This is a genomic window from Paenibacillus nicotianae (assembly GCF_042681745.1).
GTDB classification, from domain to species: Bacteria; Bacillota; Bacilli; order Paenibacillales; family Paenibacillaceae; genus Saccharibacillus; species Saccharibacillus nicotianae.
Genome location: NZ_JBHUGF010000010.1, coordinates 1,614,798 through 1,672,468, shown reverse-complemented (window position 1 = coordinate 1,672,468; position 57,671 = coordinate 1,614,798). Strand labels below are relative to the sequence as shown.

The following is a 57,671-nucleotide window of genomic DNA, read 5'->3' as shown; positions in this document are numbered from 1 at the left end:
CATTTTTTGTTGCTTACTTGAAATAAAGCTCAGAATCACGAACCAAGCCCACAAAACAGAATTATAATCTTGCGGTTCTTTGGAAATATAAGCAGACAGCCAGATCATCGAAAATAAAAAGAGAGTAAACACAATAATATAAGTAATCGACAGTCGGATATTAGACCAGAGCATAAATACATAAAAACACATCGTTACAAAAAATAGACTCCATACTAAAAAAGAATGATCCATATAATAAATGCCTAGATTATAAATAATAATCATTGTCAGTAATAAACGAAATAAAAATAAGTAATTTAAAAAATCCTGTGATTTTTTCAAATCGATACTTCCTTTCATATCAAATACTCATTTCTATTTTAACATGTTCCTAACTAACAATTCAGAGTTAAATATAATAGCCTAGAACATGTTCTTAATAGAAGAACATATTTAACTATAGCGCAATTGCACTTGCTTTTCGTCATCATAATGATCGGTTTTGTAAAGATAAAAATCAATCGCTAGGTGGAGGTTATGCCAGAAAGATAGAGCTTTTAAAAGCAAAGATAGAAGATTTTGATATATGTATAGAATGTATTGATATAGTAACCAATTGACGCTGTAGATAGCAGGGTGCTAGACTTTATATAATCTTAACCAACTTAATAGGTCGGAATTATAAGATATCAATAAAATTATCTCTACACCTACATTCAGAGGAGGACAAAGACATGTCATCAACGTTAGAAACGACTGCAAATCAAGGTCAACATATTATTTTGTGGAGTAAAACAGGATGCCACTTCTGCGCGGAGATCAAAAACTATCTAGAAGTGAATCATCATCATTATATCAATCTAGAAGTTGCAGGTAACGATGGTCTACGCGATGTACTTGAAGCCAAATACGGTATCCGGCATGTGCCTGTCGTTGAAGTAGGTCGTAATGGCACATATACTGCATTTTTAGAAACGGATTTGGAAGGGTTAGCTCATTTGTTGGCTCAAGAAGCAGAATCCGCTCAACGATCCGTAACAGTGTTGTAAGGTATACCTTTTAACGAATAAGGAAAGATTAACTATAAATATCGAAATAAAACAGAAACGATCCTAACGATAACAAGAAGGAGTGATCAATGATGAGTACTAACAAAAGACAATTGAAATTTGGGGCAATCATTCATGGAATTGGAGGAAGTATGTCCACATGGCGACACCCTGAGGTACAAAGTGATGCCAGTGTAAGCTTTGACTTTTACAAACGGCAAACGCTTAAAGCAGAAGAAGGCAAGTTTGATCTGGTATTTATTGCAGATGGATTGTTTATTAATGAAAAGTCATTGCCACACTTTTTGAATCGATTTGAGCCGGTAACGATATTGTCTGCTCTTGCAGCCGTTACTTCACGAATCGGGTTGGTAGGAACGATATCCACCAGTTATAGCGAGCCATTTACTGTAGCACGTCAATTGTCATCGATCGATCATATCAGTGGAGGACGTGCAGGCTGGAATGTTGTCACATCACCGTTAGAAGGATCAGCACGAAATTATAGCCGGGGTGATCATCCTTCTCATCCTGAACGATATCAGATTGCAGCCGAGTATTTGGAAGTTACCAAAGGGTTATGGGATTCATGGGAAGAAGATGCTTTTGTCAGAGATAAAGAATCTGGTGTATTTTTTGATCCAGAAAAATTGCACACACTTCATCATCAAGGAAAACACTTTTCGGTTCAAGGGCCTTTAAATATTGGACGATCCCGGCAAGGACAGCCTGTGATTTTCCAAGCGGGATCGTCAGAAGATGGCAAAAATCTAGCCGCACAATCAGCAGATGCGATCTTTACCGGACAAGAGACGTTACATGATGCTCAAGCTTTTTATACAGATGTAAAAAAACGTGCTGTTCAGTATGGACGTCAGGAAGAAGAGTTATTAGTTTTACCAGGAATATCACCTATTATTGGCAGAACTGAAGCTGAAGCAGAGCAAAAATATCGTGAAATTGCTGATCTGGTAACGATTGATAAAGCGCTCGACTTTTTAGGACGCTTTTTCGATCATCATGACTTTTCACAATATCCACTAGATGAGCCTTTTCCAGACTTACAAGATATCGGAAGCAATAGTTTCCGTAGCGGAACAGACAAAATTAAAAAAGATGCACGCGAGCGTGGTCTAACATTACGTGAAGTTGCATTACAAGCAGCTACGCCGCGTGGAAATTTTATCGGTACACCAGAGCAAATAGCTAACCAAATCGAAGAATGGTTTGAACAAAAAGGATCTGATGGATTTATTATTCACTCTGATCTTCCTAGCGGATTGCATGATTTTGTTGATTTGGTCGTACCGATTTTGCAAGCAAAAGGCATTTATCGTCAAGATTACGAGTATGATACATTACGCGAAAATCTAGGAGTAGCTATTCCACAGAATCGCTATCAGACCAAAACAGTAAAAGTCTAAATTCTATAAAATACTCTGAAATATGATATAGCCAAAAGATAAACGATTTTCCCAAAATGGTGATAAGTCCAAGAAGTGCCCGTTGCTCCTGATCCCAGTGATCATAAGGGGTGGCGGGTTATTTTAAATTGCATATTCCCCCGTTGACAAGTGTCAAAACAGGGAATATGATACATAAAACCAAGTTAGTTAATGGGAAAAGTAAGAAAGGGGATGGAATGATGAATATTGAAAATATAGAGGCATTTGTCTATATCAACCATTATGGCAGTTTTAATAAAGCAGCAGAAGTGTTATTCCTTTCTCAACCGTCTGTATCAGCACGTATCCAGACATTAGAAAGAGAACTTGGCTGCAAATTATTTGAACGTCTGGGTCGGCAAATTTTATTAACTGAAGAAGGAAGAAGATTTCTACCATATGCACAACAAGTCTTGCAAGTAATACAAAAAGGCAAACAGCGTATTCAGACAGCTAAAGTTACACCACAGGAGCTGACCATAGGTTGTACTGTAGCGGTCTCTAATTATGTTATTCCTGAACTGCTTCCCAAACTCAAACAAAAATACCCGCAAACAAATTTTAAGCTGATCACTTCAACGACTGATCAACTGTTGCATAAATTAATGAATAAAGAAATTGATATTGGATTTGTCCGCAAAGTCATGCATCCTGCGATTCGAACTGTTTCTTTTTACGAAGATCCTATTTCCTTATACGTATATAAAGACCATCCTTTTGTGCAAAAAGGACGAGCAACGATTACATCATTGCAAGAACAACCATTAATTTTCTTTGAATGTGGATCATTAGATTGGCTTCGGATTCATCGTGTATTCGAGACGTTGGAATTTCCACCTGATATCGCTTTCCATGTTGATCATTCAGAAACAGCCAAAAAACTTGTCTTACAAAAAGCAGGAATCGCTTTTTTACCCGGACTGAGTGTACATGAAGAAGTCATGCGTGGCGAATTGTTCCCTATCTATATCCCAGAAGTGACAGGCATCTCTCTACAAACCAGCCTGATTACACTAAAAGAACAACCATCTACATTCGCTACCACACTGGCTGAATTGCTACACGAAAACGACTACTTCCGTAGCCAACAACCTGATCAATCGCTACTTCACTCAACGATCTAACGAAACAGGGTAGAATAAAAGCAAACAGATCATCTTATCATCGTCTATAACAGATGCAGAACATCAAAAGAAGTACAACCACAATCCATCATAAGTAAAAGAACAACAAATCATACTAAAATACAAATGTTAACCTATAGGTCATTTCACAAAAAGTGATCTATAGAAGAAATCAATACAAAATGATATCAAGAAAACTAAGAGAACTAATAGAACCAATAATCAAGACACATTTTGTTCTATAAGGTAAAAAAATAACCTATTTTCAAACCTAACATGCCAATTCATTACTCCCAAACAATACCTATAAGTCTACAAAAAATCTTATCGACCATTGCCCCAAACCTATTACATCAACCTAATGTATTAAAAGATGTATTGTAAACAAATAGCTCACAAAATTACATCCAATAAGACTTCAAAACTAAAATTCAATACCAAACTTAATACCAATCTATCTAACTAAAGACCATTTTCAACCTAAAGCCCAGCTTATTTTTATCTCTACTGTTACCCTTCCCACAAGGGAAACAAATATACCACCTAAGTATGATTATTTACAATCATTTTCCCTCCAAGCACAAGCGAAGAGGGAAGATTCATTCTGAAAGAGCGAAGCGCTCGCCTTTAAAAGAATATCCCCACCGCAAAGCGGTAAATTCAAGGGATATTCTTTTACTAGCGACGACAAGAAGAATCTACCCTCGTAGCGGCTGTATTTTATTGCACCATCTTACCTCTAACATGTGTTTCCCCCACACCTATTGATTTGTTCAATACACCGATAGAACTTTCCTATTATCCAGGTTATTGACGCTGAGAAAGGACGATGATAGATTTATCACATGCTAAATCCGATTAAGTTGATATGAATTAGGGGGAAGAAGAAAATGAGAAGAAAAACAGGACTAACAGTACTAACATTATGGGTGGCTATTTTGATGCTGGTACTGTCAGGGTGCGCATCAGTTAGCGAATCAAGTGGAGGTTCAGCAGGAGGAACGTCTTCTGCATCAGATAGCAATAATGCAACAGCTTCTACAGGCGGTGTAAAGAAGATCATCGTCGGTACAGGAACAGCTTTCCCCAATGTCTGCTTTATTGATGAGAACGGTAAGCTTACCGGCTATGATGTTGAATTGGTACGTGAGATTGATAAACGTTTACCGGATGTAGAATTTGAATTTAAAACGATGGAATTCTCCAATCTATTACTAAGCCTGGAAACGAACAAAATTGATTTTGTTGCTCACCAGATGGAGACAAATCCTGAACGTGAACAAAAATATCTATTTAACAAAGTACCCTATAGCATTTTCCTTAACCGTGTAGCGGTTGCCAAAGATAACAATACGATCAAAGGGCTAGATGATCTGGTTGGAAAAAAAGTACTGACAGGAGCTACAAGCAATGCGGCTTATCTACTTAATGAATATAACAAGACACATAACAACGGTATAGATGTTGTCTATAGTAGTGGAGCAGCCAATGATACTGTACAACAAATCGTATCAGGGCGGGTAGATGCTACGATTACTACAGACTTTGCCAATCGTTTCAATACAGATGCTGACGGTAATGTAGCACTCAAAACAGTCGGTGAACCGTTAAATCAATCCAATGTCTTTTTCGTTTTCCGCAAAGACGAGCAACCTCTTGCTGACGAGATCGATCAAGCGATCACTGAAATTAAAGCAGATGGAACACTCAAAAAATTAAGTGAGCAATGGTTAGGTGACGATTTCACCAAAACATTAGAAGAAGCCAAAGTAACCAAATAAGACAACGAGCCAGTAGAAAGGAGCACATAATACATGAGCAGAAAATTCGATATCACGTATGTGTTTGATTTTATTCCCAAGTTGTTGGCTTATCTTAATATCACACTGCTCATTGTAGGTAGCTCGATTCTATTAGGTCTTGTGATCGGAATGCTTGTTGCTTTACCTCGTCTCTATAATGTGCCTGTGCTCAAGCGTATCTCGCAAGTGTATGTATCGTTTTTTCGTGGGACACCGATTCTAATTCAATTATTCCTGATTTATTATGGACTTCCGACGATTCTGCAATGGATCAATATCGATATTTCTAGAGTGGCGGTGTTGTACTTTGTGATTCTGGCGTATGCACTGAACAGTGGAGCTTTTGTCTCTGAAATGATAAGAGCTTCTGTCAGTGCAGTCGATAAAGGACAAATTGAAGCCGCACAATCGATCGGAATGAGTGGATATCAGACGTTTACACGTATTATTTTGCCCCAGGCGTTAGCAATCAGTATTCCGTTATTCGGTAATCTGGTGATCGGCAATCTGAAAGACACTTCGCTTGCTTTTACGTTAGGTGTAATGGAGATGACAGGCAGATCACAGACACTAGGAACAGCAACACAACATTTTGTAGAGACGTATATTGCTTTATCTTTAATCTACTTTGTAATCAGTATGATTTTGGAACAAGTGTTTTTATGGTTAGAACGTCGTCTACATCGTCATGAAGCAAGTGTGAGACAGAGTTCAGCAGTCATACGACGCAAATGGTTGAGCCGTCCTGTATCTGCACTTAGCAAAGGAGGTAGAAGTGGATGACACTTGATCCATCGTTTATGTGGACAGCATTTCTAAGCCTTTTTAAAGCATTACCGACTACGCTTATGATTACTTTTGTTTCTGTGATCTGCGGTCTATTGATAGGAACGGGGGTAGCATTATGTCGCATTTATCGAATTCCTGGATTGTCTCAGCTTTCTACCGCTTACGTGACTTTTATACGCGGTACACCGATGTTGATGCATTTATTGTTAATTTATTTTGGCTTACCGATTCTGATCGATAGTCTATCTGCTCACTTAGGATGGTCATTGACTTCAGCATCAATTCCACTGATTGGATTTGTCTTTATTGCCTTTTCAATTACCGCAGGAGCGTATATGTCTGAAGTGGTAAGAGCCGGCATTGTTGCAGTCGATCGCGGACAGATCGAAGCGGCTCATTCCATTGGAATGACGACACCGCAAGCTTTACGCCGAATCGTGTTGCCACAAGCTTTAGCAGTCAGCCTACCGAATTTATCAAATTCAGTCATTGGGATGTTACATGGATCAACACTTGCTTATACGATCTCTGTTGTTGAAATTAATGCTCAAGCGCTGGTGGTTGCTGCGAACAACTGGAAATACTTTGAAGCGTATATCGCTGCTGCTGTTTTGTTCTGGGGATTGACGTTATTGATCGAACGAGGCAGTGGATGGTTAGAAAAACGTCTCAACGCTTATCATCGCGGAGGTGTGATGTAATATGATTCAACTGGAACAAATATCGAAGTCATTTGGCAAACATGAAGTGCTTCATCATATTGATCTGCAAGTGAAAAAAGGGGAAGTAGTCGTTATTCTAGGCCCAAGTGGTTCCGGTAAAACAACGCTACTACGCTGTATTAATTATTTGGAAAAGCCGGATGCAGGACAGATTACGATCGGTGATCTACATGTCGATACCAAGCATCCTACTAAAAAAGAAATCCATGCGCTACGTCAACAGACAGCGATGGTTTTTCAACAATATAATCTATTCAAGCATAAAACAGCACTGGAAAATGTGATGGAAGGATTAACCATTGTTCGTAAAATTCCTAAAGATAAAGCACGCGAGATCAGTGTACAGGTACTTGAAAAAGTAGGGCTTGGGACTAAATTAGATCATTATCCGAGTCAGCTATCCGGTGGGCAACAGCAACGTGTTGGCATCGCTAGAGCACTGGCTTTGAATCCAGAAGTGATCCTTTTTGATGAACCGACTTCAGCACTTGATCCAGAACTGGTCGGTGAAGTGTTAAGTGTTATTCGCAAAATAGCGAAAGAAGGAATCACAATGATCGTCGTAACTCACGAAATGGATTTTGCCAGAGATGTTGCGAATCATGTGGTATTTATGGACGGTGGAGTCGTTGTTGAAGAAGGAACGCCGGAAGAGATTTTTCAACGTCCCAAAGAAGAACGTACCCGTCAATTTTTAAGCCGTATTACACCGCAAGCTATGTATTCTATTTGAAAAATAGCAGTACACATCGATTAAGGGAGGAACAGAAAATGAGTATTCCGATAGGTATTTTGGATCAAAGCCCACAATTTGCAGGAGAAACCGCAGAAGATGCTTTTCGACATACGATAGAGCTTGCTCAAATTGCTGAAGAATTGGGTTATCGTCGGTTCTGGGTATCCGAGCATCATGATTCTGCTCATGTAGCTGGTTCTTCACCGGAAGTCTTAATCTCGTATTTGCTCGCCAAAACGAAAAAAATCACAATTGGCTCAGGTGGAGTCATGTTACAACATTATAGCCCGTACAAAGTTGCTGAGAATTTTAATGTATTATCTACACTTGCACCAGGCAGAGTAGAATTAGGAATAGGGCGTGCTCCAGGAGGCTTACCACGATCAACACGTGCTTTACAAGGAGACCAGCCGTCAAGTTCTTTAAGCTTAACAGACAAAATTATCGAAACACGCAATTATATCTACAATCGAATCGCAGATGATCATGCGCTAGCCGGTATTCATGTCAGCCCGAATCCTGCGCAACCTGCTAATTTATTTGTACTTGGAGCAAGTTCCAACAGTGCAGAAGTAGCGGCAACATTAGGATTGCCCTATGTATTCTCTCAATTTATCAATGGCGATGAAGAAGTGGCTCTTACGGCTGTACGTAATTATCGCGAGCAATTCGTTCCTTCGATTGAATATCCGAAACCACATGTTATTCTTGCTTTGTCTATAATTGTTGCAGAGACAGAAGAAGAAGCTGCACAATTAGCAGGTGAGAATTTATCTGTTAAGATTCATCTGGAAAGTGGTAAAGTACTTACAGTAGGTACGATTGAGCAAGCGGAAGAATTTGGTAGACAATCTGCTGAAAAATATCGGATCGAAGTGAAAGAAGCCAAAGTAGTCAAAGGTTCTCCTTCGTCAGTGTATCAACAATTATCCGATATTCGTAAGAAATACGGTATCGAAGAATTGGTTGTGCATACAGTGATTCAGAATTTTCATAAACGTGTGCGTTCATTTGAATTATTACAACAAGCCTTTGTTCAGGCAGAGGTCGAAGCTTCATTGGAGGTGTAATATAACATGCCGTTAACGAAAGGGCTTCAACAGCAACTTACTGATATCCGTAGACATATTCATCGTTATCCTGAATTATCAGGGGAAGAAATACAGACAACAGCCTATATCCGTCAATTGTTAGAAGCGGCAGATATAGAGATTCTTTCTTTTCCTGATCTGAAAACAGGCATTATCGCAGAGATTGGAACAGGAGAATCTGTCATTGCGCTACGTGCAGATATTGATGCTTTACCTGTACAAGAAGAGACAGGATTACCTTTTGCTTCAGAAATTAAAGGTAACATGCACGCATGTGGTCATGATTTTCATACGGCTTCTTTGCTAGGAGCGGCTTATCTGCTCAAAGAACAGGAGCATCAACTGCAAGGAAGAGTACGATTGATTTTTCAACCTGCTGAGGAAAAAGCCAAAGGAGCTCAGCAAGTAATCGCAAGTGGAGTACTGGAAGATGTACAAGCGATCTTCGGACTTCATAACAAGCCTGATCTACCTGTAGGCACAGTAGGGATTCGAAATGGTGCACTAATGGCAGCAGCAGATGGATTTATTGTAGAAGTAGCGGGAGTCGGTACACACGCTGCTGTACCGGAAGCAGGTATTGATCCAATTGTTGTCTCTGCACATATTGTGACAGCATTACAATCGATCGTCAGTCGCAATATTAGCTCTCAACAAGGTGCTGTAATTAGTGTAACCCAGTTAAATAGCGGACATGTATGGAACGTAATTCCTGATCGGGCTGTTTTGCAAGGAACAATCCGTACATTTGATGAACAGGTACGAGAGCAAGTGTTAGCTCGATTTGAACAGATTGTGGAAGGTGTAGCAAATGCTTTTGGCACATCTGCCCATATAAAATGGTTATCCGGCCCACCTCCTGTTCTGAATGATGAGCAGTGGACAGGAGCAGCGCATATCGCAGCCGAACAAAGTGATCTGCAAGTAGTAGAGCCTGCTGTATCACCGGCAAGTGAAGATTTTTCTTTTTATCAAAAAGAAGTGCCAGGTGTCTTTATCTTTGTGGGTACGTCAGGCCCGCAAGAGTGGCATCATCCGTCATTTGATGTCGATGAACGTGCATTAAGCAGTACAGCTACATTTTTGGCAAATACAGCGTCTGTTGCATTGAAGCAAGCCAAACAATACGCTATTTCAGCAACACATTTATCTTAATTTCAGTCTGGTACTAACTTGAAGCTGTTTCTTTGGGAAAAAGTAGTCATGTGTAAAGGCTATGATGATCAAAGAAACAGCTTTTTGTTGTGCCTTGTCTTAGTGTTACGTTGTATGCCTTGTATCCAGTGAATAAATGCAATTGGGATAATAGATTGCCAAAGTAATCGCGGATACGATAAAATACGCCCAAGAAAGGTTGTGTCTGTATTGAGTGATTCGCTGACTGTTTCCAAGTCTATCCCCTATACGATTGAGCTTCAATTTAACCCTTTATATGAATGTCTTAACAGCTTGCATACGTATATTTGCCGTCCTTCTTATAAAAAAATCGATCTAGACCCTTCCTGGGCCAAATCGATAGAGGAGCGCTTACCTTCTGCATTTGCAGAGCGTCTGGCTCAGACTGCAATCGATGCAGACTGGAGATTGATCGTTTTGCTCGTCTGTTGCTGTGGCAAAGACACACCTGAACAATTTATCCAATGGATAGAAGAGATGACAGTACAACAATTAGAAGCACTCATTTCTGAATATACATCACTTCCAGTTCAGGGTGTAGCGCGCTTACGTAGCCGCATACTGATTTTGTTTCAACAATGGAATGAATATTACTTTTCGACGATCGATCAGCAGATTATTACAGGGCTTCAACAAGAATATGAACAGAAACAAGTGATACTCAAGCAACAACATCATCTGGATACTTTTGTAGATGAATTGACCAATGGGATTATATTTGAACCGGATACTGAACCCAAGCGTCTTATTCTTATTCCTCATTATCACTTCAAACCGCTTAATATTATTTATGCCTATAATTTATTGGTTATCTGTCATTATCCTGCTAAATTGTACTTGGGCGATTCTGCTGAATTACCGCCTTATGAATATCGTGTTATTCGAGCACTGGCTGAACAGAGCCGTTTGAAAATATTAAAATATCTGTATAATGGGCCACGTAGCTTTATCGAAATTGTACGTCATTTAGGATTATCGAAAGGCATTACGCATGATCATGTTACCAAGTTACGTAGTGCTGGCTTACTCCATGCACATATTCAAGGAGAAACGCTAACAGTTTATAGTCTGCGCACTTATGCGATTGATCATCTACAACAGATGTTAATGCATTTTATTGAAAACGATAAATAGATAAAGTCTATATGCTACTCGATCGTTTCTAGAACAGGAACGATCTTTTTGCTGTGCTTTGAGATAGCAGTAGAATGTGATGCAAGCATGATCTATTCAACTGTTAGATATTAACTTTTTTCGGAAATGATTTTAAGTTCTCTCTTTACAGAACCGTTTTAGATTCCTATAATAGCTTTACCGACTAATAACATAGTTAACAGGTCGGAATAATAAATATTAGGGGAATGTATGATGAAAAAAAGTGTAACTTTACTATCTGGCGTGCTTATGGCTTCTTTGTTATTTACAGCATGCTCTAGTGGAGGAGCTGACAATAGCAGTTCTTCAGCAGCAAATGGCACAACCGCAGCACAGCAGACTACTGCTTTGACCAGTTTATTCAAAGCACCTGATCTTACCAAGTTACCTGCTACTGCTCAGCAACGTACAGATACGATTATTATGGCGTTAACCGATCCAGCAGGAGCGTTCACTCCTTATTTCCATCAAAGCGGATATGATGGCAATGTGTCCTCGCTACTATATGCGCCGCTAGTGACAACAGATGATAAAGGACTACCGACTCCTAATCTGGCTGAAAGTTGGGATTTGTCCAAAGATCAACTTACATATACGTTTCATTTGCGTAAAAATTTGAAATTTAGTGATGGCTCGCCCCTTACCGCAGACGATGTAGCGTTCACCTGGACGATTTTGCATGACAAATCGTACGACAACGATTCTCTTATTCCAACATTAGGGATTGTAGGTGGAGCAGCATACAAAGCCGGCAAAGCATCGACAATCTCAGGCATCAAAGTTATTGATCCACAGACCATTTCAGTAACGATTGAGAAGCCTAATGCAACTGCATTGTTAACGCTAGGAAGTGATGTATTATCCAAAGCCTATTATGGCAAAGACTATAAATTCGGCGAACTGGAATATATCAAAAAGTTACATCAGACTCCACTTGGCAATGGGCCGTATGTTTTAACCAAATTTATTCCAGGGCAAGAAGTGCGTTTTACAGCCAATGAGAATTATTTCAAAGGCGCACCTAAAACGAAAAAATTTATCTACAAAACATCAGAAGGGGATACATGGCAATATGTAGAGACAGGGGAAATCGATTTTGCTTCCTTTAGCGCTACTCAAGAAAATATCGACAAACTCAAAAGTTTGGGATTTGTTAATATTTTGCCGTATACGCCGAGTACGTATAGCTTTTTACAAGCCAATCTAGAGCATGAAGCATTGAAAGACAAAAAAGTACGTCAAGCGATTGCTTACGGACTGGATCGTCAAAGTATCTATGTAGATGCCAATCAAGGTGCAGGGGAAATTGCTAATATTCCTGCGGCTCCGATCTCATGGGCATACACCACCGATGGCATCAATCCTTATGCTTATAGCGCAGAAAAAGCGAATCAATTGCTGGATGAAGCAGGATGGGTAGCCGGAGCAGATGGGATTCGTGAAAAAGATGGTCAAAAGCTGACTCTACATTATCTAGGTTCCAAAAGCCCACAAACCGATATCTTTATCGCTGTTGCCACTGAAAACTTCAAAGCGATCGGTGTCGATTTCCAACCGGAAGTATTTGCAGATTTCAACTCGCTTGCTTCTAAAGTGGAAGGTGGAGATTATGATCTAGCTTCATTCTCGACACCGATGTTAACAGATCCTTCCGATGGATTGGTGCAATTTCTGGATGGAGAGATCAAAGGATATGATAATCCTGAATTTGTGAAATTGTATAACGAAGCGTTAGCTACCAACGATATTGAACAACGCAAAAAAATCTATGCTGATATTTTCAAATTATTAAATGATGATCTGCCTGTCATTTTCACTAACTACAAAAAAGTTGTGTATGCCTATAACGGACGTATTCAAGATTTGACCGTAAGTCCATTTAACGGTATTGCATCCAGTGTACCGCAATGGAATTTGAAGTAATCGGTAACAAGGAGTTGAGCATATGAGTAGCTACTTAATCAAGCGTCTAGCGTATACTCTGTTTATTTTATTAGCAGCATCGTTATTGATCTTTTGCCTGTATGCATTAACTCCCGGAGATTTTATAACAGGTAATATCAAGTTAAGCCCTGAACGCAAAGCGGAATTGCGCGAGTTATACGGGTTAAATAAACCACTATTAGAACGTTATGTGATCTGGATGAACAATGCGTTTCATGGGAATTTTGGTTATTCGCTGGATAAGCAACAACCGGTGTTAACGTTATTTAATCAGTATGTATGGAATTCATTTTTATTAGCGATTGTATCTACATTTCTAACGTGGCTTATTGCTGTGATTATTGGTGTCATTGCAGCGTATAAGCAGTATTCATGGTTTGATACGCTGGTGATGGTTGGTATATTTGCCGCTATGTCGATTCCGTCTTTTTTTATTGGATTATTTTTGATTAAAATACTGGCGGTCGATTTTAAATGGTTACCACCCGGAGGAATGTTAACAACAGGTAGCAATGCTACAGGAATCGCTTATCTGGAAGAAGTTATTCATCATATGACATTGCCGGTGATTGTTATGACATTGCTGGGTGTAGGATCATTAACCCGTTATTTCCGCAGTAATATGATCGATGTGATTCAGCAAGATTATATCCGTACTGCTCGTGCTAAAGGATTAAGTGAGCGCAAAGTGTTATTTACTCATGCTTTGCGTAATGCACTATTGCCTGCGATTACACTGGTCGGATTTGAATTACCTGCATTGTTCGGTGGATCGCTGATTATTGAACGGATTTTCAATTGGCCGGGAATCGGTCAATTGTATATGCAGTCATTTACTGTTCGTGATTACCCGCTGTTGATGGGCTTTACGATGTTTATCGCTGTATTGACTGTTATCGGTACATTATTATCGGATATTTTGTATCATGTCGCTGATCCGCGTGTGAAAATCTAGCAGAATAAGGAGGATCATATGCCATCTATACAGGCTGAAGTGACAAATGTAGCTACCCATAGACCCCAGACTGTCAAATCGTCTTTATGGCGACAGTCGATTCGTAAATTATTAAAAAACAAACTAGCTGTAGGTGGATTCGCAGTCGTTGTTTTTATGTTTTTGCTTTGTTTTGTAGGCCCTTTATTTTCACCATATACCGACAATAAAGTGAATATGGCGATGATGAACAAAGCGCCTAATATTCATCACTGGCTCGGCACAGATAAATTAGGTCGAGATGTATTAACACGTGTGATGCAAGCAGGGAGAATCTCGTTAACCGTAGGTATTGCTTCAATGTTTTTGTCTGTATTTATCGGCACATTGTTAGGTGCTATCGCAGGATACTATCGGGGAATCGTTGATCAAGTGATTATGCGTATTGCCGATCTATTGCTCACGATTCCAAGTCTACCGTTATTGTTTATTTTTGGAGCCTTGTTATCAGAATGGAAAGTACCTACAGATTACCGCATGTATATCGTAATGCTTATTCTCAGTCTCGTAGGATGGCCTTCGCTGGCACGTATGGTGAGAGGGCAGTTGTTGTCTTTGCGTGAACGGGAATTTATGCAAGCGACGATAGTGTTAGGATTGCGTGATCGTCGTAAGTTATTGAACCATTTATTGCCGAATCTAGTGCCACTATTAATCGTTATCGCTACGCTTAATATCGGTGGCGCAATTCTAAGTGAATCGGTATTAAGCTTTTTCGGGTTAGGTGTTATGCCGCCTACTCCAACATGGGGCAATATGATTGATGCAGCAAATAATATGATCGATTTTCAAGAACGTCCATGGTTATGGGTTCCACCCGGTTTTTCTATTTTTGCAACAGTGATTGCGATTAATATTTTTGGGGACGGGTTGCGAGACGTGCTTGATCCGAAACAAAAAAGGTAGGTGAATCAACATGAGTACCGATTCGTTATTGCATATTCAGCATTTAAGCACCTATTTTGATACTGATGATGGCACTGTCAAAGCAGTCGATGATATTAGTCTACGTGTTCGCCCCGGTGAAATTGTCTGTATTGTCGGTGAATCTGGTTGTGGTAAAAGTATTACTGCACTGTCTGTGATGGGGTTGATCGAAGCACCTGCCGGACGGATTGCAGAAGGTGTAATTGATTTTGACGGGCAAAATTTATTGAATTTGAGTAAAAATCATCTGCGAAGTATTCGTGGTAACGATATCGCTATGATTTTTCAGGAACCGATGTCTTCACTCAATCCTGTACTAACAATCGGTGAGCAAATGAGCGAGCCATTGATGATTCATAAAAAGATGAATAAAAAACAAGCTCAACAACGCGTATTGGAATTGATTACACAGGTAGGTATTTCCCGTCCAGAACAGATTGCCAAGTCATATCCACATGAATTAAGTGGAGGGATGTTACAGCGTATTATGATTGCTATCGCTATCTCTTGTGATCCCAAGCTATTAATAGCAGATGAACCCACAACAGCGCTTGATGTTACGATTCAAGCACAGATTTTGGATATGTTACGGGAGTTCCGCAGTCAATCGGATATGTCGATTCTGCTGATTACACATGATTTGGGCGTGGTCGCTGAGATGGCAGATTATGTGATCGTCATGTATTCAGGCAAAATTGTAGAAGAAGGCGAAGTCGTTGAATTATTTGCGAATCCTCGTCATCCGTATACACAAGGATTACTGCGTTCTAAGCCTATTATGAACCAACGACAAAAAGAATTGTATTCGATTCCGGGATATGTACCGAATCCGCTAGAATTACAAAAATCCTGTTATTTCCATGAGCGGTGCGAGCATTGTATGGATATTTGTCGTACACAAGAACCTCCATTACGTGATCTGGACAACGGCCAAAAAACGGCTTGCTGGTTGTACGAAAAGGAGGCTATCGTTCATGTCTGAAGCCTTACTTGATATTCAGCATCTCAAAAAATACTTTCCTATCAAATCCGGTCTACTGAGTCGAACAGTAGGACAGGTCAAAGCAGTCGATGATATCAGCATTACGATTCAGCCAGGAGAAACATTTGGTCTGGTTGGAGAATCAGGTAGCGGGAAAAGCACAGTAGGGCGTACCGCTATTCGGTTAACTGACAAAACCGCAGGAGAAGTTCGATTTAAAGGAACAGATATTTACAATTTGCCACCGGAACAATTGCGACAGTTGCGTCCCAAAATGCAGTTGATTTTTCAAGACCCGTATAGTTCGCTTAATCCACGTGTACGGATCGGAGAAGCGATCGGAGAAGCTTTGTTAGATCATGGTCTAGCACCTGCTTCTGATATTCGGGATCGCGTCAAAGAAGTGCTGTCTGCATGCGGATTATCATCTTATCATATCGATCGTTTTCCACATGAATTTTCTGGAGGTCAACGTCAACGTATTGGAATTGCACGAGCATTGGTACTAAATCCAGAACTGATTATTGCTGATGAACCAGTATCAGCACTGGATGTATCGATTCAAGCTCAGATTATTAATCTATTTAGTCATTTGCAGGAGAGTAAAGGACTTGCAGGAGAGTAAAGGACTAACGTATCTGTTTATTTCGCATGATTTGAGTGTAGTAGAACATCTATGTTCGCGTATAGGAGTAATGTATCTTGGTTCGATGGTGGAGACTGCTTCCAGAGATGAATTGTTCCGTCATCCATTACATCCATATACCAAAGCTTTGTTATCTGCGGTACCGATTCCTATTCCCAAGTTAAAACGTGAACGGATTGTGTTAAAAGGGGATATCCCAAGCCCGGCTAATCCACCTTCGGGTTGCAAATTCCATACCCGGTGTCCATTTGCAGAACAACGTTGTAAAGACGAAGTTCCTGTATTCCGCAATATGGGTAGCGACCATTGGGTTGCATGTCATCTGGTGTAGATGTATAAGCTTATAAGTAATGAGTATATTCACATATCTATGCTGATTCAAATGTATACAGATCATAGAGGTATGAGAGTTCTGTATCCTATAGCGATAGGTAGCTATAGTGAAATAAGAACATAGAACTTCAAAAAATGATATGTAAACTTAATCTATCTAGCAAAAAGCCAATGATCTTTTAAAAGATCATTGGCTTTTTTGGTATTATCTATTTAGTTAGAAGCTGTCACTGCTACTTGCTGACGGCAAGCATCCGAGCAGAAATGTTCGTGTTCTTCTTTGCAAGACTCGCATACGACATGTTGCAAGTTACATGTCGGGCAGTTGATATAATCGTCTGTTGGTGCTTCACAATGATAGCATTTGCCTACAATAATATCTTCATCGGTATGGTTAATCGGAATTGAAATACGTTCGTCAAATACATAACATTTCCCATCAAACAATCGTCCTTGTACTTCAGGATCTTTGCTGTAAGTAACAATACCGCCTTCTAATTGAGCAACATCGTTAAAGCCTTCTTTCATTAAGAAACCGGTTAGCTTTTCACAACGTACGCCACCTGTGCAGTATGTCAAAATCTTTTTGTCTTTAAACTGACTCATATTTTCTCTGATCCATTCAGGGAATTCGCGAGAAGATTCTACATCAGGACGGATCGCTCCACGGAAATGACCGATATCGTATTCATAATCGTTACGACCATCTAAGACAATTACATCTTCTTGTTGAAGTTGTTCATAAAATTCTTTCGGTGAAAGGTGCTTACCTGTAAATTCGCTAGCATCCCATTCTTCTTCAAAGCGGAATGTAACCAATTCATCTTTAGGACGCACAAACATTTTCTTGAAAGCATGTTCTTCCGATTCATCTATTTTGAACACTGTATCAGCAAATCGTGGATCTGCTAGTAAGTCTTGCATATACTGTTCAGTCTGCTCAAAATCACCTGACAATGTACCATTAATACCTTCTGGTGCGATTAGAATTCTTCCTTTGATTCCTAACTTTTTGCAATATTTCAAATGCTCTGCGGCAAGTGCTTCATGATCATCAATTTTGACAAATTTATAAAATAATAAAATCCGGTATGGACTCGTAGACATATTCATCACCCTATATATAAAAATTTTAATTTTGCACCGACGTACAATATAATCGCAATCATAAATTTTACGCTTCTCTTGGGGGTTAGTCAATGAAAATGTATAGAAAGGGGGATTTAAATTGTATACGAGTAGGTAGGGGAACGCTGTGTGAAGCAAATTGTTCTTGTCGTCGCTGGTGCTATAGAATCCCTTGAATAACCGCTTTGCGGTGGGGATTACATAGCAAAGGCGAGCGCTTCGCTCTTTCAGAACTATTTGATTCACTCCGCTCCGATGAGGGAGGCAATTTAAATCATGGTGGGGAGGGCAGGTGGAGTTGGTATAGAGAGATAAGAAGGTGGGTGAGAATGAGATACGTGTGTGATATATAGTAGAATTATTGTGGGAATGGGAAGAGGATTGTAACTATTCCTATTAGTAGAAAATAGAAAAGTTAGTAGAAAATAAAAAAAAGAGCTGTCTATAGAAATAGACAGCCGGAAATGCAGGATAGAATATATAATTGTGGTAAAAAAGAGTGATCACAAAAAAATATGATATTCAAGCCTGTATACATTGCAATCATAAAGTGTGATCTCATGTTACATAGGTATTAGCGATTTGCGCGGTTTTTGGAATTTTGTTTTTGGGTTTTGGATAATGTTTTCCATTTTTGTTTTTCCTGGCGCAGTTGAGTGACGTTATTTTTGCGTTCATTGTATGCTAATTCTTTTTTGAGTTTGAGCCAATTGTTATAGTGTTTTTGTGGCAGTATGCCTTCGGTCAATGCTTGCTGAACAGCGCAGTCTGGTTGATCCTGTGTATGAGCGCAGTCATGGAAGCGACAGTTTGCAGCTAGAGATTCGATATCATGAAACGTTTCTTCTAGTCCAGTCGAAGCTTGTCCTATACCCAGACTTCGCATTCCGGGAGTATCAATCACGATCATACCATTGTGCAATAAATGCAGTTCACGATGAGTCGTGGTGTGTTTACCTTTAGCATCGTCTTCACGAATCGCATTTGTTTTCATTTTGTATTCACCTGCCAGCGCGTTAACAAGTGAGGATTTACCGACACCAGAAGAACCGAGCAATACTAGCGTCTCGCCAACAGCAAAATGTGCTTGTAATTCGGTTAATCCTTCGCCATGAATACTATCGACTGGATAGACAGGCACACCAAAGCCAGCAAGTTCTAATTGTTGAAGATAGTGATCCAATTGATCGGTTAGATCACTTTTGGTTACGATAATAAGCGGTTGTGCTCCGCTATTCCAGGCAATCGTCAAATAGCGCTCAATACGATTCAGATTAAAATCATCATTTGCCGAGCACACAAGTAGACAATAATCAAAGTTAGCAGCTACAACCTGTTCACCTATATCAGGATCATCGCGCAAAATAATCGATTTGCGCGGTAACACTTGATGGATAAGTGAAGTATCGCCGGGGTGACTTTCAAGAGCGACAAAATCACCAATCGAAGGGCGATCGACTCGTACAGCATCGCGGAACGAAGAGGTTTTGAGTTTGGCTAAGTGTTCGCCATCTTCCGAGACGACGCGGTATACATGTTTGAATACAGCACTAATACGTGCCGGAATAAGACGTTCGGACGTCTCATAGGTTGCAAAGTGCGCAGCAAAATAATCGTTATATCCATAATCATTAATATTCAATTCAGTTAGCTCCTTTGTTGTATCGGGAGCTTGTTTACGTTATCCGTTCATTTCTCCCGATTGGAAATAGGTTCTATGCGGCGTGTGATGGGGTGTACGTTCAATAGTCATCATTATGAATCATCCTTTCTGTTCGGGATTTCACCAACAGTATAACAGAAAATGGATAAAAAGGAATAGCAAAAATAAAAGAGACGCATAAACATAACCAGGATTGTAAATAGAATGTTATCTTTTACACGTTATAAATGATTCTTTTATGATCAAAAAGAACTAAATTTGTAAGCAAATCGCAAAAATACCTTTTCAGTCCGAAAAAATAAGTTACAATTAACTTGTCAATATTTGTTGAATACATGTAAATTCAATACTAATGTTCCAATGATCATAGCGTAATTACGTTTGATGTGAGGAGGAAGCAGATGAATCCGAAGCGTACAAGTTCAAGGTTGTTGCGGAGTTATATGTTGTCTTATTTACTTATTTTTCTGATTCCTCTCATTTTGATTACCGTTCTGGTCTATCAAAGTGCTGTAAAAAGTCTACGCACTGAAATAGAGCAGTCGAATGTGAATCAGCTAAGTCAGGTACGAATGACGATTGATGGACGAATGAAAGAGTTAAGCGATATTGCCGCTCGAATCAGTTACGACAACAATCTTACTTCTTACATGGTGAAGCATCCTTACTATAGTCGTGAAGCGATTAATACACTGGCTCAATATCGAGCCAACAGTTCGATTATCGATGAGTTATTTCTTTATTTTCATAATGATTCAATGATCTATTCTTCGCAAGGATTAAGCAATTTGAATGTGGTTTTTGGACGCACGTATGAATTTAATAATTGGACAAATGAGCAGATTACGCATGATCTCAATAAGATTAATTATCCGATGACTCGTTTAACCGAGCAATTGGGTACTCATTCACGCCAACGTTCGATGTTATTACATATTGTTCCGATCAAGCCTGCTGATGCGTATCCGTATGCTTCTGTAGTGTATTTGATAGAAGAATCCAAATTGACCGGAATGATGGATTCGATTTTGAATGATTTTAAAGGCAATAGTTATATTTTCGACAATACAGGTCAGGTACTTACCGTCAATAACCATGATCAACCTGTGCAAAATCAAGAATTGAATACGCTTTCAGGATTGGGAGAAGGTATTCATAGTATGATGCTAAATGGCAAACCGCAGTCTGTGGTGTCAGTAACTTCAGCGCAAAATGGTTGGACATATGTCACTACGATGCCAAGTGATCAATTTTTTAGTCGAATTTTTCATATTCAGACATTGATTATACTGGTGTTCGGATTGATTGCTTTGGCGGGTATTCCTATCGCTGTATTGCTAGCACGTAGACAGTATCATCCGCTACGTGATCTGGTCGAATTTGCCAAAGAAAAAGCAAATCATTCGGCAATTTCTTCTGTTGCTAGTACAACTTCTAATGAATGGACATGGATCAAAAACACATTGCATGATTATCGATATCAGATGGATATGCAGGAACCGTATGTGCGTCACCAGTGCTTACTGTTGTTAATGAAGCATGGCAAGCCAGACGATCCAGAGACGATACGTGTTATAGACAATCTGGGACTAGAAGCAGATCATCATCATTATTTTGTCATGATAGTAGCCAGTGATATGTTATCGGCAGCAAGAAATACAGAGACTTTACAAACTACAGATATAGATATTGCTGAGACCCAGCGTTTGGAGAAATTACTAGACCCGTATTTGTTTTTACCGGATATTTTGGCGGAAATCGATCTTCCTCATTTAAATGCGCATATTTACGGTATAGATTACTCATCAGGGAATCGGTTAGCTCTGGCAGTATGCTGGCATCAGATTGAAGCAGTAGAGCGTCAGCAACAAATGAAGCAGATTGTAGAAGCCGTCAGAGAAATTGTATTTGAACATTATTATACGTTGCCAACAGTAGGGGTAGGGACAAGTTACGAGAGCTTAGATGAGTTAAATCAATCTTTTATCGAAGCGGCAACAGCGATGGAATATCGATTAACGGATACCCAGCATAGTGTCACATACTTTGATCAATTAAATAGTGAAGCGGATCGCCCGTCAGGTGAACATTATTGGATTACAAATGAATCGTTATTAAAATTATCGCAAAGCTTGAAGCAAGGGAATATTATGGTTGCTTCTCATATGGTGCAGACGATTGTAGCAGATGTACGCTCACAAGCTTTACCTCTTTCATTGATGCGCTGTGTTTTATTTGATCTACTAAATACAGTGCTCAAAGCGGCTTCAGAAGTCGGATTAATACGAAGTATACGCGATATGCCGAAGCTGGCTTCTTTTGAACGAACCGAAGAGTTAGAAGAGCAACTGCATCTGTTGATTGCACGCATCTGTACCTGTGCAGAACACAAAGAAGAAACCAAGCAATTATCGATGATGGATCAAGTGCTTGCTTATGTCAAAGAACAGTATTGTGATTATGCACTAAGTCTAGAAGGAGTCGCTCAACAATTTTCGATTTCTAGTTCGTATCTCAGTCGCACATTTAAAGAAAAAACAGGGCATACGTTTTCTCAATATGTGTGGCAATTACGTATGGATGAAGTGATCCGGCAGATGAATGATACTAACGATCCACTGAAAGATATTATTTTGCGTGTAGGATATCTGGATACAGCTAATTTTATTCGTAAATTTAAAAAAGAAACAGGCTGTACACCGGGACAATACCGTAAGCAAAGTCTGCAAAATGAAGATCATAATCTACCGATTAACAATAGTACAGGCTAATCAAGATCAATATCGTTTGTACCATGAAAAAAGACCTCAATCGCTATATTTAGCGGAAAGAGGTCTTTTTTAGAATTACATTTCTACGGTTACACATATATCACAACCCTGAAGTGGTTGTACTGTGTACCGCTTTACATAGTTAACTTGATTTCCAGCGATCATATGCTACCTGGTAAATCTCGATAATGCGATCTCCACCCATTTGCTTGATTGTTGCTAGATACGTATCCCAACCGGTTAATGGCTCTTGTCCGGTGACAAATTTGGCTTCCATTTGCTCAATATACGTATCCATATCTGCACGTAGACTTGAAATTTCAGCCTGTTCTTCTTGTGTAAGATATAGAATAGGGAATGGTGGCTGTGGATCATAAGCAAGAATTTTCTCATCATTTTGCTTGTCTACCCATGTATCAAATTCTTCTTTTAATCCTTTTTGCAAATCTGGGCTTAATAAAGTAGGCGCTGGAGTACCATAGTTCGGTGTTAATGTTCCACGGTAATCTTCACGACTATTGTACTGACTTGGTAGCTCTTTCCATTTCTTGGTATGGTCTTTCTCGTTAACCGTTTCGTACATGAGACCTTCAGGGCCTTTATCGAACAACATTGCACCTTCATAGCTATACATATAATCTACCCAGCGCATTGAAGCTTCTGGTGAAGGGTTGCTTTCTGTAATCGCAAATGATCCGGTAGAAAGCCCAGGATGAATAGCAACAGCCGGTTTGTCTACAGCATCACTTTTAACAGGAACAAACATCGGGTCTTTGGTAGTTGGTTTCCCGCCATGAGTGAAATAAGCGTGCCAATCTTGGAAAAGACCTAGCTGATTGTTAGCACCTTTTGCTTTTTTCTGATCAGGCGTTTGCGAGAACGTTTCATGATCTAACAGATTTTCATTCCACAAACGATTCATATACGTTAAAAATTCACGATAACCATCTTCGGTGCGAGCAAAATGTACTTTGCCGTTCGCATCATTATAGATATCTTCTCCATAGATACCCCAAGCACCCAATAACCATGAACGAATATCATCTAATTTGACAGAAGCTAAAGGAATTTCATCTTTTTTACCATTGCCATTTGGATCTTCATCGCGGAAACGAACTAGCAGATCGTATAATCCTTCTGTAGTCGTTGGCAGATCTTTGACGTTGAGTGCTTCCAAGAAATCTCCGTTATACCACATCGGACTACGATACCAGATACTTTGCTGATTAATAACCGGTAAGGAGTAAATATGACCATCCGGTGTAGTGATCGATTTACGAATAGACGGGTCTTCATCCATAATTTTTTTGAGATTTGGTGCATAATTATCGATCAAGCCTTCCAGTGGAATTAAAATACCTTGATTTCCATAATTCACTTCGTCTGCTTGAGTAAGAGAAGAAGCATAGAAAATATCTGGATACTCACCACTGGCAAATACAAGATTCTTTTTCGTTTCAAAGCTATCCAATGGTGGATTTTCAAAAGTGAACGATACATTTGTTAACTTTTCCATTTCTTGAAAAGCAGGCATGTCTTTCCAGTTCTGTAGTCCAACATCAGGGCCCATCATCGATAAAGTAATCTTTTCTTTGACGATAGGGAATCCTTCTTTACTTACATTTGCCGCCGAGTTCGATTGGGCTGCTTCTTCTGCTTTACCACCCGAACAGCCAGCCAGTAGAGTACTTCCTAATACTAAGGATAAGGCTACAACACTGGTTTTGCGTACCAAAGTAGAACGGAATCGAAATGGAGATAGGTTTGTCATAATAATCCTCCTTCATAAATTCAATCGTAAGCGCTTACCCTTTGACTGATCCTATCATAACGCCTTGAACAAAATAACGCTGAACAAAAGGATAGACAGCAATGATCGGCAATGTAGCAACAATAATAACTGCATATTTTAGAAGAGCCGCCATATCTGCTTTGGCATTCATCGCCATTGCAGCTTCACCGCTTGTGGCTGCGCCTTGTGCAGAGGTAGACATTTCTTGCAAAACAAGAATCTGACGCAATACCATTTGCAGTGGATATTTGGATTGATCGTTTAAATAGACTAAAGCGTTAAAATAACTATTCCAGTGACCTACACCATAGAATAAAGCCATTACTGCAATAATAGGTGTCGATAACGGAACAACGATTTTTAAAAATAATCTTAAATTAGTACATCCATCCATATGAGCCGCTTCTTGCAGTTCAATCGGAATCGTGGATTGAAAAAATGTCCGCGCTACAATAATGTTCCAGACCGAAGCCGCACCGGGTAAGATTAATGCCCACATCGAGTTCACCAAACCTAATTGTTTGACGACAAGATAGGTAGGGATAAGACCGCCGCTAAAAAACATCGTTACCAGAAACATTCCCATAAAAAAGCCTCGTCCAACAAAATCTTTACGACTGAGTGCATACGCCGCAGGTAACGTCACCAGTAGATTGATAGCAGTACCGACAATCGTATACAAAATGGTATTTCCATAACCGACCCAGATTTTACTATTTTCAAAAACACGAACATATCCTTCAAATGTAATTCCTTTGGGCAATAGCCACATCTCGCCTGAATTAACGTAAGAAGGTGTACTGATCGAAGCACTTAAAATGTAAATAACCGGATAGAGTACAAGGGCAAAAGCAATCGTCACATACAGATAGTTGCAAATCAGAAACAAACGATCTGTTTTGGTTTCTTTGATCACAGCCGCCATAGATCATCCCTCCTTAATACGTTATAGGTAAGCTTCACATGTATTTGTATTACCATAGACTATGTTCCGTTGTCCGACGAGCAATCTGATTTACAGTAATCAATAGAATTGCATTAACCGCCGAGTTAAATAGACCAACAGCCGTCGAGAAGCTGTACTGTACGTTGATCAGACCGGTACGATATACAAACGTATCAATAACATCAGAAGAGCTCATATTAAGCGCATTTTGCAATAACAAAATCTTTTCAAAACCTACGCCCAAAATACTACCGATGCTCAAAATCAACAAAATTGTAATCGTAGGAATGATGGTAGGAATATTGATACTAATAATCCGTCGAAAACGGCTTGCACCATCCATAATAGCGGCTTCATGAAGCTGTGGATCAACCGCTGAAAGGGCAGCAAGGTAAATAATCGTACCCCAGCCTGTACTTTGCCAGACACCGGATAAGACGTACATCGTTTTGAACCATGCAGGATCGGTCAGCAGATTAGGAGCACTAAAGCCTGCCCATTCTATAAATTTGATAATGATTCCTGTAGAAGGAGAAAGAAAGGTAATAATAATCCCCGCCATAACTACAACCGAGATAAAATGAGGAGCATACGTGACTGTTTGGACAGTACGTTTAAAAAATCCATTTTTGATCTCATTAAAAGCGAGCGCTAATAAAATAGGTAAAGGAAAACCAACAGCTAATTCGTATAACGATATACTTAATGTATTCCATAATAAATCCCAGAAATAATAAGATTCAAAAAAACGTTTGAAATGTGTAAAACCTACCCAGGGACTATCAGCGATACCGCGTGCAGGTAGAAAGTTTTTGAAAGCAATTTGAATGCCATACATAGGTCCATAATGAAAGATAAGAAAGTACAAAAACGCAGGTGCTATTAAGATGTACAATTCCCAATTGCGTGTGATTCTTTTCCAAAGAGACTTGCGCCGATCAGCTACATTCACTTCAGAAATAGAATCTGTATGAACGGTATTCGATACATTTCTTTGCATCATAGTCCTCCTTTCTTGTGGAACAGTAGAATAATAAAGAAGTGGTGTACCGCTATGTGTATAGTCTTATTGTAGAAAGATAAGGGTTAGAGCGTAAATATGTGAATCATGAAGTGAATAACAAAAACGCGGATATTCCTTGTCAGTACAGGCTTTTTAAGATATAGAAAGAATCAATCTATCACCTAAAAAGATCAAGAAGTATGTAAAATTTGCTGTCATACAAGCAGTGAATTTCACGATAAACATACAAATAAATAATTTTCTCAGAAATAGAACGCTGACAAAATAAATATAAATTAATAATGTTAGTTGTATGCGTTTACACATGTAAGGTTAGTGATGGGTTATAGAGAAATGTTTAGTGAAAGTAGGTTATGTTTAAAATATCTCCATACCTTCTTATCAAATAAACAAAGAAGTTACTATTCTACATATTTAAAATTCGCTCATTAAAGGATGATTATACATGGATCAAAACGATAAAGTGTTAGACAAAATTGTTGGTGTATTTGATAACGAAGTTCAAGTTAGTCGTACATTAGAAGATTTGAAAGCGGCTGGGTTTACCGAACAGGATATTTCGGTAATTGCTAAAGATCATGAAGAGATCGAACGCATCGAACATGAGACCAATATAGATACAGCAGAAGGCATGGCTTCCGGTGCAGCGACAGGTGGAGTGCTCGGTGGTGTAGCAGGTCTACTTATTGGGTTAGGCGCATTAACTATTCCGGGTATCGGTCCCATCTTAGCAGCAGGGCCTATAGCGGCTACTTTTACAGGTGCGATTGTAGGAGCCGGTGCAGGCGGTCTTGCTGGTGGATTAGTAGGATACGGAGTGCCTGAAGAAGATGCCCGTCATTATGATGAGCGGGTGAATGAAGGAGCTATATTGGTATTGGTTGATGAATCTACAGGACGTGGAGCCGAAATCTATGATATTTTCCGCAAAAATAACGCTTCTAATGCTCAATATGATGAGATGTAATATACTAATTTTGGAATCAAATGCAAATGAATGATCAATTGTGTTGTAATAGCATTAAACAATAAAAAGGCAATAGTACAGGTATATATACTGTAGGATTGTCTTTTTTGTTATGTCTATTTGTAGAGGGTATACAGAGCTGTAGTTGTATAAAATAAATAGTCGTTGACAACTTGTATATACAAGAATATAATCCTGTATATACAAGTTAAATGTAAGCGATATTATAATCATCTATAGCAATCTGATCCAAGGAGAAATGTGATATGAATGCTTTATCCACACAATCAGTACAACTAACTCAACAGGACTGGTGGCGTAAATCGGTCGTGTATCAAGTCTATCCTCAAAGTTTTAATGATACGACAGGCAAAGGAACAGGCGATATCAAAGGCGTTACTCAAAAGTTAGACTATCTAAAAGAACTAGGTGTAGAGATTGTCTGGTTACAACCTGTATACTTATCCCCACAAAATGATAACGGTTACGATGTTGCTGATTACTACCGTATCAATCCTCAATATGGAACGATGGAAGATATGGAAGAATTGATTGCAGAGATTAAAGCCCGTGATATGTATTTGATGACGGATATTGTAGTCAATCATTCTTCAACAGAACATTACTGGTTCCAAGAAGCTCGCAAATCCAAAGACAACCCTTATCGGCATTATTATATCTGGCGTGATCCTGCTCCAGACGGCGGAGTACCTAACAACTGGCAATCCAAATTTGGCGGTTCAGCATGGCAATATGATGATCATAGCGGACAATATTTTTTGACATTATTTGATAAAACACAAGCTGATCTAAATTGGGAAAATCCTAAAGTTCGACAAGAAGTGATTGATTTGTTAACTTTTTGGGCAAATAAGGGTGTTAGCGGATTTCGAATGGATGTTATTAATTTGATCTCCAAAGATCAAAATTTTCCAACAGATACCGATGAAGGTGGTCTTGCTATTAGAGACGGTCGTAAATTTTATACCGATGGGCCGCGTGTACACGAGTATGTAAAAGAGTTGTACGAAAAAGTATTTGAACCTTACCAAGCAGTAACAGTAGGGGAAATGTCATCGACAACACTTGCGCATTGTATACGTTATTCCAATCCAGAGGAAAAAGAATTTTCGATGACCTTCAATTTTCACCATCTCAAAGTCGATTATCCGAATGGTCAGAAATGGGAATTGATGCCGTATGATTTTGAAGCATTAAAATCATTATTGTCCCACTGGCAAGTAGGAATGCAGCAAGGAGGAGGATGGAACGCTCTATTTTTCAATAATCATGATCAACCACGCGCATTATCTCGTTTTCTTAATGATGATCTATATCGCGTAGAAAGTGCCAAATTATTAGCAACCACTTTGCATGGTTTACAAGGAACTCCTTATATTTTTCAAGGTGAAGAAATTGGTATGCCTAATCCACAGTGGTCAAGTATCGATGAATTTCGAGATATAGAGTCTACGAATATGTATCGGATTTTGCAAGAGCAAGGCAAGTCAGCAACAGAAGCATTAGATATTATTCGTGAACGTTCGCGCGATAATTCACGTACACCGATGCAATGGGATAATAGCGCTAATGCAGGATTTACAACAGGTACACCCTGGATCAAAGTAGATGAACGTTACCCGGATATCAATGTACAGTCTCAGATCAATGATCCATTTTCTGTCTATCATCATTATCGTCAATTAATAACACTTCGTCAGCAAATCGAAGTGCTCACCGATGGTACATATGAGCGATTAGATCAGTCTCATTCTCAGATATTTGCTTATACACGTAGCAATTCACATGAGCGCATCATCGTTATTTCTAATTTTAGTGCAGACCAAGCAGTATTTCAGTTGCCAGATCATATTACACAACAATATAGCTCCGACCAATTACACGCAGCGACTTTATTGATCGGGAATACGATAACTACACCGGATATTAATAAATCGATGACTCTAGAACCGTACGGGTCTTATATGTGGCTTCTGAGTTAACAAGATGCACGATCTGTTATTTTAAAAAATAGATTTAAATCATCAGTCATATCATCTATACAGACAAAGGATAAGTGAAGTAGAGCAGAATCAATCTGTTCTACTTTGCGAATATATAAACATGTGGACATAGTGAAGGAGTGGGGTTAGGTGGCAGATATCGATAAAAAAAGTGTAGAGCAGATTATAGCCGCAGTAGGTGGTAAAGAAAATATAGAAGTAGCTACACACTGTGTAACACGATTACGATTTGCTTTGCATGATGATAGTCTGGTAGACAAAGATGCGCTGGATCAGAATGATCTGGTTAAAGGGCAGTTTTCTTCACAAGGTCAGTATCAAGTCGTGATTGGCCCTGGATTAGTAGATAAAGTGTACAACGAAATGATAGCGATTACGGGCGGTAATCGTGCTTCCAAAGACGATGTAAAAAGTGCAGCTAGTAAAAAGCAAAATCCGATTCAACGAGCGATCAAAACATTAGCCGATATTTTTATTCCTATTTTGCCAGCGATCGTAACAGCCGGTTTATTGTTAGGGATTAATAATATTCTGACAGGTGCAGGAATTTTCTTTGAAGGGCAATCTTTAGTAGATGTGTATCCACAATGGAAAGATTTTGCTTCTATTATAAATACGATAGCCAGTACAGCATTTACGTTTCTTCCTGTATTGATTGGTTGGTCAGCCACCACCAGGTTTGGTGGTAGTCCATTACTCGGGATTGTACTCGGTCTGATTCTAGTTCATCCAGATTTGATGAGTGCTTACAAATATGCAGATGCGGTCAATAGTGGCACTGTACCGGTATGGAATCTATTTGGCTGGGAAATTAATAAAATCGGTTATCAAGGACAAGTGTTACCTGTACTTGTATCCGCTTACGTATTATCACGTATCGAAATCTTTTTAAATAAACGAATAGCTGATTCCTTTAAGCTATTATTGTTAGCTCCCATTACGTTGTTAGTAACAGGTTTTCTTGCTTTTACTGTTATCGGGCCGGTTACGTTTGCTATCGGTAATGTCATTACAAGTAGTTTTGTCTATGTATTTGATACTGTTCCTGCTCTAGGCGGACTTATCTATGGTGGATTGTATGCTCTGTTAGTCATTACAGGGATGCACCACACATTCCTTGCCGTCGATGTACAATTGATCGGAACGCAAGGCGGTACATTCTTATGGCCAATGTTAGCACTATCTAATATTGCGCAAGGTGCGGGCGCATTAGCGATGGTATTGATTTTGAAAGATCAAAAAAGTAAAGGTCTGGCGATCACATCGTCTGTATCTGCTTTTCTCGGTGTAACCGAACCGGCTATTTTCGGGGTGAATATTCGTTACAAATATCCTTTTGTATTCGGTATGATCGGTTCAGCGATAGCAGGGGTATTGCTTACGATTAATCATGTATTAGCGTATTCGATAGGGGTTGGCGGTATTCCTGGATTCCTGTCTATCTTCCCGGATCAATGGGGCGTGTTCTTTATCGGTATGGCGATTGTATTGATTGTTCCATTTACACTAACTTTACTATACGGCAAAATTATAGTACGCCGTCAGCAAAATAAGGCGTCAACAGATAATAATCAAACCGTATCCAAAGCAACGACTCCAACAACGACCGAATCTGTCAAAGGTTCTGCTCATCAAGCGTTATCCGGTTCTAAGCCTACAGCTACAAGCAATACAGATGCGGTTGATGTGCTAGAAGTATTGGCTCCTGTCACAGGCGAAGCTGTTATGTTGGAACAAGTGCCTGATCCTGCTTTTGCTGAGCGACAAATGGGTCAAGGGATCGCTATCGAACCGACAGATGGCAAGATTGTTGCTCCTTTTGCCGGAACGGTTGTGCATATTATGGCAAATAGTAAACATGCGATCATTTTGGAACATGCAACAGGTGTACAGATTTTGATTCATGTAGGTATTGATACAGTAGGTCTTAAAGGCGAAGGATTTACAGTGCATGCTGAGACAGGAGACACAGTAGACGCAGGGCAGTTATTATTAGAATTTGATCGGGATATTATTCGTGCAGCAGGGTATCCAATTATTACACCTATTATTGTGCCGGATGGTCAAGATATGATTGAATCGATTGAAGAATTGCCGGGTGCAGTCAATGACTTGAAAGATCTGATTTTAAAAATTCATCTTAAACAATAACTTGTTAGATTGATAACGTTGCTAGAATACGTAAAACAATTTGCTGATTTCAGATGATTCAAAAAGTGCTACAATAAACGTGGTGATGACAAGTGAATACTAATATTTTTCTACAAATTTATCATGATTATTCAGAACGTATACAATCCGGTGAGATCGCTGCGGGTACCAAACTTCCTTCTGAAAATGATCTAACCAGAGAATATGGAATTTCTCGCGAAACGGTGCGCAAAGCGCTTCAATTGCTTTCAGAGAATGGATTTATTCATAAAATCAAAGGCAAAGGTTCATTTGTACTTGATATTGGACGTATGAATTTTCCTTTAAGCGGTCTGGTTAGCTTCAAAGAAATGTCAGAACGAATAGGACGCAAATCGCAAACGATTGTCTACCGAACCGAGCATATTCCTATCCCGCCTACAGTCGCCCGTCATTTGGAGACAGATAAACATGCGACTGTATGGCAAGTGATTCGTGCTCGCAATATCGAAGGCGAAAAAGTTATTCTGGATAAAGACTATTTCCGCTCTGATATTGTACCGTTGTTAACAACAGAGATTGCTAGTGGATCGATCTATGCCTATCTAGAGCAAGAACTGAATTTGCAGATCAGTTACGCTAAAAAAGTGATCTCGGTAGAAGATGCAACAACTGAAGATTATGAATTGTTAGATTTAAAAGAGTACACTCATGTTGTTGTAGTGCGCAATTATGTTCATTTAGAAGATACTACTCTTTTTCAGTATACGGAATCGAGGCATCGTTTAGACAAATTTCAGTTTGTCGATTTTGCTAGACGTTCTCCTGGAGAAGAAAAGTAACTTTATTGATGATCAACAAAAGAATCTAAAACAAAAAGGTCTGTACTATTCGCATCAATATGGTGAATAGGTACAGACCTTTTTGTAATCATCACTGTGAGAAGTAAGAGTAATAACGTTTTTCCCATTATGAGAATAAGTGATAACATATTTGACTTTTAACCGCAATCTTACTACACTCAGAATAGAGATTGATAATTCCTAGTTGTTTAATTGGTTTTTTTATTTTTATATTTATTGACCAATGGTTTAATATACATTATTCATTATGATTATTCATCTAACAACACACAATGATTACGTAATTAAAGGAGCAAAATTCAATGGCTTTATATCGTAGTACGATGGATTTGATCGGAAATACACCGCTGGTAGAAATCAATGCTTATGATTTACCAAGAGGTATTCGGTTATTTGCGAAATTGGAATTTATGAATCCAGGAGGAAGTGTAAAAGATCGTGTAGGCAAAGCATTGCTTCACGATGCACTTGCTACAGGTAAAATCAAACCGGGTGGTACATTAGTAGAAGCAACAGCAGGAAATGCAGGAATTGGTCTAGCGATGGCGGCGATCCATGAAGATATTTCTGTTGTATTTGCTGTGCCAGAGAAATTTAGTATCGAAAAGCAAACGTTAATGAAAGCATTAGGAGCTCGTATTGTGCATACCCCTACAGCTAAAGGGATGCGTGGTGCAATCGATAAAGCGCGTGAATTAGTAGAAGAAATCCCGGGAGCTTATTGTCCGGGGCAATTTACCAATCCAGATAACCCCAAAGCTTATTATCAAACAATGGGGCCTGAGATTTGGAACGATCTTGAAGGGAAAGTAGATGTATTTGTTGCAGGTGCAGGCTCTGGCGGTACTTTTATGGGGACAAGCCGTTATTTAAAAGAACAAAATCCAAATATCAAAACAGTTATTGTAGAGCCAGAAGGTTCTATTATTAATGGTGGCGAATCAGGATCACACAAAACCGAAGGGATCGGTATGGAGATGATTCCTGAATTTATGGATAAGTCTTATTTCAATACGATTCATACGATTAGTGATGAAGATGCTTTTAACCGGGTTGCTGAATTGGCTCGGCTGGAAGGATTGTTGATCGGAAGTTCAGCAGGATCAGCACTTCATGCGGCTCTTCTAGAAGTAGAAACAGCGCCAGATGGTGCACATATTGTCACGATTTTCCCGGATAGTAGTGAACGTTATTTAAGCAAACAAATTTATGAAGGTGGTATTTAAATATGAAACGCAAAACAAAATTGATTCATGGCGGTATCTCCGGCGATCCTCATACAGGAGCAGTTAACGTCCCTATTTATCAAGTAAGTACGTATAAGCAAGAAGAGATTGGTGTACACAAGGGATACGAATATTCACGTACAGGCAATCCGACCCGGTTTGCTTTGGAAGAATTGATCAAAGATTTGGAAGAAGGATATAAAGGGTTTGCTTTCGGTTCAGGTATGGCGGCTATTCATGCTGTATTTACGATGTTCAATACAGGCGATCATATTTTGTTAACCGATGATGTCTATGGAGGTACGTATCGTATCTTTACTAAAGTATTAGCACGTTTAGGGATCGAGTCTACTTTTGTAGATACAACCGATCTAGAAGCGATTCGCCAAGCGATACAGCCTAACACCAAAGCGATCTATGTAGAGACACCAACCAATCCATTGCTTAAAGTGACTGATATTCGTGCTGTTGCTGATGTAGCTCATGAACATGATCTACTATTTGTCGTAGATAATACATTTGCTACCCCATATTGGCAAAATCCGATTCCGCTAGGCGCAGATATTGTATTACACTCTGCTACCAAATATTTGGGTGGTCATAGTGATCTCGTAGCAGGATTAGTGGTAGTTAATAGTGAAAAGCTTGCTGAAGAGATTCATTTTATCCAAAATGCAGTCGGTGGTATTCTAGGTCCACAGGATGCATGGTTATTGATTCGTGGGATCAAAACATTAGGATTGCGTATGGAAGCGATAGAGCGTAATGCACAAGAAATCGTAACGTTCTTATCTGAGCATCCGGCAGTTAGCAAAGTCTACTATCCAGGGCTAACCACACATCCGCAACATGAATTATCCAAAAAACAAACAACAGGTTTTGGTGGTATTATTTCATTTGATGTAGGTAGCGACGAGAAAGCAGCAGCTTTACTCAAAAAATTAACCTATTTTACATTAGCAGAAAGTCTAGGCGCTGTAGAAAGTCTAATTTCGGTGCCAGCACGTATGACTCATGCTTCAATTCCAGCAGAACGTAGAGCAGAATTAGGCATTACTCCAGGGTTAGTACGTATTTCGGTAGGAATTGAAGATGGAGAAGATCTAATCGATGATCTCAAACAAGGCTTAACTCAATAATTGCAAACGATATAAATAAGCGTTAATCTATCACTAAAAATGACAAAAATGAAATCTTTATTTTTGTTACGATAAGGTGTATAGATTAGCGCTTGTTTTTGGTTTTAGATCTTTTGGATGATGTGAATATAATATTAAGATACTCTATACAATAGACAGTTACATATAACATTATAGAAATAACATTTGCTAAATGCAGTTACTAACCAAAGATTTATATACATTGTAACTAGCAGTAAAAGCCTTATTTATAAGTGAGAAAACGTTACCAGTAACCAAATGTTGGTTGGTTTAATCTTTTTTATAAGGTTAATAATACTATAAGCAACAAACACATATAAAAAAAGTGCAATTCAATTGTTGGTACAATTATTACTTACATGTAAACAATTAAGTAAGCTTTCACTTTTTACAAAAAGCGTATGTATCCTAAGGAGGATGAATAAATATGATGGACAATAATCAGACTAATGAGCTAAATAACGAACAAAAAAATGACAAAATTGTAGGAATGTTTGTAGAAGAGCAACAAGCAACTCGTGCGATTGAACAATTAAAAGCAGAAGGTATCTCTACAGATCAAATTTCTGTTATTGCAAAAGATAAAAAAGACTTAAAACATATAAGCGAAGAAACAGGAACAAAAGCTCCTGAAGGAATCGCTACAGGTGCAACAGCAGGAGGATTGTTAGGCGGAACTGCCGGGCTTCTAGCAGGTCTGGGTATGATGGCTATTCCAGTATTTGGCCCGATTATGGCAGCAGGCCCGATCGTTGTAGCATTAACAGGAGCAGCAGTAGGCGCTGGCGCTGGTGGATTAGTAGGCGGTCTGATTGGACTGGGTATTCCTGAAGATGAAGCAGCAGAATACGAAAACAATGTAAATGAAGGACAGATTTTAGTATTAGTAGACAAATCTGCTGGCCATCGTAGTATGATCTATGATGTTTTCCGTAATAACCATGCTTCTAATAGTCGATTCTATGATCGTAACGATGTAGTATCGCCAACAATTCCAACTACTTCTGCAACACCAGCAACAGAACATTTGAGTACACCTGTCGATCACACCGTTTCTACAGATTCAGTAACTAATGACTCTGTTCATACTAATGAAGATGAGCAGACAGCTATGCTACGTGAAAAAGCTCGTGTAGAACGCATTAATGAAAAAGTAGTCGATGAAAATACCTCTTCTACTTCTACGCCAGTGAATCCTTTGCACCGCAATTGATATAAAAAATTAACAACATCATCATTTATACATTAACAAATTATGAAAAGTATAGAATATAACCAAAATTAACTGTTTTAAACACTTTTTTACGGTTAAACATATAGCAGAACAATAGAGACAGACAAATACAAATTTGCTTACAATCCAAGGAGGATATACACTATGGAAACTCATAACACAAACGAATTGAACAATACAAATGATTTGAATAACGACAAATTGGTAGGCGTATTTCAAACAGAACAACAAGCGAGCCAAGCGATCGAAGATTTGAAAGCGTCTGGTATTAACAAAGACAATATCTCTGTTATTGCAAAAGACAAAAAAGACTTGAAGCATATTAGTGAAGAAACAGGAACAAAAGCACCTGAAGGAATAGCAACAGGAGCAGCCGCTGGCGGTACTATCGGTGGGGTTGCAGGATTATTAGCAGGTATCGGTATGATGGCTATTCCAGTATTTGGACCGATTATGGCAGCAGGTCCGATTGCAGTGACATTAGCAGGTGCGGCAGCAGGAGCTGCTGGCGGTGGATTAGTAGGCGGTCTGATTGGACTAGGTATTCCTGAAGATCAAGCAAAAGAATACGAAAACAATGTAAAAGAAGGACAAATTCTTGTATTGGTTGATGAGCAGACAGGTCGTCAAGTCACTGTCTATGATATCTTCCGCAAAAATCAAGCTTCTAATACTAAATATTACGATACTGATACAACAGCTACACGTACAACTGGAACAGGGCTTGATAATGTAAATGTTGATCCTGATTTAAATGACAGTAGAGTCGCTGACGAACGTGACCCGTTAAACTTCCCTAGAAAATAAGCTGTCTTTGTAAAGATAACCAATCACAAAGTTGTTTATTGTTAAGATGTCCAAAAGACTCTATAAGTTAATCCCTTATAGAGTCTTTTTTTTGTATTTATTTTTAAGTGTTCCATTAGATATAAGTTGGGTAATAGTAAAAGAAGTGAAATATAGTTAATATTTCATTATTTTATTGGGAGAAAGATATTCTTTTCAAAATGAGATTATATATCTGTTCAAACATAAAGTTATACATAACTCAATAAAGATTATTTTGTTATTAAACAGGAGGCATGTTCATGATCACATTTGCACAAGTATCCAAGCAATACGAAGATGGCACTATTGCTGTACATCCGATGGATTTACATATTCAAAAAGGTGAGTTTTTTGTATTGGTTGGGCCAAGTGGATGCGGCAAAACAACAACACTGAAAATGATCAATCGATTGATTGAGCCTAGTTCAGGATTTATTTCTATTAATGATCAACAAGTGAATGATGCTCCTGTACATGAATTACGTCAGGGGATAGGGTATGTGCTACAACAGATCGCTTTATTTCCGCATATGACAGTAGAAGAAAATATTGCTATCACTCCTGAATTGTGTGGATGGGATCGGAAAAAGATCGATAAACGTATCGATGAATTGCTTCATATGGTAGGACTTGATCCTAAAGTGTTTCGCACCCGTAAGCCTGATGAATTATCAGGCGGACAACAACAGCGTATAGGCGTATTACGCGCGCTTGCGGCTGATCCACCGGTTATTTTAATGGATGAACCTTTCAGTGCGCTTGATCCGTTAGCGAGAGAACGACTGCAAAACGATCTATTAGAATTACAAGCGACTATTCAGAAAACGATTGTTTTTGTTACACATGATATTCAAGAAGCACTCAAGTTAGGCGATCGTATCGGTCTTATGCGTGAAGGGAAAATGATTCAAGCTGATACTCCAGAGCAATTGTTACACCACCCTGCGCATCCGTTTGTTAGCGAATTTTTCAGCTCTGTACAAGGTGACTCTTATTCACCACCTTCTCTGCTCAAAAAGACATCTGCCTTTAGCAAAGGAGAAGCGGAATCATGAATAATCTATGGGAAGTAATGGGTCAAAGGCAAGATCAATTAGTGCAAGCATTAACTCAACATATATTGATTTCTTTTGTAGCGTTATTATGTGCATTAATTATTGCGATTCCATTAGGAATTTATATTGCACGTCATTTGAAAATATCTGAAGGAGTATTAGGTATTGCAGCGGTGTTACAGACGATTCCTTCGCTTGCATTGCTAGGTCTATTGATTCCATTATTAGGTATTGGCATCGTCCCTGCTATTGTAGCGATAGTGATCTATGCGCTACTACCTATTTTGCGTAATACATATACAGGTATTCGAAAAGTCGATCCGTCATTGCTTGAAGCCGCAGATGCAATGGGGATGACACCGACGAAAAGATTATTTAAAGTCGAATTGCCTTTAGCCATGCCTGTTATTATGGCGGGTATTCGGACAGCGATGGTACTTATTATCGGAACGACAACACTTGCTGCTTTGATTGGTGCAGGTGGATTAGGGGATATTATTTTGCTCGGGATTGACAGAAATGATACTGCGCTACTTATTTTAGGTGCTGTACCTGCGGCATTGTTAGCGATTATATTTGATCTGTTGCTGCGTGTGATTGAAAAAAGATCATTCCGTCAATCGATCATCTGGTTATCCGCTACAGCATTGATCGTGATTGCGGTAAGTGTAATTCCATTACTCAATAATACGCAAAAAGATTTGGTGATTGCAGGTAAGCTTGGAGCAGAACCTGAAATTTTGATCAATATGTACAAAGAATTGATCGAACAAGATACTAATCTAAAAGTTGAACTCAAACCAGGACTGGGCAAAACACCATTTTTATTTAACGCTCTAAAAAATAAAAATATAGATATTTACCCTGAATTTACAGGTACAGCTTTGGCTGAATTTTTGAAAGAAGATGCTGTAAGTACAGATAGCAAGGAAGTGTACAATCAAGCGAAAGAAGGAATGGCCAAAAAGTTCAATATGGATATGTTATCTCCTATGGAATATAACAATACGTATACGTTAGCTGTTCCAGAGGCTTATGCACAGCAGAACAATCTGACAACTATTTCGGATCTACAAAATGTATCCTCACAAGTAAAAGTTGGTTTTACACGCGAATTTGCTGATCGTAATGATGGGTATGTCGGTATGACCAAGTTATATGGATTTACTTTCCCAAATTTACAAACGATGGAGCCTAAATTACGCTATAGTGCGATCGCATCCGGTGATATTCAATTGATGGATGCTTACTCTACAGATAGTGAACTACAACGGTATAAATTGAAAGTGCTCAAAGATGATAAAGGATTATTTCCACCGTATCAAGGTGCGCCATTAATGCGTGATGAGACATTGAAGCAATATCCTGAAGTGGCAGAAGCATTAGACCATTTATCCGGTCAGATTACAGATGATGAGATGCGCAAAATGAATTATCAGGTAGATGTTGAAGGTAAACCTGCATCTGAAGTAGCCAAAACCTTTTTACAGGAAAAAGGATTGTTGAAATAAAAAGAGATTTTGCATCGTTTGTGGGGTAACATATTTTTGGTATAAAGTTAACTATTAATGAGAGCTGTACGATTTCAGTTGATGGATAATGACTGAAGCGTACAGCTTTTTTTGCTTATTTTATATAGATATTTTGAAATGTGAAAAATTTGTTCATAAACAGTTGTACCTTGTTGTTCACATTTGAGGTATAATGAAAGGATGCACTAAATTAGATCACTTGGAGGAATAAACGGATTGAACACTTATCCATTTACATTTGATCCCGGACAACCATTTATTAAGCAGGCGAGTGATTGGATCGCGGATGTATTTTATGATATTTTACCCGAAGCAGGTTTTGAGGTAAGAGACGAACAAATTTATATGGCTTTTCAATTGGAAAAAGCATATGCCGAAAAGAAAACCATTTTTGCAGAAGCTGGTGTAGGTACAGGGAAAACATTAGTGTATCTGTTATATGCAATTGCTTATGCTCGTTATACACGCAAGCCTGCTATTATTGCTTGCGCTGATGAGTCATTGATCGAACAGCTTGTAAAGCCAGAAGGTGATATTAGCAAGCTTGCCAAGCATTTGAACTTGGTCGTAGATGCCCGTCTAGGGAAGTCACCAGATCAATATATTTGCTTGAACAAATTGGATGTAGTGCGTGATGATGCAACAGAAAGTGATGTGTATCGCGATATTTATGCCGGTTTGCCAGAGTTTGTTCATTATCCCGACACGATGCAATCTTTTTATCCTTATGGGAATCGTAAAGAGTATCCTGAATTAACAGATGGTGAATGGAGCCGAATTGGTTGGGATGTGTTTCAAGATTGTCTGGTATGTCCGCAACGCCATCGTTGTGGTCAGACGTTATCGCGTGAACATTACCGTAAGTCGTCTGATTTGATTATTTGTTCACATGATTTCTATATGGAACATGTCTGGACATATGATGCTCGCAAACGCGAAGGGCAACTTCCATTATTACCTGATCATAGTTCAGTCGTATTTGATGAAGGGCATTTGCTAGAAACAGCAGCTCAAAATGCGTTGACACACAAATTAAAACATTCTCTTTTTGAAAGTATTGTAGTGCGTTTGTTAGAAGGAGAAGTTCGTGAAACGTTAGCACTTGCAGTAGAAGAAGTGATTTTGGAAAGTGATATTTTGTTTGAAAAATTAGCGAAGTACAGTCAGCCTGTACCTGCTTCAGATCGTAAAGAAATCAATTGGAACGAAGATTTGATGAATCAAGTCGGACGTGTTCAAGCACAGATCGCTGTTATTGAAGAAGAGCTAGTATTTGAAAGTGCATTATTTACACTGGATGATTATCAGCTCAAAATTGTAGAAGAACATCTAGAAATGATTCAGATCGCATTGAACCTTTGTCGCAAACAAGATCAATTGATCTCATGGGTTACAGGGGAAGAAGCCGATCTTACACTCGTGATTATGCCGAAAAAAGTAAAAGAAATTCTGAATGAGAAAGTATTTGCTAAAAAAATGCCTGTTATTTTCTCTTCAGCAACATTATCGGTCGAAGGTTCGTTCGATTATATTGCTCATAGTCTGGGCATCGATAAATATCTTTCTTTCTCGGTCGCTTCTCCTTACGATTACAAAGAGCAGATGCAAGCGAATCTAATGCCTGTATTACCAGGCGTAACGACTACGTCAGGTGCTTCTTTGGGATTATTGGATCTCAATGCAGTCAATGTGCAGTCTGAAAAAGTACTGGGCTTGTTAGATCAATCAGGTGGGCGTGCATTGATTTTATTCTCGTCTATCGAAGAGTTAGCCGCTTTCCGTCAAAGTACACAAAACTTTACTGGATATGCGAAATATCGAATTTTGTATGAAGGATCGGCTGAAATCAGTCATTTGATCTCTGCTTTCCAACAAGATGAGACCAGTGTATTATGTGCAGTTACTCTGTGGGAAGGACTAGATATTCCAGGGCCTTCTTTATCCAATGTGATTGTCTGGTCATTACCGTTCCCTTCAAATGATCCATTATTCGCATCACGTCGCGCCGAAGCTGTGAATGCTTTTGAAGAAGTCGATATGCCTTATATGTTGCTTCGTCTACGTCAGGGTATGGGACGCTTAATTCGTTCTCGTGAAGATAGCGGAAGTGTATCTATTTTCGGTCGAGAACTCGATCAACCTGAAGTACGCCAAGCGGTTGAACAGTTATTACCTTGATTGAGATAAAGTATAACCAAGAAGTAGTAGCTGAAAGTATAAAATAGTTGCACGACCATTTAAAACCAGATAATATCAAAAAAGGAATTGAATATATATTCAATTCCTTTTTGTTGTGATTAACGATACATAAGAGTAGGAGATAATATTAATGATGCAGATGATCGATATTCAAGCTGTGTATGAACAATTTAATGCACTCAGTGCAAGTGTCAAATTTTTGATTGCAGGGGTGGCTACCTTTTTTGTATTTATGTATAAAACTTTTGCAACGATGTATGCTGAAAATGATAAAAATCAGCAGGGTATCGCTAATCAGAAATTAGAGACTCTTTTTAAATTACAAGCTGTATTATCTATTTATCATAAAAGTAGTAAGCAGTTAACAGATCAGAACGAACTGATTTATACATTAGCAGATACCATGATGTATTTAGATTTTAAATTGCGAAAAAAAGTAGAACTTTTTTATGAAAATCGATCGGATCATACTTTGCAAATCATTGAAAAGCAGATTGTAGATGAATTGAATAGTAGTCATACTTTTTCTAGCAAAACGTTATCAACAGAACGATTTTTCCAATTTACAAGTAACATGATTAGACCATTATTTCCGATATTTGCATCTTTAGTGTTTATTGCTATATCTCTTTTTATTGTTATTCATTCGATGTTAACAGGTAATATCTATGCTCAAGTAGAAATCGTAGCCGGATATTTTTCAGTACTTATTTCATTATTTATGTTGGTATTATTGATCGATTTAGTTATAAATGAATTCAAAAATATTCAATTTCGCTGGATTCCAGTAATAGGTTCTATAGTGATGATAGTTGTACCACTTTTGCTTATGAACCCACTTATACCTGGATTAGCTATTTTATCGACACAAGTTATTGTTTTTATCGGTATAATTTTTTTGCAAAGACTAAATTAACACATTTCCTCTATATATAGAATATCACTCATTCTGAAAGAGCAAAGCGTTCGCTTTTGAAATTCAATCCCTTGATTTACCATTCCATAGTAGAGATTGAATTTCAACAAGCGACGAGAATAAGATAGATGTTCGGAGTGAAGTTACTTCTACCATCTACTCCCTGATTTCAATTTAATCATCAATGTTCTAATTTATATACATACTTTTTCACTCCGCTTTTTGAATACCTATGATTTTCAAAAGTCAAATCTCCACTTGCATTCTCACCTGTAAACATCAGATCATCTCCATAATATGGCACATCATTCGTTTCACAATATTCTTGTTCTTCTGTATTCAGTAACTTTTTATATAAAAGAATACTAGACTTATCTCGTAAATCAATTAATGTAAGCAACCCTTTGTGATTAGGACAAACAATTACATATTTATTACTGATTCCAACTACTATATAACATAAGAACGTTATAATATACTTTAATTAACATAAAAGGTTGCATTTACACTGAATGGGTAAAAATAGTTATATTTTGCGCGAAAGTGGTATCTGGCTTATGTATATGTCATAATAAAGAGGTTACATAGTAACGATTACATTTATGAGATGTAAAGAAAGCACATTTGAAAGGAAATGAAATGATGAAAAAAGTAAATAAATTATCAATCGGCACATGGGCACTTACCGCACTGGTAACGGCATCTTTATATTCAGCACATTCGGTACAAGCAGCTTCTGCGACACCAGCATTGCCTGCGACTACATCCAAAGCAACAGCGTCTACAACGACGACTGCAACCACACCAGCCGTTTCCTACTATACGAAAGATGGCGTATGGACTGGAGTGAAAAAGTTAAACCATGATAGTGTAACTCCACTTATGGTTGAAGCAGAAAAAAGATATGACTACATTTCAACAGGTGGCAAAACGTCCACAACCGAAAGCACATTTTCTTTGAATAACAAAACATATCGTTACTTATCTACCGATATCAATACACATGCTAAATTAGTAGCGTATTTGACAGAAACTTATACTAAACAAGCAAGCGAAGCTTATATTCAAAAATACGTTATCGAAAATAACGGCAAGCTTGCACAAGTCGTAGCAGACGGAGACAGCACGTTAGAATTCAATCGTGCTACTGCTAAAATGATCAGCATGACCGATACTACGCGTGTCTATCGCTTAACTGTTCCTCACGTTAAAGATGCACAACCGGTAGAACGGATGCTTGTGAAATTTGAATTAGTGGATGGTTTGTGGAAAATCAATACTTCGCCAAGTGCATTGTTCTAATTCGATTTGGGAACATAGATTACTAGAATAGTGTCTTATATGATCACTAAAAAAGAACCTTTCGTATACAGTACAGACTGTAGCAGAAAGGTTCTTTTTATTTTGTACGGACATTTTGTTGACGGAAATGAAGAGGAGTTAAGCCGCAATTTGTTTTGAATAGACGGTAAAAGTATTTCATATCATGAATTCCCACTTCATCGGCAATCTGCTGAATACTCCAATCGGTATTGATTAACAACTCACAACTTTTTTGTACACGAATTTGTTGCAACATCTGGGTATACGTATGGCCGATGGTTTCTTTAAATTTACGTTGTAGATGACGTGGGCTAATTGATAACCACTGGCAGAATTCTTCCATTTTGAGTGGATTACGATAATGTACTTGAATATATTCGATAGCAAAGGCGACAGGATCTACTAATTTATCTGGCTTGGATAACAGGCTGAATTGTTTGAGTCGGTACATGGTATTCAGTAAATCAAGCAAGCAAATATACAATTTATAATGATAGCCGGGAGACTGCGAATTAACAGCAAAATTCATACTATACATGATTCGAGCAAATTCTCCACCTTGATCTTGATACCGTAACCAATCGTCTGTTTGACGAAAAAATTGGGCTATTGCGTCAAATTCACGTTCTAATTCATTTTTTGGTGTATTTTTAGGAGCTAACAATTCTGTTTGGAACATACAGGTCATCATTTGCAAAGGAATAGCAGGTGTAGCAGATTCTGATTTGAGTAGATGAGGCATACCGATTGGAATAAAAAATAAGTCTCCTTCTTCAAATGGCAATGAATCTTTATGAATAAATAACGTACCTTTACCTTCACATATATAGATAATTTCATAAAATTCATGAGCATGTTCTTGAAAAGAACCTTCTACGGTAAACATTTGAAACGAAATAGGAGTCTCTATTGGAAAAGGATGCTGAAGCATTTCAAATGATCGATAAGATGAAGTCATACTAATCTCCTTTGTACACAATCAAGATATGTCGCTTTTGCCTAATTTTTTGTCGTATTCAACTATATTTCAAATTTGGAGATTTCGCTACAATAAAATAGTACAAGAGATCAACAAACACGTTGACAGACAATAGGAATGATCACAATTTTAGGAGGCATATATGACAACTTCATCACTTATTACACATTTACCAGATACGTTAGCACCTTATTTACTTCGCAGAGGAGAAGGGCAACGTTATCTTTTTGGCAAACAATTAGCAACTGTTATAGCTAACTTTCAAAGTACAGGCGATATTTTATCAGCGGCGATTATTTCAGGGCCTAAAGAAGAATCGTTCCCGCTTCATACTCATCATCACACATACGAATCTATTTTTGTATTAGAAGGTAAAGTTCAATTTGTAATCAACGGTCAAAGCCATCTATTATTGCCCGGCGATTATGCACATATTCCACCAATGACAGAACATGCTTATCAATTGCTGGCACATCGTAATGCGTTTATCTCGTATTCGATTGCAGGTAATGTGACTGATATTTATGAAATATTAGGTCAAGCACATACACCTTACGAATATCCGGCTGTAAGCGATCATGTATATACTACAGAACACCTACAACAAGCTGCGCAAACAGCAGATATTACTTTCTCTACATCAGATACAGTATTTCCTGCTTACGAATTAGTCAATAATAGCGTGATTCCAGATACTGTACAATCGTATGTATTAGAAAGTGGCGAAGGAACCAAATTACTAACAGGAGACCAACTTCATCGTCTGCTAGCAACGCAAGCTTCTACAGATGGAGATTATATTATGGTATCTACCGAAGGGCCTAAAGGAGACGCTATCGTATCTCATTACCATGAGCATCATACTGAGACATTTTTCTGTGTACAAGGACAGATGACGATGTGGGCAAATGGCGAAGAAATTCAATTGTTACCAGGGGACTTTTTGCATGTACCCGCAGGAACAGTACATTCTTATCGTCTGGATACACACTATACTAAATTTGTAGGTGTACTGGTAAGCGGATTGTTTGAACCATTTTTCCGTTTGTTAGGTGATGAATACGAACATTATATCTTCCCGGATACACCTGGCCCTTTGCGTATGGATCGTGTTATAGCGAATATTCAATCGCTCGATCTGAAAGTAGTTACTCCTCCAGGCGGTCACCGTCCAGAATAAATAGGATAAAGGAAAAATAGTGCTAGTCTTATACAGCTTGGAGTAAGTGTATAAGACTAGCACTCAGGTATATTATGAAAATTATTTATATTTTAGCGTTGGCGATGATTATCTCGGTTATGAACTCTACGATGTTTAATGTCGCTTTGCCTTCGATTCGTCAAGATTTTGATCTTAGTAGTTCGCAAGTAAGCTGGGTCGTAACATCATATATTATTATTTATGCGATAGGATCGGTCACTTATGGCAAGTTAGCAGATAAATATCGACTCAAAAATTTGCTGACTATCGGGATATGTTTATTTGCAATAGGTTCTATTGTTGGGTTTGTAGCTTCGGATTATTGGATGGTTATTGCAGGTCGTATTTTGCAGTCAGCAGGTGCTTCTGTTATTCCAGCATCATCAATGATTATTCCGATTCGTTACATCGCTGCTGAAAAGCGGGGGAGAGCGCTTGGCATTACTTCTTCTGGTATGGCACTGGGTACTGCGATGGGGCCGATTATCGCAGGCATGATTACCAGTTTTGCAGATTGGCGTTATTTATTTGCGATTTCTTTGTTATCGTTAGTGACTATTCCCTTTTTCCGTAAATATCTTAATCAAGATCAAGTACGTCCGCTAAAAATAGATATCTGGGGCGGTATCTTATTAGCGACAACAGTAACGTTACTTTTATTAGCGATTACAAATGTAAGTCTCATTCTAGCTATGATCACGATTGTCATGATCGTTGTTTTTGTAATATATATTCGCAACGTTGATCAGCCATTTTTGGATCCGGCTATTTTCCGTAATTCGACGTATACGATGACGATGATTATTGCTTGTCTGGCATTGATATTTAATCTATGTGTTCCTTATCTCATACCGCAGATGTTAAGTAGTATTCATCAGTTGTCTTCATTTAAAATTGGTATGATTATGTTTCCAGGTGCATTGATCGCTGCTATATTTGGAATCGTTGGCGGACGAATTGCAGATAGCAAAGGAAATACATTTTTGCTGCGAATCGCATTTGTATTACAATTGATCACTTATGCTATATTAGCCATATTTACAGATCGTACGTACTGGTTGATTATGGGCGTATTGGTCATTGGAAATACCGGTCTGACTTTTGCTCAAGTAGGGCTAGCGAATACAGTATCTCGTACATTAGCCGGTGCGCAAGTAGGTGTAGGCATGGGATTGTATATGATGTTAAGCTTTATTTCAGGAGCGATAGGTACAACGATACTCGGATTGATATTAGATCGTGTACAATCTCCGTGGTCATTAAATAGTCTATGGTATACTGGTGAAGCCAATACATTTAGCAATATTTTTGTTGTATTTGCAATCTGGATCGCGATAATATTAACTGTTTTCTTCCGTTATTTGAAAGCCGATAATCATTCCACTCTTTCTAAATAATCATCTGATAATGATGCGGATAGCAAAATAACATAGATATACAAAAAAGGAAGCCTGATCATTCAAGGCTTCCTTTTTGTATAAGAATTGTTAGATTATGAGCTAAATATAATATACGTCTTGCCTCATTCATTTTGAACAGAATAATATACCTGTATTACTGTTTAATTACTTCAAAAGCTTCCCAACCGCTGACTGTATTGCGATTTGCAATCAGCGGACTATCTCCGTAATTATCTGCACAGACATAGAGATTGTTAGCTAATGATTTGAATGTTCGCTTCCCATCGGCTGTTGTGCCGATTTGGAACGTTTCCCATGTGCCGATAGCCGTTTTATTCGCAATCAACGGGCTTGCACCGGTATTATCAGCGGATACGTATTTGTTATTTGCTAGCGAGCGCAAAGCAACATTATTATTACCAAGATCGATGAGCTCAAATTTCTCCCAATCGCTGACTGTAGTCGAACGAGCAAGCAGAGGAGCATTTCCATAATCTTCAGCCGCTACATATTTATTATTCGCTGTCGCTTTAAGCGCTACAATATTAGCAGTATCGCCAGAACGCTGGAATACACGTACATAATCGATCGCATATTTTTGTGGGAATGTTGTACTTGCGTCAGGGTATCCAGGCCAGTTACCACCGACAGCTAGATTAAGTAATAAGAAGAATGGCTTATCAAATACCCATTTATTGCCGCCGATATCTGCTGATGTGCGGGTATGGTATAAATTATTATCGACATACCAGCGAATCACATTAGGTTCCCATTCGACAGAAAATGTGTGATAAGCATTACTAATATTTTCACCGATAGTATACCCTGCGGATAAACCACCAGCACCGGAATAACCAGGTCCATGAATCGTTCCGTATACTGTATTTGGAGCATTAGGCCCTACATATTCCATAATATCGATCTCACCACTATTTGGCCACTGGTTGCTACCAATATCGCTACCTAACATCCAGAATGCAGGCCAGATGCCTTTACCATAAGGAAGTTTGGCACGCATTTCGATTTTTCCATATTTCACATCAAATTTGCCAGCCGTTGTTAAGCGAGCAGATGTATAAGGAGAACCATTATAATTTTCTTTCAACGCTTGAATAATCAGATTGCCATTATCCATATAAGCATTATTGGTACGATTTGTATAGTTTTGTAACTCGTTATTTCCCCAACCGCCAGCACCTGTTTCTGAATTCCATTTGGAACCATCGACACCTGTTCCATTCGATCCATTGAATTCATCTGACCAGATTTGCTTCCAAGTGCCGGCTGCTTCGGCTTGAGAATTCCAAGTCCATGACCCCAATAATGTAAATAAGCATAGCGTAGATAAAAGAATAGCAATCTGCTTGCGTATCAACATGAATACCCCACCTTTTATATGGTTTAATTTCCATTTTATTGTATTTTATAGACAGGAAAAGATAAACTGCTTTTTATGAGATGCGTAGAAATACACATGCTATACACAAAAATACCACTTCAGCGAATGTATTCATTCTTTAATATGTTGAAGCCATCGACTTGGAGACATTTGCTTGTACTGCTTAAAGACTCTGCCAAAATAGTTTAGACTCGCAAATCCGCAATGATACGCCACTTCACTAATATTCCATTGCCCGGAGCGTAATAACTGCTCTGCTTCATGAATACGTAACATATTGATATAGTCGATAAATGTTTTGCCGGTAGTCTTTTTGAACGAATAACAAAAGTAAGTAGGAGTAAGCTGACATAGATGAGCAGCGGCCTCTATAGATATCGGTTCTCGAAAATGATGACTAAGGTGCTGAAATAAAGGTTGCATATAAGAGGGGTGATGATTGGACTTTGGTAAAACGATAGTATCATGTTCTGCTACCCGATAAAGCCAACCTATACATGCAAGCAAATACGATTTGATCAGCAGTTCTGAACCATGTGTAGATTGTTCATACTCAATAATCATTTGTTGCAGATAAAACGTGATATGCTGAGCTAACACATGATCTTTGGTGAAAATCGCCGGCAATGCTAGACGATTCTCTAATAGCGGACGAATATAACGTGATTCGGTATGATCCCATTGAATATTTCGAATCAAAGCTTCATTAAACACGATACAGACCAGTTCAGTATCGTCTTCTAATGGAAAAGCAGCATGAATCTGACATGTATTCACAAAAACAATATCCCCGACAGTAATATCTTGATGCTCGGTACCAACTTGAACACGAAAAGAACCTTTTAAGACAATCATCCATTCTAAATGTTCATGCCAGTGTAATGGAACCCAGCGCCAATTCGGTTCTGTAACGTGAAAAATATTAAAAGGAAATGTGTGGTCAGGAATTTGGGTGACTTCATAAGGTGGTGATATCTTCATCTGAAATGAACCTCCGTCATAGTACATTTTGAATAAAATCGTAATATTGTGCGAATAATCCATAGAATCGGCGTAGGTTACTACTGTACAAAAGTATACAATAATCTCATATGTAACCGTTATCAATTTCTGTTGTAAAAAGCAAATATGACTTAATCTACAACACATGACAGGAGGATAAAAAACAGATGATTCGATTATATGATACATCGTTACTTGGCGAACCGATAGACATGAGTAAAGAATTTGGACGTATAGAAAATACATATTTTATGGGAATGCGTGTAGAGGAATTTGATCCTGAGACAGCGACAGGTCAGATACGGTGGGAACGATATTCACGTAAACCTAGATTGGATTTTGGCAAATACACATTACCATTTACCGCCACAGAATCGTGGGAATTTCCAGCGTACGAAGAAGCACCTTCTTTTCCTTTTTGCTTGCAATTTGTAGATGCCAAGACGGTTCGGATTCGGTTAGCTACACGTCAATCGAATTTAGAGCCCCGTCATAGTCTGATGTTAGTGGAACAGCAATTGCCTGTCAGTACAGCATGGTCATTGCACCAGCATGATGCACAGCAGACCACTTATATCAGTGATTATGGTTCGGTGATTATCAAGTATGCTCCCTGGAAAATAGAGTTTCGAGATGTAACAGGCAAGCTTTTAACACGTACACATCATTTAGCAGATCAAGCTTCTATTTTAAGTTCTGACCCAACACCGTTTTGTTTTATCCGCTCTGCTAAAGATATGAATCGTAGTCTGGCGGCAAGTTTTGCTCTATCTCCAGGAGAACGTTTATATGGTGGTGGAGAATCCTTTTTGAAAATGGATAAGCGGGGACAGAAATTTAACTGGTTTGCATATGATCCATTAAGCGCGCAGACCGCAGATATGTATAAGCCTATTCCATTATTATGGAGCAATCGTGGTTATGGTATGTTTTTTCATCATAGTTGTCCGATGACCTGCGATGTAGGGCATCACTTTGATGGAGCCAATACAATTTATATCGGTGAAGATGAATTGGATTTATTTTTCTTTTTCGGTACACCCAAAGATATTTTATCCAGCTATACCTCATTAACAGGTAAATCTGCTGTGCCGCCTTTGTGGTCTTTCGGATTATGGATGAGTCGGATTACGTATCAATCTGAACAAGAAGTTAGAGAAGTGGCACATCAATTACAAGAATATCAGATTCCTTGTGATGTAATTCATCTGGATACCGGTTGGTTTGAACATGATTGGCGTTGTGATTACCAATTTTCTAGCACTCGCTTTGATAATGCAGAACAAATGATCACTGATTTACGTAAGCAAGGGTACCGTATTAGTCTATGGCAATATCCTTATTTTATGCCGTCTAATCCGCTATATGAAGAAATTATTGCCAAAGGATATGCTATTAGTGATGGGAACGGTTATATCGCAGGGGAAGATGCTATCTTAGACTTTTCTAACCCTGAAGCAGTGCATTGGTATCAACAAAAAATCGCTGGATTGCTACATCTAGGAGTCAGTGCGATCAAAGTAGATTTTGGAGAAAGTGCACCGATTCATGGGTCTTATTATTCTCGTCAGCAAGGATGGAAAGAGCATAATTTGTATCCTCTTCGGTATAACCAAGCAGTGTCCGAGATTACGCAAAAAGTCACCGGCAATTCTATTATCTGGGCACGTAGCGCCTGGGCAGGTAGTCAACGTTATCCACTACACTGGGGTGGGGATGTCGAAAATACCGATAACGGCATGGCAGCTTCTTTGCGAGCAGGGATGTCGTTAGGATTGAGTGGTTTTACTTTTTGGAGTCATGATATTGGCGGATTTGTCCATCAAAGTCCGCGAGAATTATATCGCCGCTGGATGCCTTTTGGTATGCTCACGTCACACAGTCGTTGTCATGGAGCACCACCCAAAGAGCCCTGGCATTATGATGAAGATTTTGTAGAAGATTTTAGAAAAGCAGTATCTCTTAAATATGCTCTTATGCCATATATTTATACGCAATCTGTGTTGAGTGCGGAGCAAGGTATTCCATTGTTACGCCCATTGTTGCTTGAATATCCGAATGAACCTGGCGTGTGGCAGATTGAAGATCAGTACTTACTAGGTACCGATCTATTAATTGCTCCTATTTTAGAACAGGGAACAACATCCAGAGAGGTATATACGCCATCTGGAGAATGGATCGATTATCAGACGGGTAAGAGATATGAAGGTTCTACATGGTATCCGATAACAGAAGGAGATATCCCTATTATTATACTGGTGCGAGCAGGTAGCTTAATTCCACACGTACCAGTCGCTTTATCTACAGATGCTATCGATTGGACTGCTGTTAAATGGCATCATTATGAATCTACAGGCTCACAGCTTGAAGAAAATGATTGGCAGATAGCGTTACCTGTTAATCAGCATTATGTCTGGATTAGCGGGCAATTCATAGAGGAGCAGACGATAGTAAATACTACATTGCACCCGGATACACAGGCTGGCAATTCTTTGAATCAAGATGAGATAAAGAAACTTACCAGCCAGTGGACATATCACAAGCATTCTAAATAATTCCAAAAACAGACGATTTCTATATGCGCTTATATAGAGTCGTCTTTTTTTTGTTAGGAACGATTCCTAAAAATGAAGATGTAGTATTTGTACAAATACAGGACGTAAATGTCTATGGAGTCTAGTAATTTATTCCATATACTAGAGAAGTGTCTAATTGAAAATGATTATCAATATCAAAGGAGCGATTATAATGATAGAAACTGTCCATTCAGCCGTATCTCAAAATACACGTTATTTGCAAAGCCAATCCGAAAGAGAGTCTAATGCTCGTTCATATCCTCGCCGTCTACCGATTGTGATCAAAGAAGCGGAAGGGATTCATATTACAGATATGGATGGCAAAGTCTATTATGATTGTCTGGCTGGAGCAGGTACATTAGCGCTTGGACATAATCATCCTGTAGTGATTGAAGCGATGCAACAATTGCTGACTAGCAAGCATCCACTGCATACATTGGACTTAACAACACCGCTTAAAGAACAATTTGTAGAAGAAGTATTTGCAAGTTTACCACCATCGTTTGCACAAAATGCTAAAATCCAATTTTGCGGGCCTACCGGTGGGGATGCAATTGAAGCCGCGATAAAGTTAGTCAAAACAGCAACTGGTAAGCGTAGCATTTTGTCTTTTCAAGGGGGATATCATGGTTCGACCCATGCAGCAATGAGTCTTAGCGGCACATTAGGGCAAAAAGAAAAAGTGCAGGGACTCATCCCGGATGTTCACTTTATGCCTTATCCTTATGAGTATCGTTGCCCATTCGGAGTCGGGGGAGAGCAGACACATCAGATTAGTAGCAGTTATATCGAAAATCTGCTGGATGATCCTGAAAGTGGTATTGTATCGCCATGTGCGATGATTTTTGAAGTGGTACAAGGTGAAGGTGGTTCTATTCCTGCTCCTATCGAATGGATACGTGAAATGCGCCGGATTACGCAAGAGCGCAATATCCCGCTTATTATAGATGAAGTACAGACAGGACTAGGTCGGACAGGCAAGTTATATGCTTTTGAACATGCAGGGATTATTCCAGATGTATTGGTATTATCCAAAGCGATTGGAGGAAGCTTACCGCTATCTGTAGTGATCTATAACAAAGCGTTAGATCAATGGAATCCGGGCGCGCACATCGGTACATTTAGAGGAAATCAGATGGCAATGGCAGCAGGGCTTGCAACACTGCGCTATATTCGTGAACATCGTATTCCTGAACATGTGACTCAAATGGGTGCATTGCTAGTAGAGCAGTTGCAACATATTCAACAGCAGACAGGATGTATCGGTGATATTCGTGGTCGTGGGTTAATGATCGGTGTTGAGATTGTAAATGATCAGAAAATAATGGATCATCTAGGGCATTATCCTGCATATCCGCAATTAGCTAGTCTGATTCAGCAAGAGTGCTTGAAGCGTGGATTGATTCTTGAAGTAGGTGGTAGACATTCTACAGTGATGCGCTTTTTGCCACCGCTAATTATTACGCAAGAACAAGTGTTAGAAGTAACTCGTATTTTTGGTGAAGCTGTTATGACAGCCTATCAAGCGTTGCAGACTTCGACATTATAATGAAGCATTACAGCTCTCGATTTACGTTTTCGTCTGAATGGATGATCTTATGTAGTATTTTATTAGGAACATTTACAGTCATTTTGAACAACAGTTCGCTGAATCCGGCTGTTCCTGAATTTATGAATGTTTTTCAGAGTAGTGCTAGTTCTACAAGCTGGATTATTACTATTTTTCTATTAGGTATGGGAATGACGATGCCATTAACAGGATATCTGGGTGATCGTTTTGGCAAAAAGCGTATCTATCTGCTCGGACTGTTTCTTTTTATTCTCGGATCGATACTTGGCTCGCTATCATGGAATCTGGTATCTGTGATTTGTTTTCGAGGTCTTCAAGGTATTGCAGGCGGGCTGATGATTCCTCTTTCCCTGGCAATTATATTTGATGCTTTTCCCAAAAATGAACGTGGTCGTGTAACAGGGATCTGGGGAATAGCGATTATGGTTGCACCTGCTATTGGCCCGACAGTAGGCGGATTGATGATTGAGTGGGGAAGCTGGCAGTCTTTATTTTGGATGAATATACCGATTGGATTAGTAGGACTGATAATCGGGCTGAAATATTTGCCGCAATCTGTACCTGATCGTAAGCGTACTTTTGATACAAGCGGATTTGTTACAGTGACACTGGGAGTCGGTATTATTTTGCTCACACTCGGTCAAATAAAGCATATAGCAGACGTGATGGTCTGGTCTAATCTTGTTCTGATGGGTGTAGGTATAGTATTGCTTATCATGTTTGTACGTTTGCAATTAACCAAAGAGCAACCATTGCTGTATTTACGTATTTTCAATATTCCTACGTATGCGCTGAGTGTAGTCGTAGTGAGTGTACAGGCTATAGCGATGTTTGCCACGATTTTTATGGTTCCTTTACTGGTGCAAAATGTATACGGATATAGCGCTATGATGACAGGCTTAGTATTTTTACCGTCTGCGATTTTTACAGGGATTTTTGTTCGTATTGCAGGTAAACATCTGGATCGCAAAGGGCCTAAAATGATAGTGCTTGTAGGTTTATCGGTGACTTGTATCACTACAGCGATGCTTGGGATGTTGCAATTGGATTCGCCACTCTGGGTTATTTTTGTACTTATGATGTTGCGCGGAGTGGGATTAGGGCTATCGAATATGCCTGTAACGACAGCAGGGCTAAATGCGATCCCTGAACCGTTAGTGTCTCAAGGTTCCGCTATGAATAATGTGATTCGTCGGATGACTTCTTCGCTTGGTATCGTTATTATTTCGGTCTATTACGAAGTGCGACGTACTCAACTTATCGGATATGGTCATTCCGATGCTATCAGTACATTGCAAACGATTAATGAAGGATTTTGGGTATTAAGTATCGTTATCTTAATAACGATTCCGGCTGCTTTTTTTATGCGCCAGACAGCAGAACCGAATAAGTCTATTTATCATAACAAAAGGAGTGCATAATGTGTCTTCTGTAGATACCCGTCATAGTAGGAATAAAATACAGCAAACAACGTATATTAGCAATCAAGATAATCAATATAATGATTGTCTACATGTTAATCATCCACTTGCATTAGCATCCACTATACAATCTTTACTCAATAGCTATTTGCGAGAAACAAAGCAATTTGATCCCAAGCTTATCACTGTACTTGAGACGTTGCCGCTTGTACAACAGCAAATGATAACTAAAGAAAAGCTAGAAAGCGAGCAGTCGTATGAACCGATATTGATTCAGCTTCCTTTTACAGAGCGCTTGATACAGACAGGGGTTACGTATCATTCTGTTATAGGACAGCATCATTATATCGATTCATTTGTCATGATCGCTAAGCAACAAGAAGCAGAATCGATAACGCCTTTTCAATTGATTGAGTATGTAATAGAAGAATTAAGTCATTATACAGAGACCGAGCAACGTGATATGCAAAAGCAACGGATGCGAAGCAGAATCCAGAACAGTCTTACCAAAATGGAACATTATTATCAACATCATGAATCTAAGCATCCTGTAGATCAGCAAGATTATAGGTATTCAGAACAATCACTGATTGCAGGGCATCCATTTCATCCTTTTCCCAAAAGTTCTGAAGGATTCTCGTTAGCTGAATTGGCATTATACAGTCCAGAAATGGGAGCTAGCTTTCAGTTGTATTATCTAGCTGTACAATCTTCTTATATCGAAGAACACTGGTTACACGAGCAAGCTAGACAAGAATCAATCTCACCCGCAGTACGTCAGCAAGCCAAAGAACGATTAGGATCGCTGTGGGATCAATATCATGTATTACCTATGCATCCTTGGCAAGTACATTATATTCAGACTTTATCTATCGTACAACAAGCGATAGATAATCAGCAGATTATATTACTGGGATCATTAGGTGATGAAGTATATCCGACTTCTTCGGTCAGAACAGTCTGGAATCATCGTGATAGCAGAGGATATAAATTGCCTTTGCATATCCGAATCACTAATCTTATTCGCGAAAATACAACCGAACAAGCCAAACGCACCATCGATGCTGCACGAATTATAGATTATCAACGCACAGCGATAGAATCGAATCATTTCAAAGTGTTGACTGAAACAGGTTATTGTTCCGTACGATTACAATCGCTACTCACATCATTGAATACGAATCGAGCTTTCAATCATAGACCGGATTCTAACAAGTCAGCGATTGATAATCAGGCTAAGAACGATATTCAGATGACCAAAGCAGAACAAGAACAATGGACTGCTGCTATGACAGTGATTTATCGTCCGCAACATATCGATCCTGAATATACGTATGTGGTTGCTTCGCTATTAGAAAAAGCACCTTATACTGACGAACCCAAATTAATATCGGTTATTCGTCAAAGTACAGTCGATACTATGCCTGATTTATCAGTGTGGTTATCCCGCTATACAGAGATTACATTATTATCGTTATTACGTGTTTTTTCGGATTACGGAATAAGTTTTGAAGCTCATCTACAAAATTCATTGATTTCATTAAAAGATGGACTTCCTGCTTGTTACTATGTACGTGATTTAGAAGGAGTAAGTATTGATCGCACCTGCTCAGCCGTAGAAGAATGGATACAACCTTTGATCGAAGCAGATAGTCATGTGCTGTACGATCATGATACAGCATGGCTTAGAACACAATATTATTTTGTAGTAAATCATTTAGGATCACTTATTCATACAATTGCTCAGTATGAGCAGTGTAGTGAACAGCATTATTGGAATATCGTACAACAGCAATTGATTCGATGGAGAGCACAAGCAAAATCGATACCAAATGAACGCCTTTATCGTCAAATTGAATCTTTACTACACGTAGAAACGTTGCCAGCTAAAGCGAATTTTATCAGTTGTTTTCAAGCCAAAGGAGATCAGCCTGATTTTCTCGATATTCCTAACCCTTTATATCTAGCAAATTGATCATCAATCGATATCGTAATGCTAGTTGTCGCTTATTCGTATGATTATTAATTTTTGTATGACTGCAATCTGATAGATACACTACTACTTTTATTAGAGGTGAAATTATGTCTTTTACACAACAACGTCCGATGGATTCTGCTTTATTTTCAACACAACCTAATGATCCTTTTTATATGATTCAAGCGTTACATTCAGAACATTTTCAAGCAGTAGAGCAACGAATTATTCGTCAACTTATGCAAGCAATGATTTATGAAGAAATTCTTCCGTATACGCAGGCCGAATCAGCTCATCATACAGTTGCCAATTCACAGTCTCCACATCAGTTCACGATAGCCGGTCAGACTACAGATCAGCAAGTGGTGCAATATACATGTGCAGGTAAGCGAATGATTAGTTTTGGCAGAGTGAGATTAGAGCAGATTCCTGTTACTCGTATATCCGCAGATGGTCAACAACAGACAGCA

At 38.8% G+C, this 57,671-nt stretch carries 44 protein-coding genes and 2 pseudogenes (2 of these 46 cut by a window edge); 36 read left to right on the top strand and 10 right to left on the bottom strand.

Going from position 1 to position 57,671, the window contains the following annotated elements; genetic code table 11:
• Nucleotides 1-324: the start of a sensor histidine kinase gene (locus ACFSGI_RS11425; protein ID WP_204824251.1), read on the bottom strand. 855 nt of this gene lie to the left of the window's left edge; only the first 324 of its 1,179 coding nucleotides appear in the window; it begins with the start codon at nt 322-324; its stop codon lies beyond the left edge, outside the window.
• A gap of 392 nt (nt 325-716) precedes the next feature.
• On the opposite strand from ACFSGI_RS11425, the gene ACFSGI_RS11420 reads away from it, so the two are divergent.
• From ACFSGI_RS11420 to ACFSGI_RS11350, 15 genes and pseudogenes are all read left to right on the top strand, one after another.
• The gene (locus tag ACFSGI_RS11420; protein WP_204824250.1) at nt 717-1,031 is read left to right on the top strand and encodes a glutaredoxin family protein; all 315 of its coding nucleotides are present in this window, start codon (nt 717-719) and stop codon (nt 1,029-1,031) included.
• Between the two features lie 89 nt (nt 1,032-1,120).
• Nucleotides 1,121-2,455: an LLM class flavin-dependent oxidoreductase gene (locus ACFSGI_RS11415; RefSeq protein ID WP_379283234.1), complete on the top strand. Its 1,335-nt coding sequence runs from the start codon at nt 1,121-1,123 to the stop codon at nt 2,453-2,455.
• A 221-nt stretch (nt 2,456-2,676) separates the two neighbouring features.
• Nucleotides 2,677-3,600, top strand: a complete 924-nt coding sequence (locus ACFSGI_RS11410) for a LysR family transcriptional regulator (RefSeq protein ID WP_204824248.1) — start codon at nt 2,677-2,679, stop codon at nt 3,598-3,600.
• Between the two features lie 890 nt (nt 3,601-4,490).
• Nucleotides 4,491-5,381 carry a transporter substrate-binding domain-containing protein gene (locus ACFSGI_RS11405; RefSeq protein ID WP_379283232.1) on the top strand — a complete coding sequence of 297 codons (891 nt, stop codon included), beginning with the start codon at nt 4,491-4,493 and terminating at the stop codon, nt 5,379-5,381.
• A 33-nt stretch (nt 5,382-5,414) separates the two neighbouring features.
• Nucleotides 5,415-6,185 carry an amino acid ABC transporter permease gene (locus ACFSGI_RS11400; protein WP_204824247.1) on the top strand — a complete coding sequence of 257 codons (771 nt, stop codon included), beginning with the start codon at nt 5,415-5,417 and terminating at the stop codon, nt 6,183-6,185.
• Nucleotides 6,182-6,892, top strand: coding sequence for an amino acid ABC transporter permease (locus ACFSGI_RS11395; RefSeq protein WP_204824246.1), 711 nt, complete (start codon nt 6,182-6,184; stop codon nt 6,890-6,892). The genes ACFSGI_RS11400 and ACFSGI_RS11395 overlap by 4 nt, the downstream gene beginning before the upstream one ends.
• Before the next feature lies 1 nt (nt 6,893).
• Nucleotides 6,894-7,646: an amino acid ABC transporter ATP-binding protein gene (locus ACFSGI_RS11390; protein ID WP_204824245.1), complete on the top strand. Its 753-nt coding sequence runs from the start codon at nt 6,894-6,896 to the stop codon at nt 7,644-7,646.
• A 38-nt stretch (nt 7,647-7,684) separates the two neighbouring features.
• A complete protein-coding gene (locus ACFSGI_RS11385) occupies nt 7,685-8,719 on the top strand; it encodes an LLM class flavin-dependent oxidoreductase (RefSeq protein ID WP_204824244.1) in 1,035 nt (344 codons plus the stop codon).
• Nucleotides 8,720-8,725: 6 nt separating this feature from the next.
• Nucleotides 8,726-9,895: an amidohydrolase gene (locus tag ACFSGI_RS11380; RefSeq protein WP_204824243.1), complete on the top strand. Its 1,170-nt coding sequence runs from the start codon at nt 8,726-8,728 to the stop codon at nt 9,893-9,895.
• A 210-nt stretch (nt 9,896-10,105) separates the two neighbouring features.
• The gene (locus ACFSGI_RS11375) at nt 10,106-11,050 is read left to right on the top strand and encodes an ArsR/SmtB family transcription factor (protein WP_204824242.1); all 945 of its coding nucleotides are present in this window, start codon (nt 10,106-10,108) and stop codon (nt 11,048-11,050) included.
• 234 nt (nt 11,051-11,284) lie between these two features.
• Complete coding sequence (locus tag ACFSGI_RS11370) at nt 11,285-12,994, top strand: ABC transporter substrate-binding protein (RefSeq protein WP_204824241.1); 1,710 nt, start codon at nt 11,285-11,287, stop codon at nt 12,992-12,994.
• A gap of 22 nt (nt 12,995-13,016) precedes the next feature.
• Nucleotides 13,017-13,970, top strand: coding sequence for an ABC transporter permease (locus ACFSGI_RS11365; protein ID WP_204824240.1), 954 nt, complete (start codon nt 13,017-13,019; stop codon nt 13,968-13,970).
• Between the two features lie 18 nt (nt 13,971-13,988).
• Complete coding sequence (opp4C, locus tag ACFSGI_RS11360; RefSeq protein WP_204824239.1) at nt 13,989-14,915, top strand: oligopeptide ABC transporter permease; 927 nt, start codon at nt 13,989-13,991, stop codon at nt 14,913-14,915.
• Between the two features lie 10 nt (nt 14,916-14,925).
• A complete protein-coding gene (locus tag ACFSGI_RS11355) occupies nt 14,926-15,918 on the top strand; it encodes an ABC transporter ATP-binding protein (RefSeq protein WP_204824238.1) in 993 nt (330 codons plus the stop codon).
• Nucleotides 15,911-16,895: pseudogene (locus ACFSGI_RS11350) on the top strand (ABC transporter ATP-binding protein). The gene ACFSGI_RS11355 and the pseudogene ACFSGI_RS11350 overlap by 8 nt, the downstream one beginning before the upstream one ends.
• A 215-nt stretch (nt 16,896-17,110) precedes the next feature.
• Here the strand turns inward: ACFSGI_RS11350 and trhO are convergent.
• Together trhO and rsgA are read right to left on the bottom strand one after the other, a co-directional pair.
• The gene (trhO, locus tag ACFSGI_RS11345; RefSeq protein ID WP_204824237.1) at nt 17,111-18,004 is read right to left on the bottom strand and encodes an oxygen-dependent tRNA uridine(34) hydroxylase TrhO; all 894 of its coding nucleotides are present in this window, start codon (nt 18,002-18,004) and stop codon (nt 17,111-17,113) included.
• A 595-nt stretch (nt 18,005-18,599) separates the two neighbouring features.
• Nucleotides 18,600-19,667 carry a ribosome small subunit-dependent GTPase A gene (gene rsgA / locus ACFSGI_RS11340; protein WP_204824236.1) on the bottom strand — a complete coding sequence of 356 codons (1,068 nt, stop codon included), beginning with the start codon at nt 19,665-19,667 and terminating at the stop codon, nt 18,600-18,602.
• 422 nt (nt 19,668-20,089) lie between these two features.
• Between rsgA and ACFSGI_RS11335 the strand changes: the two genes are divergently transcribed.
• A complete protein-coding gene (locus ACFSGI_RS11335; RefSeq protein ID WP_204824235.1) occupies nt 20,090-22,459 on the top strand; it encodes an AraC family transcriptional regulator in 2,370 nt (789 codons plus the stop codon).
• Nucleotides 22,460-22,601: 142 nt separating this feature from the next.
• Here the strand turns inward: ACFSGI_RS11335 and ACFSGI_RS11330 are convergent, their stop codons facing one another.
• Genes ACFSGI_RS11330 through ACFSGI_RS11320 form a run of 3 tightly spaced genes read right to left on the bottom strand, consistent with a single transcriptional unit; the run spans nt 22,602 to nt 26,197 of the window.
• The gene (locus ACFSGI_RS11330) at nt 22,602-24,230 is read right to left on the bottom strand and encodes a type 2 periplasmic-binding domain-containing protein (protein WP_204824234.1); all 1,629 of its coding nucleotides are present in this window, start codon (nt 24,228-24,230) and stop codon (nt 22,602-22,604) included.
• A gap of 34 nt (nt 24,231-24,264) precedes the next feature.
• Nucleotides 24,265-25,176: a carbohydrate ABC transporter permease gene (locus ACFSGI_RS11325; protein ID WP_204824233.1), complete on the bottom strand. Its 912-nt coding sequence runs from the start codon at nt 25,174-25,176 to the stop codon at nt 24,265-24,267.
• 49 nt (nt 25,177-25,225) lie between these two features.
• Complete coding sequence (locus ACFSGI_RS11320) at nt 25,226-26,197, bottom strand: ABC transporter permease (protein WP_204824232.1); 972 nt, start codon at nt 26,195-26,197, stop codon at nt 25,226-25,228.
• A gap of 469 nt (nt 26,198-26,666) precedes the next feature.
• Between ACFSGI_RS11320 and ACFSGI_RS11315 the strand changes: the two are divergent.
• From ACFSGI_RS11315 to ACFSGI_RS11260, 12 genes and pseudogenes are all read left to right on the top strand, one after another.
• Nucleotides 26,667-27,170, top strand: a pseudogene (locus ACFSGI_RS11315) (general stress protein); the annotation flags it as partial.
• A 284-nt stretch (nt 27,171-27,454) separates the two neighbouring features.
• On the top strand, nt 27,455-29,191 hold the full coding sequence (gene treC / locus ACFSGI_RS11310) for an alpha,alpha-phosphotrehalase (protein WP_204824230.1): 1,737 nt from the start codon (nt 27,455-27,457) through the stop codon (nt 29,189-29,191).
• Between the two features lie 150 nt (nt 29,192-29,341).
• Entirely contained in the window at nt 29,342-31,363 is a 2,022-nt protein-coding gene (gene treP / locus ACFSGI_RS11305) for a PTS system trehalose-specific EIIBC component (protein WP_204824229.1), read from the top strand.
• A 92-nt stretch (nt 31,364-31,455) separates the two neighbouring features.
• The gene (gene treR, locus ACFSGI_RS11300) at nt 31,456-32,184 is read left to right on the top strand and encodes a trehalose operon repressor (RefSeq protein WP_204824228.1); all 729 of its coding nucleotides are present in this window, start codon (nt 31,456-31,458) and stop codon (nt 32,182-32,184) included.
• 323 nt (nt 32,185-32,507) lie between these two features.
• Nucleotides 32,508-33,431 (top strand): PLP-dependent cysteine synthase family protein, encoded by a 924-nt coding sequence (locus ACFSGI_RS11295; RefSeq protein WP_204824227.1) that lies wholly within the window; start codon nt 32,508-32,510, stop codon nt 33,429-33,431.
• Nucleotides 33,432-33,433: 2 nt separating this feature from the next.
• Entirely contained in the window at nt 33,434-34,570 is a 1,137-nt protein-coding gene (locus tag ACFSGI_RS11290; protein ID WP_204824226.1) for a bifunctional cystathionine gamma-lyase/homocysteine desulfhydrase, read from the top strand.
• Nucleotides 34,571-35,018: 448 nt separating this feature from the next.
• Nucleotides 35,019-35,804, top strand: a complete 786-nt coding sequence (locus ACFSGI_RS11285; RefSeq protein WP_379283220.1) for a general stress protein — start codon at nt 35,019-35,021, stop codon at nt 35,802-35,804.
• 165 nt (nt 35,805-35,969) lie between these two features.
• A complete protein-coding gene (locus ACFSGI_RS11280) occupies nt 35,970-36,632 on the top strand; it encodes a general stress protein (protein ID WP_204824225.1) in 663 nt (220 codons plus the stop codon).
• A 281-nt stretch (nt 36,633-36,913) separates the two neighbouring features.
• Nucleotides 36,914-37,708 carry an ABC transporter ATP-binding protein gene (locus ACFSGI_RS11275; protein ID WP_204824224.1) on the top strand — a complete coding sequence of 265 codons (795 nt, stop codon included), beginning with the start codon at nt 36,914-36,916 and terminating at the stop codon, nt 37,706-37,708.
• Nucleotides 37,705-39,219, top strand: coding sequence for an ABC transporter permease/substrate-binding protein (locus ACFSGI_RS11270; protein WP_204824223.1), 1,515 nt, complete (start codon nt 37,705-37,707; stop codon nt 39,217-39,219). The genes ACFSGI_RS11275 and ACFSGI_RS11270 overlap by 4 nt, the downstream gene beginning before the upstream one ends.
• Nucleotides 39,220-39,456: 237 nt before the next feature.
• Nucleotides 39,457-41,418, top strand: coding sequence for an ATP-dependent DNA helicase (locus ACFSGI_RS11265; RefSeq protein WP_204824222.1), 1,962 nt, complete (start codon nt 39,457-39,459; stop codon nt 41,416-41,418).
• A gap of 151 nt (nt 41,419-41,569) precedes the next feature.
• Nucleotides 41,570-42,355, top strand: coding sequence for a hypothetical protein (locus ACFSGI_RS11260; RefSeq protein ID WP_204824221.1), 786 nt, complete (start codon nt 41,570-41,572; stop codon nt 42,353-42,355).
• Between the two features lie 181 nt (nt 42,356-42,536).
• Here ACFSGI_RS11260 and ACFSGI_RS11255 read toward each other — a convergent pair whose 3' ends face one another.
• Nucleotides 42,537-42,755 carry a hypothetical protein gene (locus ACFSGI_RS11255; protein ID WP_379283216.1) on the bottom strand — a complete coding sequence of 73 codons (219 nt, stop codon included), beginning with the start codon at nt 42,753-42,755 and terminating at the stop codon, nt 42,537-42,539.
• A gap of 242 nt (nt 42,756-42,997) precedes the next feature.
• Here ACFSGI_RS11255 and ACFSGI_RS11250 point away from each other — a divergent pair, with 242 nt between their 5' ends.
• Nucleotides 42,998-43,657 carry a DL-endopeptidase inhibitor IseA family protein gene (locus ACFSGI_RS11250; RefSeq protein WP_204824220.1) on the top strand — a complete coding sequence of 220 codons (660 nt, stop codon included), beginning with the start codon at nt 42,998-43,000 and terminating at the stop codon, nt 43,655-43,657.
• Between the two features lie 97 nt (nt 43,658-43,754).
• Here ACFSGI_RS11250 and ACFSGI_RS11245 read toward each other — a convergent pair whose 3' ends face one another.
• Nucleotides 43,755-44,636 (bottom strand): helix-turn-helix domain-containing protein, encoded by an 882-nt coding sequence (locus ACFSGI_RS11245; RefSeq protein ID WP_204824219.1) that lies wholly within the window; start codon nt 44,634-44,636, stop codon nt 43,755-43,757.
• A gap of 163 nt (nt 44,637-44,799) precedes the next feature.
• Here ACFSGI_RS11245 and ACFSGI_RS11240 point away from each other — a divergent pair, with 163 nt between their 5' ends.
• Both ACFSGI_RS11240 and ACFSGI_RS11235 read left to right on the top strand, forming a co-directional pair.
• On the top strand, nt 44,800-45,837 hold the full coding sequence (locus tag ACFSGI_RS11240) for a quercetin 2,3-dioxygenase (protein ID WP_204824218.1): 1,038 nt from the start codon (nt 44,800-44,802) through the stop codon (nt 45,835-45,837).
• A gap of 74 nt (nt 45,838-45,911) precedes the next feature.
• A complete protein-coding gene (locus ACFSGI_RS11235) occupies nt 45,912-47,255 on the top strand; it encodes an MFS transporter (RefSeq protein ID WP_204824217.1) in 1,344 nt (447 codons plus the stop codon).
• A gap of 157 nt (nt 47,256-47,412) precedes the next feature.
• On the opposite strand, the gene ACFSGI_RS11230 is transcribed toward ACFSGI_RS11235, so the two are convergent.
• Nucleotides 47,413-48,636, bottom strand: a complete 1,224-nt coding sequence (locus ACFSGI_RS11230) for a family 16 glycosylhydrolase (RefSeq protein ID WP_204824216.1) — start codon at nt 48,634-48,636, stop codon at nt 47,413-47,415.
• Between the two features lie 132 nt (nt 48,637-48,768).
• The gene (locus ACFSGI_RS11225) at nt 48,769-49,638 is read right to left on the bottom strand and encodes a helix-turn-helix transcriptional regulator (protein ID WP_204824215.1); all 870 of its coding nucleotides are present in this window, start codon (nt 49,636-49,638) and stop codon (nt 48,769-48,771) included.
• A 188-nt stretch (nt 49,639-49,826) separates the two neighbouring features.
• On the opposite strand from ACFSGI_RS11225, the gene ACFSGI_RS11220 reads away from it, so the two are divergent.
• From ACFSGI_RS11220 to ACFSGI_RS11200, 5 genes are all read left to right on the top strand, one after another.
• Nucleotides 49,827-52,214, top strand: a complete 2,388-nt coding sequence (locus tag ACFSGI_RS11220) for a glycoside hydrolase family 31 protein (protein ID WP_204824214.1) — start codon at nt 49,827-49,829, stop codon at nt 52,212-52,214.
• 193 nt (nt 52,215-52,407) lie between these two features.
• Complete coding sequence (locus ACFSGI_RS11215; protein ID WP_204824213.1) at nt 52,408-53,784, top strand: aspartate aminotransferase family protein; 1,377 nt, start codon at nt 52,408-52,410, stop codon at nt 53,782-53,784.
• Nucleotides 53,784-55,226 (top strand): MDR family MFS transporter, encoded by a 1,443-nt coding sequence (locus tag ACFSGI_RS11210; RefSeq protein ID WP_204824212.1) that lies wholly within the window; start codon nt 53,784-53,786, stop codon nt 55,224-55,226. Before ACFSGI_RS11215 ends, ACFSGI_RS11210 begins: the two co-directional genes overlap by 1 nt.
• Nucleotide 55,227: 1 nt before the next feature.
• On the top strand, nt 55,228-57,201 hold the full coding sequence (locus tag ACFSGI_RS11205) for an IucA/IucC family protein (protein ID WP_204824211.1): 1,974 nt from the start codon (nt 55,228-55,230) through the stop codon (nt 57,199-57,201).
• A 107-nt stretch (nt 57,202-57,308) separates the two neighbouring features.
• On the top strand, nt 57,309-57,671 hold the 5' end (the start) of the coding sequence (locus ACFSGI_RS11200) for an IucA/IucC family protein (RefSeq protein WP_204824210.1). 1,527 nt of this gene lie beyond the right edge of the window; only the first 363 of its 1,890 coding nucleotides appear in the window; its start codon is at nt 57,309-57,311; the stop codon falls past the right edge of the window.

What these genes read in the sequence shown, in the direction of transcription:
- ACFSGI_RS11420 (WP_204824250.1), top strand. Translation starts at nt 717, where the DNA reads ATGTCATCAACGTTAGAAACGACTGCAAATCAAGGTCAACATATTATT.
- ACFSGI_RS11415 (WP_379283234.1), top strand. Translation starts at nt 1,121, where the DNA reads ATGATGAGTACTAACAAAAGACAATTGAAATTTGGGGCAATCATTCAT.
- ACFSGI_RS11410 (WP_204824248.1), top strand. Translation starts at nt 2,677, where the DNA reads ATGAATATTGAAAATATAGAGGCATTTGTCTATATCAACCATTATGGC.
- ACFSGI_RS11405 (WP_379283232.1), top strand. Translation starts at nt 4,491, where the DNA reads ATGAGAAGAAAAACAGGACTAACAGTACTAACATTATGGGTGGCTATT.
- ACFSGI_RS11400 (WP_204824247.1), top strand. Translation starts at nt 5,415, where the DNA reads ATGAGCAGAAAATTCGATATCACGTATGTGTTTGATTTTATTCCCAAG.
- ACFSGI_RS11395 (WP_204824246.1), top strand. Translation starts at nt 6,182, where the DNA reads ATGACACTTGATCCATCGTTTATGTGGACAGCATTTCTAAGCCTTTTT.
- ACFSGI_RS11390 (WP_204824245.1), top strand. Translation starts at nt 6,894, where the DNA reads ATGATTCAACTGGAACAAATATCGAAGTCATTTGGCAAACATGAAGTG.
- ACFSGI_RS11385 (WP_204824244.1), top strand. Translation starts at nt 7,685, where the DNA reads ATGAGTATTCCGATAGGTATTTTGGATCAAAGCCCACAATTTGCAGGA.
- ACFSGI_RS11380 (WP_204824243.1), top strand. Translation starts at nt 8,726, where the DNA reads ATGCCGTTAACGAAAGGGCTTCAACAGCAACTTACTGATATCCGTAGA.
- ACFSGI_RS11370 (WP_204824241.1), top strand. Translation starts at nt 11,285, where the DNA reads ATGAAAAAAAGTGTAACTTTACTATCTGGCGTGCTTATGGCTTCTTTG.
- ACFSGI_RS11365 (WP_204824240.1), top strand. Translation starts at nt 13,017, where the DNA reads ATGAGTAGCTACTTAATCAAGCGTCTAGCGTATACTCTGTTTATTTTA.
- opp4C (WP_204824239.1), top strand. Translation starts at nt 13,989, where the DNA reads ATGCCATCTATACAGGCTGAAGTGACAAATGTAGCTACCCATAGACCC.
- ACFSGI_RS11355 (WP_204824238.1), top strand. Translation starts at nt 14,926, where the DNA reads ATGAGTACCGATTCGTTATTGCATATTCAGCATTTAAGCACCTATTTT.
- trhO (WP_204824237.1), bottom strand. Translation starts at nt 18,004, where the DNA reads ATGTCTACGAGTCCATACCGGATTTTATTATTTTATAAATTTGTCAAA.
- ACFSGI_RS11335 (WP_204824235.1), top strand. Translation starts at nt 20,090, where the DNA reads ATGAATCCGAAGCGTACAAGTTCAAGGTTGTTGCGGAGTTATATGTTG.
- ACFSGI_RS11330 (WP_204824234.1), bottom strand. Translation starts at nt 24,230, where the DNA reads ATGACAAACCTATCTCCATTTCGATTCCGTTCTACTTTGGTACGCAAA.
- ACFSGI_RS11325 (WP_204824233.1), bottom strand. Translation starts at nt 25,176, where the DNA reads ATGGCGGCTGTGATCAAAGAAACCAAAACAGATCGTTTGTTTCTGATT.
- ACFSGI_RS11320 (WP_204824232.1), bottom strand. Translation starts at nt 26,197, where the DNA reads ATGCAAAGAAATGTATCGAATACCGTTCATACAGATTCTATTTCTGAA.
- treC (WP_204824230.1), top strand. Translation starts at nt 27,455, where the DNA reads ATGAATGCTTTATCCACACAATCAGTACAACTAACTCAACAGGACTGG.
- ACFSGI_RS11295 (WP_204824227.1), top strand. Translation starts at nt 32,508, where the DNA reads ATGGCTTTATATCGTAGTACGATGGATTTGATCGGAAATACACCGCTG.
- ACFSGI_RS11290 (WP_204824226.1), top strand. Translation starts at nt 33,434, where the DNA reads ATGAAACGCAAAACAAAATTGATTCATGGCGGTATCTCCGGCGATCCT.
- ACFSGI_RS11285 (WP_379283220.1), top strand. Translation starts at nt 35,019, where the DNA reads ATGATGGACAATAATCAGACTAATGAGCTAAATAACGAACAAAAAAAT.
- ACFSGI_RS11280 (WP_204824225.1), top strand. Translation starts at nt 35,970, where the DNA reads ATGGAAACTCATAACACAAACGAATTGAACAATACAAATGATTTGAAT.
- ACFSGI_RS11275 (WP_204824224.1), top strand. Translation starts at nt 36,914, where the DNA reads ATGATCACATTTGCACAAGTATCCAAGCAATACGAAGATGGCACTATT.
- ACFSGI_RS11270 (WP_204824223.1), top strand. Translation starts at nt 37,705, where the DNA reads ATGAATAATCTATGGGAAGTAATGGGTCAAAGGCAAGATCAATTAGTG.
- ACFSGI_RS11260 (WP_204824221.1), top strand. Translation starts at nt 41,570, where the DNA reads ATGATGCAGATGATCGATATTCAAGCTGTGTATGAACAATTTAATGCA.
- ACFSGI_RS11250 (WP_204824220.1), top strand. Translation starts at nt 42,998, where the DNA reads ATGAAAAAAGTAAATAAATTATCAATCGGCACATGGGCACTTACCGCA.
- ACFSGI_RS11245 (WP_204824219.1), bottom strand. Translation starts at nt 44,636, where the DNA reads ATGACTTCATCTTATCGATCATTTGAAATGCTTCAGCATCCTTTTCCA.
- ACFSGI_RS11240 (WP_204824218.1), top strand. Translation starts at nt 44,800, where the DNA reads ATGACAACTTCATCACTTATTACACATTTACCAGATACGTTAGCACCT.
- ACFSGI_RS11235 (WP_204824217.1), top strand. Translation starts at nt 45,912, where the DNA reads ATGAAAATTATTTATATTTTAGCGTTGGCGATGATTATCTCGGTTATG.
- ACFSGI_RS11230 (WP_204824216.1), bottom strand. Translation starts at nt 48,636, where the DNA reads ATGTTGATACGCAAGCAGATTGCTATTCTTTTATCTACGCTATGCTTA.
- ACFSGI_RS11225 (WP_204824215.1), bottom strand. Translation starts at nt 49,638, where the DNA reads ATGAAGATATCACCACCTTATGAAGTCACCCAAATTCCTGACCACACA.
- ACFSGI_RS11220 (WP_204824214.1), top strand. Translation starts at nt 49,827, where the DNA reads ATGATTCGATTATATGATACATCGTTACTTGGCGAACCGATAGACATG.
- ACFSGI_RS11215 (WP_204824213.1), top strand. Translation starts at nt 52,408, where the DNA reads ATGATAGAAACTGTCCATTCAGCCGTATCTCAAAATACACGTTATTTG.
- ACFSGI_RS11210 (WP_204824212.1), top strand. Translation starts at nt 53,784, where the DNA reads ATGAAGCATTACAGCTCTCGATTTACGTTTTCGTCTGAATGGATGATC.